We start from the raw sequence: 57,671 nt of genomic DNA on the forward strand, positions 1-57,671 counted from the left end.
AGTCATTGTGATGGCTGCAACCAACCGTGTAGATGTACTGGATAGTGCATTATTGCGTGCCGGACGTTTTGACCGACAAATAAGTGTGGATCTGCCCGATATTAATGATAGAAAAGAGATATTCGGTGTTCACATGAAAGGCCTTAAGCTAAGCAATGATGTGGATGTGGAGCTACTTGCAAGGCAGACTCCGGGATTCTCCGGTGCTGATATAGCAAATGTATGCAATGAAGCGGCTCTAATTGCAGCAAGGGGTAAGAAAAAAGCTATTGATAAAGAGGATTTTAATAATGCCGTAGATAGAATAATTGGCGGTTTGGAGAAAAAGTCCCGTATCATTACACAAGAGGAACGCTCCAGTATCGCTATTCATGAAGCCGGACACGCTACCGTGAGCTGGATGCTGCAGTATGGCAATCCTCTGGTTAAGGTTACTATTGTGCCTCGAGGAAAGGCCTTAGGTGCCGCTTGGTATATGCCGGAAGAACGGCAGATAACCCACGAACAGGTTCTGTTGGACGAGATGTGCAGTCTATTGGGAGGGCGAGCTGCTGAAGAGCTTTTCTTGAATAGAATCTCTACAGGTGCCGCCAATGACTTGGAGCGGGTGACTAAATTAGCGAGAGCTATGGTTACTTACTATGGCATGAGTGAAAAGCTGCCCAACATTAATTACTACGACCCTCAGGATGAGTATGGCTTTAGTAAGCCTTATAGCGACAAAACGAGTGAGCTGATTGATGCGGAGGTACTTCGTATTATCAACGAACAATATGAGCGCGCCAAGAGTATTCTGCGAGAGCATGTGGAAGGGCATCATCAAATTGCCGATCAATTACTTGACAAAGAGGTGATATATACCGAGGATGTAGAACGTATCTTAGGGAAGCGGGCATGGGAGTCTCGTGCTGATGCACTGGCACGAGAAGATGCAGAACAAAAAAGTAAAGAAGCTGATACCAAGGATACAGAGGGGAATTCAAATGCTCAATCCGTTACGCCCGGAGAGACAGAAGAAGCGCCCAAGGAGAATCGTCCGTTACCTCCTCCCATTGATCCACGTCTTTTGGAGCCTCGTTGAGGAGCATTTTTATAATATTAGAATAATAGTGAACAAGAGCCATGCGAGCCCTGAGTAATATCTTCGTAAGGACAGTTTTCGGAGCAGTCTATGTACTATTGATACTTGTCCCATTCCTGCTGCAAAGCGAATGGCTCTTTGCTATTGTCTTTTCCTTTATCGCATTTACGGCAGTGGTGGAGTTTAACAAGTTAACCTCCATCAATCGAACTCGTCCGTTGCGGACAATCCTCGATGGAATAATAGCTGTGTGGATGTTGCTCAACGGAATGTTGGTAGCGAAGGGAATGTATCTGCCTGAAGTGTGGTTGCCGCTGGTGGTATATTTGCTTTATACCCTATTGAAGAGTTTGTTTTCAGACAAGGACGCTGAGCTTCCTAATATAGGTAACTCGTTGATGATGCTGACCTATATAGGAGTACCTGTTTTCCTAACTGCTTATCTGTCCTATCAAAAGCTACCTACTGGGGAGTGTGTTTTTACGGGGAGCCGTATAATAGCTGTATTCCTCATTGTATGGATTGCCGATAGTGCTGCATACCTGACAGGAATGGCTTTTGGAAGGCATCCGCTTTGGCCTGCTCTTTCTCCTAAAAAGACCATAGAAGGGGTTGTAGGCGGAGTCGCTTTTGCGGCGATAGTGGCTTCGTTTTTCCCTATTTTCTTCCCTTCTGCCTATGGAGCCTACACATGGTATAGCTGTACCATTTTTGGGCTTTTGGTGAGTTTAATGAGTGTGTTGGGGGATTTATTTGAGTCTATGCTGAAACGTCGTGCCGGAGTGAAAGATTCGGGCCACTTAATCCCGGGGCATGGGGGAATATTAGACCGTATAGACAGCTACTTAATGGCGCTGCCTACCGCCTTTATTCTGTATCTATTGGCACACACGTGCTAAATTTTCGGGAGTGCTTTTGTTCCCTATTGTCAGAATTCGTTTGTGAAATGAAAGCGAATGGAGGGAAACTCTTCCTCCGCCATACGAAGCAGATAGGGTGATTCTGCCAAGAATACATCTCTCCCCTCTATATCGCGTGCCATTTGTTGCACTTTGCGTAGTTTGAAGTGCTCCAAGGCGGTGGAATCATCTGTCTCTATCCAGCAGGCTTTGTACAGGGAAATAGGAGTCCATCTACATTCAGCTCCGTATTCATGAAGGAGTCGGAACTTGATTACTTCAAATTGAAGTTGTCCCACTGTGCCGATGATCCGGCGATTGTTGAAAGTATTGATAAAGAGCTGTGCCACACCTTCGCCCATAAGCTGCTCAATCCCTTTAGCTAATTGCTTTTGTTTCATCGGATCGGCATTATCAATGTACTGGAAAAGCTCCGGAGAGAAGGAGGGTAATCCTTTAAAGTGAAGCTCTTCTCCCTCTGTAAGGGTATCGCCTATCTTAAAGTTTCCCGTGTCGGGAAGTCCCACTATATCCCCTGCAAAGGCTTCTTCTACGATCTCTTTCTTCTGCGCCATAAAGGCGGTTGGTGCCGCAAAACGAAACTTTTTGTCCAAGCGTAGGTGGCGGTAGTACTCGTTCCTTCGAAAGCAGCCTGAGCAGATCTTTACAAAAGCGATTGAGCTTCTGTGATTCGGGTCCATATTGGCGTGTATCTTAAATACAAAGCCTGAGAAAGTCGGTTCGTATGGCGATACAACGCGCTCCTGAGCCATCGTGTCTTTAGGGCTTGGCGCTATCTCAATGAAGGTTTGCAGAAGCTCTTTTACCCCGAAGTTATTGAGTGCAGATCCAAAGAATACAGGCGCTTGCTGTCCCTTTCTGTAGGCTTCTAAATCGGGTTTCGGGTAGCATCCTCGTACTAGTTCGCTCTCTTCGCGAAGGCGGTGGGTACTCTCTTCGCCTATGTATTGGTGAAGTGCCGGGTCTTCCAAGGAATCAATTTCCACAACCTCTTCGGCGACATGTTGCTTGTCACTTTTGAAGAGTGACAGAGAGCTTTTGAAGAGATTGTACACGCCTTTGAATCGCTCACCCATACCGATAGGCCATGTCATAGGGCATACCTGCATGGCTAACTCAGCCTCTAACTCATCGAGTAAGTCAAAGGCGTCTCGCCCCTCTCTATCCAGCTTGTTGATGAATACAATCACAGGAGTGCTTCGCATTCGGCAGACCTCCATCAGGCGTCGTGTCTGCTTTTCAACCCCCTTAGCACTATCTACCACAATGATAACGCTATCGACTGCGGTGAGCGTACGGAAAGTATCTTCCGCAAAGTCTTCGTGTCCGGGGGTGTCGAGGATATTGATCTTGTACCCTTCATACTCGAAGCCCATCACACTGGTAGCTACGGAGATTCCTCGCTGGCGCTCTATCTCCATCCAGTCACTGGTGGCAGTCTTACGGATCTTATTGCTCTTAACCGCACCGGCTACATGAATAGCACCACCATAGAGTAGGAGTTTTTCGGTAAGCGTAGTTTTCCCTGCATCCGGATGGGAAATAATGGCGAAAGTACGCCTTCTGCGAATCTCTTCTTCTAATGAAGCCATACTTATTTAGCAACGCTTACGGAGCGTGTTTCTCGAATTACTGTAATTTTGACTTGCCCGGGATAGGTCATTTCATCCTGTATGCGTTGGGCAATTTGTGCAGAAAGCCGACTGGTAGCTGCATCATCTGTTTGTTCAGCGCCTACGATTACGCGCAGCTCACGTCCTGCCTGTATCGCATATGTTTTAACTACTCCGGGGTAGGAGAGAGCCAATTGTTCCAAATCATTCAATCTCTTGATATAGGCCTCTACTATTTCGCGTCTAGCACCCGGTCTTGCTCCGCTAATGGCATCGCATACTTGCACAATAGGTGCGATCAAGCTCGTCATTTCCACTTCATCGTGGTGTGCACCTACTGCGTTGCAGATATCGGGTTTTTCCTTATACTTTTCGCAAAGTTTCATTCCCAGTATAGCGTGCGTAAGCTCGGGTTCGTCATCAGGTACTTTGCCAATGTCATGCAGTAGTCCGGCGCGTTTTGCTCTCTTCGGGTTCAATCCCAGCTCAGATGCCATTACAGCACATAGGTTAGCTGTTTCGCGGGAATGCTGTAGCAAATTCTGTCCATAGGAGGAACGATATTTCATTTTCCCAATCAAGCGAACCAATTCGGGGTGCATGCCGTGAATCCCGAGATCGATCAAAGTGCGTTTTCCTGTTTCAACGATCTCTTCTTCAACTTGCTTTCGCACCTTCTCCACCACCTCTTCGATACGTGCGGGATGAATACGTCCATCTTGTACCAACTGATGTAGGGCTAGGCGTGCTATTTCCCTTCGCACGGGGTCAAAGGCCGAGAGAACAATTGCTTCAGGGGTATCGTCTACAATGATCTCCACCTCTGTAGCTGCCTCCAAAGCACGAATATTGCGCCCTTCTCTTCCTATGATACGCCCTTTCACATCGTCATTGTCAATGTGGAATACAGTTACAGCATTTTCAATGGCTGTTTCGGTAGCAACTCGTTGGATACTTTGGATGATGATCTTCTTTGCTTCGCCTGAAGCGTTCATCTTAGTTTCCTCAACGATTTCATTGATGTAGGCTTGTGCTTCTTCGCGAGCTTCCTGTGTCATGGCGTCAATTAGATGCTGCTTAGCTTCAGCGGCACTCAGTCCGGATATTTGTTCCAAGCTACGCTTGTTCTCGGCTATAAGCGCTTCTAATTCATGTTCCTTGGACGTGATGATCTCCTGTTGCTTTTCTAAGCTTTCACGTAATGCTTCCAGCTCTCCGGTTCGCCGTCCGATTTCGCTTCTGTCACGGTTCAGCTCTAGCTCCAGATTTTGTATTTCAGTCTGCTTCTCTTCTACGATTTGCCTGCGTCTTGCGTAATCCGCCTCCTGTGATTCTTTGAGAGCTCGCAGCTCACGATCGAAATTGCGGCGCTTATCGCTCTCGCGTTGGCGCGTGCGCTGCTCCATCTCCTGTGACTCTTTTTCAGCGCGATCGCAACGTGCGGCAGCCTCTTCTTCTGCTTTGGCTACAATTGCTTTGGCATTTTGCGTAGCCTCTGCGATTTGCTGTTTGCTCAGCTTTGAAGCTCGTTTGAGGATCTCCTTAAATAATAGCACCCCGATGACTGCCAGTACCACAATCACCGCGATAGCTGTAAAAATTATCGTCTTCTGCATACCTGCATTTTCTCTGCTATGCTCCCTATCGAGAGCTTGTTAAGTAAAAGGTAAAAATCGCCCTATAAAGGGAATGAGTGCAGAGTGCTTACAGGGAATACTATATAGAGGGAGCGAGTGGAATAGTGCTTAAACCTCGAACCGCTCTAAAAAAGCGGCTGTGCGCTTACACAATTTTTCTAAGTGCGCTTCAACAGGTTGAGGATCCTTTTCACTCTTAATGATCTCAAGCTGAATAGCTGTCTCTATGGCAGCCATCAAGCGGGGCGTATCATCATCGGCATTTGCAGCTATAGAGCCGTATTTAGCTCGATAGGCATTGACCCGTTCATTGAATAGATCTCGTGCTCGTCGGTAAAGGGGTTCCTCACGAGGTGCTACCACCAAGCTGAGCTCGGTGCGGTCTACCAATAGACTAATCCGCTGCTTTTCTTGAATGGGGGGCATCTCTTAACTTTAATGTCGCACCAAGGTGCTTTATCCTTATTCTATCTCCGTTTCGAGGCTTTTAATCGCCTTTTTTATAGTCTCTTGTAAGCGTTCTAAGCGACTCCTGGCCATAAGCCAATCGCCATCATCCGCCACAATTAGGCGCGAAGTGAGCAGGTGACTATTTCTTTGGCGTAGATGCTCTGTCTCGTGCAGCAGGCTATCTCGAATGCCCTCCAAGCGTTGTATTTCTGCCTGTTGGCTTTCTATTTTGGCTTGCTGTTTCTCCACCAAATGCTCTAAACGTCGGATTAACTGATCCAGTTCCTGCAAATAGAGCTCTTCTTTTTGTGTCATTGCCCTTCCACACGCAATTGCAGCGCGCTTTTACTTCCGCAAAGATACTCTTTTATTCTCATTTTATTGTGATAACGGCTCTTCGAAGCATATAAATCCTCCTCTCCGCACGCTCTATAGGCTCTTTCTCATTAAGGGAGAGAATTAAACCCTTACCTTTGTGGAAATCTTGTGTATAGACGTATGCGAGCAGATATTTTTAAGGATTTTCAGCCGGCACTGTTAACCTCCCTCAAAAATTATAATCGGGAGAAGTTTATGGCCGATCTAATGGCCGGTATCATTGTGGGGATCGTAGCACTGCCTTTGGCAATTGCATTCGGTATCTCATCGGGTGTGACACCCGAAAAAGGGATTATCACTGCCATTATTGCAGGCTTTATCATCTCGTTCCTTGGGGGAAGCTCCGTGCAAATAGGTGGTCCTACGGGTGCCTTTATTGTCATTGTGTACGGCATAGTCGAGAAGTTTGGTCTGCAAGGCTTGGCGATTGCCACGGTAATGGCCGGTATTATGCTGCTCTTAATGGGCGTCATGAAGCTAGGATCGGTAATAAAATTCATCCCCCATCCCATTGTAGTCGGCTTTACCAGTGGTATTGCGCTAACGATCTTTTCTACACAGATAAAAGATCTTTTTGGGCTTAGCATTGAGCATGTGCCTTCTGATTTCATTGCCAAGTGGGGGGTCTATTTTGAGCATTTCCACACTATAGACATTTGGTCTACGATAATAGGCCTTGTGAGTGTAGTAATTATCTTTCTTTCCCCAAAAATATTTAAGAAGATCCCCGGCTCTTTAGTGGCAATCATCCTAATGACGTTAATTGTTTACCTAATGCGCCACTATGCCGGAGTGGAAGGAATTGATACGATCGGTGATCGATATAAAATCAGTGCCACACTACCCAAAATGGCTCCGATAGGAATCACGCTGGAGAGTATGAGAACGCTATTCCCGTCAGCATTTGCAATTGCTATGCTCGGTGCAATTGAGTCGTTATTGTCGGCTACTGTGGCCGATGGGGTTACGGGAGAGCGGCACAACTCCAATATGGAGCTGATAGCGCAAGGTGCAGCCAATATAATCACGCCTTTCTTTGGGGGAATACCGGCCACGGGTGCCATCGCACGTACCATGACCAATATAAATAATGGGGGTAAAACACCTATTGCCGGCATTATTCATGCCGTTGTGTTACTGCTTATACTGCTCTTCTTGGGCGACTTGACGAAGCATATACCTATGGCTTGCTTGGCCGGTGTATTGGTGGTGGTTGCCTACAATATGAGCGAATGGCGCTCCTTTATATCACTTTCGAAGCAGTCTCGCGAAACCTTTATCGTGTTGATGGCGACGTTCCTTCTAACGGTTATCTTTGATCTGACCATAGCCATCGCTATCGGCTTGTTGCTCTCCGTATTCATTTTCATGAAGCGTATGAATGAAAGCACTACCATATCGCAAGACTCCGGTAAACTTGATGTGCTAAAGGGTGTGGAGTATGACGCGGATAATCTGAAAAATAGTCTACTACACATACCCAAAGGGGTAGAGGTGTACGAGATTGAGGGACCCTTCTTTTTCGGGGTGGCAAATAAATTTGATGACCTTACACGCGAGATGGGCGACAAGCCTAAAGTGAGGATTATACGCATGCGCAAAGTACCATTTATGGACTCTACCGGTATAAACAATCTGGAAATGCTTTGTCGAAGAGCGCAGAAAGAGAGAATACAAATTGTCTTATCGGGAGTGAACGAAAGTGTAAGCAAAAGGTTGTATAAATCGCATGTGCCTGATATGATCGGTAAAGAGAATATATGCAACGATATACATCATGCTTTAGAGCGTGCCGATGAATTGATTAATCCTGCCGAAGCCCATTAACCCACCGCTTTGTAGAGCATAAAAAATAGACATAAGTAGGTCACTTGAAAGGTATAGATCTTTTACTTGAAAGATCTATAAGTTTCAAACGAAAGGTTGAGATGTTTTAAATGAAACATTAGGAGCTTTTTGTCGGGGAAAATATACGCTAAAAAGAGTGTAACGCGCAGAATAGTCACACGCCTTATTGCTTTTTGTTTTTTTTTTTTTTGTGTACATTTGCTGCGCAATAAGGTAATTAATTAGATAAAACACAGCTCAATTGAGAAAATGGTGGGCGAGCAGTTCGCCGGCTTCGGCATTTTGTTCGTTGGGCTAAAGGGGGCGAAGTGAGTCCCTATTCATTTAAGGAGACAACACTGAAACATGAAAAAACTGCTACTCACTCTGATGCTTGTAGTGCTCTGCCTGCCGCTCGGTGCGCAGGAAGCGTCTTATGAATTGAAGGGATTCGTCGCTATGAGTGACGGAACGCCTATACCGGGCGCCACGCTCACACTAAAGAGCGATAGCGCAGATACCCAGCTACTCGGTACGGTGAGTGATACGCGCGGTAATTATCGCTTTACGTTAAGCAAAGCGGGTACCTATCGGATGGAAGTGCGCTTTATTGGTTACAAAACGTTGAGTGAGGAGATTACTATTGCACAGCCTAAGACGGAAAGGAACATTACGTTAGAGGAAAACGTTATCGAGTTATCGGAAGTGCAAGTGGTTGCCAAACATACCAAGCTGCAAGCGAACGGCAATATACGGGTTCGTCTCAAAGGTAATCCGGTTACCAAGGGTAAAACTATGTCGGAGGTGTTACGATTCGTGCCAAGCGTAGAGGTGCACAGCAATCAATTGCTTATCAACGGCAAGGAGGATAACTTGATCTACATTGGCGATCAGGCGATCACCCCGGAGCAACTCAACGCTATTCCCCCATCCATGGTGGATCACATCGAGGTAATACCCAACCCGGGAGTCACTTTAGGAAAGCATATTAAGGGAGGCATCCTAATGATTACCCTAAGGGAACAGGAGGGGTTGCTCGGCTCCGTCAGCTTGCCCGCACAGTTCGATCAGTTGGGTGTTGTGGATGTGGGGCCTGTGCTCTTTTTGCAATATCAAAAAGCCAAAGTATCCCTCTATAATACGCTGCGGGGTGGCGGAGGACGCTATACCACTATATATGAGCGGCAGGATTGCTACGAAAGCGATGCCGTGCCAACCATCACGACTGCTGAAAGTGAGAAAAAAGAGTACGCCGTACTGGATAACTTCGGGCTGCGTTACCAAATCAATAAGCAACACGCCTTAGGTGCTTTTGGTGGGGTAACGTATAGTTGTCCCAAGGAGGAAACCATTAATCGGAACGAGCAAAAGCAACCCATACTGACCCAAGGGTATCGCCTGCATAGCCTAAATCTGAATGGTGGCATAAGTTATCAAGGGCGACTGAATGTGTATGAAGGCATGACCATTGCCTCTACACTGACCTATAGTCACTCCCGAGATAACTCCAGTGCCTACTACATTATGAATAGCGACGAGAAGGCACAGAGTACTAACCGACGGCACTACCTCAGTTTTCATCCGCGCGCTTCGCTTACCTTTGCCGGAGGGCATACACTTGCAGCGGGTATTGCCTATGCCTATGCCTCGGATTACAACGATGCCACAGGTATCGGTAATCCCATACTGGCGCAACTCAGGGAGCGGCGGTTCACCCTATCGGGCTTTGACTTTTCGCCCTACGTAGAGTATAGCAAAATGCTGACCAAGCAGCTCTACCTGCAAGCCGGCCTACGGTACCAAACCACCATAATGCACTACCGCGATGCTCTTAACCAAAAGTTAGACTACACCGTGCCTAACCGAGGACTGTACCCCAATCTGCTGCTGCAGTATATGATTAATCCGGAAAAGGCATCGGGGATAGGTTTGGCGTATCGGCATTTCTTCTCGTTACCCAACTATGGGTACTATTCGCCTGTGGCTACCTATCAAACAGCGAACTTGTACAGCATCGGGAATCGCGAACTCCGTCAGGAAACATTTGACGAAGGTGAACTCAATTACTACCTCAACCGGGATTGGAGCTTTACCTATCGGGTGCGGTATGGGCGGCACATTGTTCGGATTATGACTTATCGGGACGAGAGTGCCTCCGATCTCTTTTATACCAAACCGGACAATGTAGGCACCCAATGGGCGCACTATGCCTCCGCCGGTTTCAGCAAAACGCTGTTCCCCTTTTGGCGCACGAACAACAAGCTTTACTTCCGTTACGACCGTGAATGGATGCCCAACTACAGCGTACAGAACTTTTTAGTAGGAGGCTCTACTACGCATCAGTTTACGCTTACCAAATGGTTAGGCTTGACCATCGCTTTCTCAGGCGAGACGGCTCAAAAGCGATTGGGCTATACCATCGGAGCAAGATACGGATTGGATGTGGGCTGTTATGCCTCGCTACTGAAAGATCGATTGCAATTGAGCATCGCAGTGAACAACCTTGTGAACAATAACGATACGCTTGTAATGAGGACGGGAAACAAAACGGAGCTGCTTCGTATTGACTGCTCCCCGAAAACTCGCCTCGTGTTTACCGCTTCGTATTCGTTTTCCGCCGGAGATGTACTCAAACCGGTTAAGCGAGAGCAGGCGGCAACGCTCAATACGGAAAGACCCATTCTGTAGGGTATGAGGGCACACTTCTCCCCATAGATACAAGGCGGGTAGGAATACCGCTTTTTAGGATTAGCTTCTTTGTGTGGAATTTGCTTACTTTGTAGGTTGAAGAGAAAGAAAAGTAAGTAACTATAAAACAACAACAGAAATGGCAACACACAAGGAAGACCGGAACTTCTTTGCCGAGTTCCCCCCGATCACAACGGAGGAGTGGAAAGCAAAGATAACTACCGACCTTAAAGGGGCGCCTTACGACAAAAAGCTCGTTTGGCGTACCGGTGAAGGCTTTACCGTAGAGCCGTTCTATAGACGGGAGGATTTGGAAGGACTGACGCACCTTAATGTAGCACCTGACACATTCCCCTATATACGTTCTACACGCAATAACAACGAATGGTACGTGCGTCAAAGCGTGGCGGGAGCAACGCCTGAGGCAGCCAACAAAGAAGCATTGGATATTTTGGGAAAAGGGGGCGATTCGCTCTGTTTTGTGATTAAGGACGAATGGATCGAAACTACCTCGTTGAAAAGGCTGCTAAAAGATATCGAACTGACCGCCATTGAAATATGCTTCACCTGCTGTATGGCAAAGGCAGCAGATCTATTGAAGGTCTTTGCGCAAGTAGTAAAGGCTCGCGGCTGCGATGCGGCTAAGGTACATGGATGCGTGAACTACAATCCTTTCAAGCGCGAATTGGTGAAAGGACGCGTCTATACAGGGCGGAATACGGAAATTCGTGCCGTGATGGAGGCTGCCAAAGAGCTTCCTGCGATGCGCGTCTTAGCAGTGGAAGCTCAGTTGTTCAATTTCGCCGGAGCCTATATTACGGAGGAATTGGGCTGCGCATTGGCGTGGGGCGCTTGTCTGCTGGATACGCTGATTGAAGCGGGCTATACCGTGGAAGAGGCTGCAACGCGCATACACTTCAACTTCGGCACCTCGTCCAACTTCTTTATGGAAATAGCCAAATACCGCGCTGCACGCTGGTTGTGGGCGGAAATAGTGGCATCCCACGGAAGTGGCGACGAATACAAAGGCGATTGCGCCAAAATCTATCAGCACGCCGTTAGCTCTACGTGGAACCAAACGCGTTACGATAGTTACGTAAATCTGTTGCGGAGCCAAACCGAAACGATGAGTGCCGCTTTGGCGGGCGTGGATGCTATTTCGGTAACCCCCTTCGATACACCTTACGGTACGACGGACGATTTCAGTCGTCGTTTAGCGAGGAACCAGCAACTCTTGCTCAAGGAAGAAAGCCATTTTGATAAGGTTTTGGACCCTGCAGCCGGCTCCTACTATGTGGAAGTGCTGACTGATAAAGTGGCGAAACAGTCGTGGAGCATCTTTTTGGAAATTGATGCTGCCGGTGGATTCGCCCAACAAGCGGAAAGCGGAAAGATACAGGAACGCATCAACGCCTCTAATGCCAAACGGCACGAAGCAGTTGCCAAGCGTAAGGAAACTTTATTGGGAACCAACGAATTCCCCAACTTCAACGAAACTATTAAAGCAAAAGTGGATCAAGCAGCTTGCGTTGAGGGGCATTGCTGCGGACAGGATCACAGCAAGGAAGGCACTACTACCGCATTGGACTTTAGCCGGGGGGCATCCGCATTCGAGTCGCTCCGTTTGGCTACGGAAGGGCAAAAGCACCAACCTGTTGTATTCATGCTTACCATAGGGAACCTCGCCATGCGTTTGGCGAGGAGCCAGTTTGCCGGAAACTTCTTCGCTTGCGCAGGCTATAAGCTTATTGATAACCTGGGCTTTGAAACAGTAGAAGCAGGCGTTAAGGAAGCGTTGGACAAAAAAGCCGATGTAATCGTGCTCTGCTCCAGCGATGATGAGTATGCTCAGTATGCTCCGGAAGCATTCAAGTTGATTGATGGCAAGGTACCGCTAGTAATTGCCGGCAACCCTGCCTGCACGGACGATTTGAAAGCGTTGGGTATACGCTACTTTGTACACGTTAAGAGCGACGTGTTGGCTACGCTGCAAGAGTTTAACAAGCATTTTGGTATCGAAGAAGCATGAAACCTAACTATAACAACATCAATATAGAAGCCCGATGTGCCCAGCACAAAGCGGGCACACCGAGTGCGGCTGCGGCAGGAGCTCTTTGGCATACGGCCGAGCTGATTGACGTAAAACCGGTGTACACAAAAGAGGATATTCAGGATCTGCACCACTTGGATTATTGTAGTGGGCTGCCACCTTTCCTACGTGGCCCGTACAGTGCTATGTATCCGTTACGTCCGTGGACCATTCGTCAGTACGCAGGTTTCTCTACGGCTGAGGAGTCAAATGCATTCTATCGGCGTAACTTGGCATCCGGGCAAAAGGGACTTTCGGTTGCCTTTGACCTACCTACGCACCGCGGCTACGATGCGGACCATCCGCGTGTAGTGGGAGATGTGGGTAAAGCAGGCGTATCCATCTGTTCGTTAGAGGATATGAAGGTGCTGTTTGATGGTATTCCTTTGGGTAAAATGTCCGTCTCCATGACCATGAATGGGGCTGTGCTTCCTATTCTTGCTTTCTACATTAATGCAGGCTTGGAGCAGGGGGCTAATCTTGAAGAGATGGCGGGCACCATTCAAAACGATATTTTGAAGGAATTCATGGTGCGTAATACCTATATATATCCTCCTGAATTCTCCATGCGTATTATTGCGGATATCTTTGAGTACACCTCACAGAATATGCCTAAATTCAACTCTATCTCCATTTCCGGCTACCATATGCAGGAGGCCGGTGCTACGGCAGATATTGAGATGGCCTATACGCTCTGTGACGGAATCCAATATTTACGTGCCGGAGTCAATGCAGGCATACCGGTAGATAAATTCGCTCCTCGCCTATCCTTCTTCTGGGGGATCGGAGTCAATCACTTCATGGAGATTGCCAAGATGCGTGCTGCGCGAATGCTTTGGGCTAAGATAGTGAAGAGCTTTGGTGCAGAAAATCCTAAGAGCCTGACCCTTCGTACACACTGTCAGACATCAGGCTGGTCACTGACAGAGCAGGATCCGTACAATAATGTGGGGCGTACTTGTATTGAAGCTATGGCAGCTGTTTTGGGGCATACCCAATCGCTGCACACCAATGCGTTAGACGAGGCTATTGCGTTGCCTACTGACTTCTCAGCGCGTATTGCACGTAATACACAGATCTATATCCAAAAGGAGACGCAGGTTTGTCGCGGTATTGACCCATGGGGAGGCTCTTACTATGTAGAGTCGCTCACTAATGAATTAGTAGAAAAGGCATGGGCACACATACAGGAAATAGAAGAGATGGGTGGTATGGCTAAGGCCATCGAAACGGGTCTTCCCAAGATGCGTATCGAGGAAGCTGCTGCACGCACTCAGGCTCGCATCGACTCCCATCAGCAGGTTATTATTGGTGTCAACAAATATCGATTGGAGCATGAAGCACCAATTGACATTCTTGAGATTGATAATACAGCCGTTCGCACCCAGCAGGTAGAGCGCCTTAAAGAACTTCGCAAAAATCGTAATGAGAAAGAGGTTAAGGAGGCACTTGCCGCTATTACGGAGTGCGTGAAGACAGGCAAGGGTAATCTGCTTGATTTGGCCGTAAAGGCAGCAGGGAAGCGTGCCTCTTTAGGGGAAATATCCGATGCGTGCGAAGAGGTTGTCGGTAGATATAAAGCAGTCATTAGAACTATTTCAGGCGTGTACTCAAAAGAAACCGGACAAGACCAAGAATTTGCCTACGCCAGTGCGTTGGCTAAGGAATTTGCAGAAAAAGAGGGTCGTCAGCCTCGTATTATGATAGCCAAGATGGGACAAGACGGACATGACCGCGGTGCAAAGGTAGTGGCTACCGGTTATGCCGATGTGGGCTTTGACGTGGATATGGGACCGCTGTTCCAAACTCCGGAAGAGGCCGCTCGTCAGGCAGTAGAGAATGACGTGAATATACTTGGCGTCAGCTCGCTTGCTGCCGGTCATAAAACGCTTATCCCACAAGTGATCGCTGAACTGAAGAGGCTGGGACGCGACGATATAATGGTTACGGCAGGTGGGGTTATTCCGGCACAGGACTACGACTTCCTATACAAGGCAGGCGTGGCAGCCATCTTCGGGCCCGGTACTCCGGTGGCTTACTCAGCCGGTAAGTGTTTGGAGCTTCTATTGGGTAAAGAGGGAGCTACTGCCTAATCCCATTATAGCATTTAATGAATTCACTATAATATGACACAAGAGGTTAATAGAAAAATAGAAAGAGCACTGATCTCTGTTTACAACAAAGAGGGACTAAAACCTCTGTTGGAGACGCTTAGTGCCCTAAACGTAGAGTTTATTTCTACAGGGGGAACGCAGCGTTACATAGAAGAGGCAGGCTATCCCTGTCGAAAAGTAGAAGACTTGACCGGTTTCCCTGCTATTTTGGGTGGTCGTGTCAAGACGCTTCACCCTACTATCTTTGGGGGTATTCTGGCACGTCGTGAGCTGGAACAAGATAGGGCAGAGATGCAGCAGCACGCTATTGAGTTTATTGACCTTGTTGTGGTTGATCTATATCCCTTTGAGGAAGTACTCCGTGCGGGTGCTTCCGAGGAGGAGCTTATAGAAAAAATCGATATCGGAGGAGTCTCCCTTATAAGAGCGGCCGCCAAGAATTACCATGATGTGGCAGTCATTGCATCAAAAGATGCCTTAGGGGACTTCTGCAAAGCCGTAAAAGCGCACGAAGGAGTTACTACGCTTGAAATGCGCCGTACATGGGCTGCAGCTGCTTTTTGCCATGTCACTGCTTATGATAGGGCTATAAGCGACTATTTCTCGGGAGGCGAGTCTATACCGTTGCCTCATGACTTACAGCCGGCTCAGGCGTTGCGCTATGGAGAGAATCCGCACCAAAAGGGATACTTTTTTGCACCGGAGAAGGCTTTATTTGAGCAACTACAAGGTAAAGAGCTTTCCTACAACAACCTGCGAGATGCAGATGCTGCAATGCAACTCATTGCTGAGTTTGAACAAACTCCCTGCTTCGCAGTCATTAAGCACATGAATCCCTGTGGCATAGCCAAAGGGAAAGACATTGCAGAGGCTTGGCAAAGAGCTTTTGATGCAGATAGAGAGTCGGCATTTGGAGGTATTCTGATAGCCAATCGCTGCATAGATGAAAGGACAGCAAATGCCGTATCGGGGATATTCTTCGAAGTGCTTATTGCACCTGATTATACGGAAGAGGCGCTTAATTGTTTAGCAAAGAAATCTAAGCGTATAGTACTAAAGCAGCTTGATGCGATTCATACTACTTTTAACTATACGAGTGCCCTTAACGGACTTATGTGTCAGGAACGGGATGTGGCTTGCGATACAGATTGTCGTCAAGTGACTGACAAAGCGTCTACAGAGCAGGAAAAGCAAGATATGCTCTTTGCTATGAAAGCGGTTAAGCACTGTAAAAGCAACGCGATCGTATTAGTGCGGGATGGCATGATGCTAGCTCATGGTATAGGTCAAACTTCGCGTATTGCCGCCTTGCAGCAAGCTATAGACAAAGCGAAGCGCAACGGATTTGATTTGCACGGAGCCGTAATGGCTAGTGACGCATTCTTCCCCTTTAGTGATTGTGTAGAAACTGCTGCACGGGAAGGCATTACCGCTATTATACAGCCCGGAGGATCCATTAGAGATCAAGAGAGCATTGATGCAGCGAACCAACATGGTATAGCCATGCTCTTCACCGGGAAAAGACATTTCAGACACTAATTGAAAGATACATATAGAGAGCAAGTATGGGATTATTCTCCTTCAAACAGGAATTGGCAATTGATTTGGGAACAGCCAATACGGTCATCCTTAAAGATGGTAAGATCGTACTGGATGAACCCAGCGTGGTAGCCTTTGACCTTCGTACCAATGAAGTACTCGCAGTAGGAACCAAAGCACGGGAAATGTATGAAAAAGGACATGCCTTCATTCATACGGTCCGTCCCCTTAAAGATGGGGTAATTGCTGACTTTAATGCTGCCGAACAGATGATTCGGGGCATGGTTAAGCAAATCAACAAAAAGTCTCACCGCCTCTTTTCTCCGGCACTAAAGATGGTTGTAAGCATCCCTTCCGGTAGTACAGAGGTGGAAACGCGTGCCGTGCATGACTCCAGTGAGCATGCAGGAGGAAGAGATGTGTACATGCTCTATGAGCCTATGGCTGCGGCTATCGGTATCGGGGTGGATGTACTTGCACCGGAGGGAAACATGATAGTAGATATAGGTGGAGGTACGACCGAAATAGCCGTTATATCCTACGGAGGTATTGCTACTAAACAATCCATTCGTGTAGCCGGTGACGTACTGACGAACGATATCGTTGAATATATGCGTCGCACTCATAATGTGCGTATCGGTGAGCGTACCGCCGAAGAGATCAAAATAAAAGTAGGAAGTGCACTAAAAGAGCTGGATAATCCGCCGGAAGACTTTTTGGTAACCGGTGCAGACCAGATGGATACCTTACCTCGGCAGATACCGGTCAACTACTCAGAGATAGCCTCATGTTTGGATGTATCCATCAAAAAGATGGAGGATGCTATTCTGAAAACACTGGAAGAAACTCCTCCTGAGCTGTATGGTGATGTCGTAGAGCGCGGTATCAACCTGACCGGAGGAGGCGCTTTGCTGAGGGGACTTGATAAGCGATTCTCCGATCGCTTCGGAATAAAATTTATCGTACCTGAAGATCCCCTGCACGCAGTAGCAAAAGGAACCAGCGAAGCACTGAAGAATACTGATTCATTTAACTTCCTTATCCGATAAGCAGTGCTTATCGCCATGCCCCAATGCGCAAGTTCTTCGATTTTATCGTTTCAAAAGTGCATTGGCTACTCCTCATTTTATTTGAGGTAATTGCCCTGACGCTACTTTTCAATCGTTCAGCCTATCACCACTTTCTCAATATTGGGTATTCAAATCGAGTTATGGTTGAGTTACTCAGAGCAAGTGGTGAGTTCAAAGGCTACATTGGATTAAGAGAAGAGAATAAGCGCTTAGCCAATCGAATTATAGAGGTCGAGACGGCTTATCATGCCCTTCGGCAGAGCATGGACTATGCCAAGGCAAATAATGACTCTGTATCCGGACTGCGGTTGGATACCCTTCAAGCGCACCCTCCTATCCATTATAAGGTGGCAAAGGTGCTCTCTACGTCAGTAAACAGCAATTACAATCTGATCATTATTGATAAGGGGTCAAAAGATGGTATACGCCCCGAGATGGGAGTACTCTCGGCACATGGCGTAGCAGGCATTGTTGCTTCTACGAGGGATCACTATGCTGTAGTGGTGCCTCTTACCAATATCAACCTGAAGCTTAGTTGTAAGTTATACCATACTAATTTTATGGGTACGCTTTCGTGGGAGAGTCCGCAGCAAGAGCTACTTAGGCTCAACGATCTGTCTATTCATGCTACTTATAGTCCCGGAGATACAGTGGTGACAAGTGGGTATTCCTCTATCTTTCCGCCTGATTTATACATTGGGCGTGTGGCATCTAAGCCAAAGAGTACGGATAAGCTCTCGTTCGGTGGTAAGTATGTGGCAGTAGAGCCGGGCACGCAGTTTGCTACTTTGCAGTGGGTATATGTAATTATGGATCAACCCACGGTAAAGCCTTCTGAGCTTGACTCGATAAAAAATAACTACTATTGGCAACAATAAGAGAATAAGGGAGGAGATGAAGAGAGCGCATTTATCTTTCGTTTTGAAGCTACTCATCGTACTATTGTTGCAGATATTAGTACTGAATGAGCTGTTTCTATGGCGTTATGCCACGCCCTTTGCTTATCCCTTATTACTTTTCTTTTTCCCCATTGATACGAAGAAGTCTGTATATACCCTCACCGGTGGTCTCGTGGGGCTACTCATTGATGCCGTTTCGGCTACTGCCGGTTTGCATACGGCTGCTTTTACGGCGGTGAGTTTCCTTTATGGGTATCTACTTCCTTTCTTTGTAGTAGCCGATGCTGATCCTTCCTCTCTCCCCTCTGTGCAGAGAGATGCCAGCAAGCCTTTAGTTCTACTGCTATTGATCTTACTGCTCCATCACCTAATACTCTTTTCCTTGGATGCAATTGGAAGTGCTTCTATAGGTTACCTTGCCCTACGTATGCTGTGTAGCTTAATAGCCAGCTATGTAATAGCTATGATCGTTATGCTCTTTACAAATAGAAAGAGCAAGTAAACTAATCAGTATGCCCAAAGCGCATCCCAAAAATGATTTCGGCGATCGGCAGGTACTTATGGTGCTGCTCTCTGCTGTGGTCATATTCGGGTATATAGGACGTCTTTTCTATTTGCAGATTATTTCTGATGAGTATACCCGTAAGGCAGAGCGAAATGCTTTCTATTATCGTATTCAATATCCTGCCCGAGGCGCTATATTTGACCGCAATGACAAACTCGTAGTGTATAATGAACCGGTCTACGACATTATGGTTACAATGCACGATTTGAGCCAATTCGATACAATTGCTTTTTGTAACCTCTTAGGAGTAAATAAAACTTTCTTTGACGCCCGACTGGCTGCCGTTACCGACCGCAAGGTTAATCCGGGCTATACACGCTACGCACCCCAACTGCTCTTGTCGCAAGTTACACCCGAGTATGCAGGTCGATTCCAAGAGCAACTATTTCGCTTCCCGGGATTCTCTGTAAGGCAACGCTATACCCGACACTTTACCATGCCGAATGCAGCTCATATTTTAGGATATTTGGGTGAGTGTAACCGCAATGAATTAGAAGCAGACTCTACACTCTCCGTAGGGGATTATATAGGTAAAAGCGGAGTGGAGAAAAGCTATGAAAAGGTACTTCGGGGGCAAAAAGGCTATGAAGTGCTGTTGCGGGATGCCCGAGGTCGCTTGCAGGGAAGGTATAACAATGGTCTTAACGATATACCCGGTGAACCGGGGAAGAATATCAACCTATCGATAGATATGGATTTACAAGCTTTTGGAGAGCGACTGATGCGCGGAAAGCTTGGTGCTATTGTGGCAATTGAGCCATCTACAGGAGAAATATTAGCCATGGTGTCATCCCCGGGCTATGATCCGTCACGACTTACGGGAAAGGATCTCCCTGAGAACTATCGAATATTGCAAACAGCGATAGGTAAACCTTTATTTAATAGGGCAACTATGGGAACCTATCCGCCCGGTTCGACCTTCAAGGCAGCACAGGGGGCTATGTTTCTCTCAGAGGGGGTAATTAACCTTTCTACACGCTTCCCATGCTATCACGGCTATCCCCCTTTGCATAACAAACCGGCTTGTCACGGACATAGCTCGCCTTTGGGAATCCAATTTGCTATTGCCACTTCTTGCAATTCTTTCTTTTGCTGGGGCTTACGCAATATGATAGACGACCGTAATCGCTATAGCTCTGCACAGGAGGCTTTTACCCATTGGAAAGACCATATGGTTGATTTGGGATTCGGCTACTGCTTAGGCATCGACTTACCGGGCGAGAAGCGCGGCTATATACCGAATAGTGACGTGTATGATAAGATATACAAGGGGCGATGGAATAGCTCTACTATTATCTCCGTTGCTATTGGGCAGGGAGAAGTCACTGTTACTCCTCTTCAAATTGCCAACTTGGCTGCTACGGTGGCCAATAGAGGGTATTACTACAAACCGCATATTGTGAAGCGTATTCAAGGAGGAACTTTAGACTCTATCTATCTAACGCCTCATGTGACTACAATTGATCGCTCGGCTTGGCAGGTAATAGCCGATGGTATGGCAGATGCAGTTAAGATGGGCACCTGTAGAGGCGCTGACTTTGCTCCTGGGGAAATAGTAGTATGCGGTAAAACGGGTACAGCTCAGAATCCACATGGTAAGGATCACTCTGCGTTTATGGGCTTTGCACCAAAAGACAATCCGCGTATTGCGGTTGCTGTCTATGTAGAGAATGGCGGCTTTGGTGCTGTGTACGGGGTGCCTATTGGGCGACTGATGATAGAATATTATCTGAGAAATGGGGAATTAAGCCCTTCTGGTGAAGCCGTTGCAAGGGTCATGGAAGAACGACAGATTGCTTATGGACAGACTATCTAAACCCCACCTCACCTCCGGAGGTACTATCTTCTCTCGCATTGACCGATGGCTGGCAGCTTGCTACTTTGCCCTCATCATTATTGGTTGGGTAGCTATTTGCGGAGCTAGCTACAGCTTTGATATAGCTGCTCTTTTTTCTCTTGATTCACGTCCGATAATGCAGCTTATCTGGTGGGGTATGAGCCTTCTCTTGATACTATTTATCTTGCTCTTGGACAAGGATTTTTTTCCCACCTTTGCACCCATTCTATATATTGCCTTTATCCTTTTGCTGCTTGTTACCCTCTTTGTCGCTCGAGATATCAAGGGGTCACGCTCGTGGCTCGAAATAGGCTCCTTAAGGTTGCAACCTGCAGAATTTGCCAAGGTGGCTACTGCACTAATGCTTGCTTACGTGGTAAGCCGATACAATTTCCATTTTCACTCTTTTCGAAGTTATGCGGAGGTATTCGGTATTGTGTTGCTGCCGGTAGTGCTTATCATATTGCAAAAAGAGACTGGTAGTGCTTTGGTATACGCTGCTTTCTTTATTGCTCTTTACAGGGAGGGGTTCTCAGGCTACTTCTTAAGTATTGCCTCGTTGATGATCTTTCTTTTTGTTGCGGTACTTACGTTGAATGGTGTGCAATGGGGCGCCACAAGGGCCGATCTGTGGCTTGTGGCTACTACTACACTGCTTGCTGCCATTCGGATGCTCTTTCTATTACAGAGGCGCTATGTAAAGGACTTTGCACGTTCGCTCTACGTTATACCTGCCGCTTACCTTCTTACCATAATCATATCGCTTTTCATACCCTTTGATTGGAGCTATACGGCTATATTCCTACTGACTGTATTTATTATTTATGTACTCTTCTTAGCTATCCGTTATGCTTCTCAACGTTATTTGTGGACTGTGCTCTTCTCTGTTGGTGTGATCTTGTACTCACTTTCGGTGAATCAGGTCTACAATCATGTATTGCAACCTCACCAGCAGCAGCGTATTGCTGTTTCCTTAGGTCTGAAACAGGATATTCGTGGGGTGGGGTATAATGTGAATCAGGCTAAAATAGCAATTGGTAGCGGAGGATGGACCGGAAAGGGCTTTCTTAAAGGCACGCAGACGAAGCTGAACTATGTGCCTGAGCAGGATACGGACTTTATCTTTTGTACGATAGGGGAAGAGTGGGGCTTTATCGGAGCTTCTCTGCTCTTACTCGTTTATTTCGTACTTATTTTGCGGTTGATTTACCTCGCAGATCGGCAAAGCTCTGCATTTGCCCGTATATATGGTTATTGCGTAGCGGCGGTATTTCTCTTTCATGTAGCCATCAATGTGGGCATGGTGATCGGTATTATACCGGTGATTGGCATTCCGCTTCCATTCATTAGTTATGGGGGCTCTTCGCTGTGGGCATTTACCATAATGCTTTTTATTTTCATCCGTTTAGATGCAGCAAAAGAATAGGCTTTTGCACAAGATGAAGAGGAGGAGAATGCAACAATCCTCTTTCTAGTACAGCTTTGTAGCTATCATTTGCAGTAGAATACTGCTATCACAAATCAAGAGGCGTATGTCTGAGTTTTTGTACCTATGACAAATACTCCACATACGCCTCTGAACGCTTGGTATGAAGTTGTGTAGGCTCTTCCCCTACATGCGCTTAGCTTTTATTCTACTGTAATGGTAGTGGTGCGGTCGCAATTTTCTACAATATATTGTCCTTTTGCCAAAGTGGAGAGGTCTAATTGCATATCGCTTCCTTCTGCAAAGCTCTTCAGCACCATTTTTCCACTCAAGTCGTAAAGTACTACATATGAATTAGCCACTATACCTCTTAGCTGAACAAGGTGGTGCGCTGGGTTAGGATATACGCAGAAAGCCTGCATATCAATTTCCTCTGTGGCATTTGCAATATCGAAAGTTGCTTCTATCTCCGTATCTTCTGTGATGATGAAAGACTTCTCTTCCAGAATATCTACTCCGTTTGCCTTGAGTGCTGTTAGCTTGCTATTGGCTCCAGGGGCAGGTACAAACTCTAAAATAGTACCATCGGTTACTGAGTTGAGATCTACGTCCTCATCCGTGATACCGATAGTTCCCTTACCTTCTCCCAGCACTTTGATAGAAACTTTCTTTGAGGGAATCTCTATTTTTACCATTTCATAGGAATTCTCAACGCTTTTTGGCAGGCCGAGCCGACCCTTTTTATTGCTACCAAAGACATATACTTCGCCTTTCTTATTTTGTGCCATTGTATAGCGCTCTCCGCATACAACAGATACCCAGTCAGAAGCTGTGCCGATTTGGGTGAGTGCCGTTACTCCGGTTACGCTCTGAGACATAGCTAATTGGCCTGTTTCATTGCTGCCGAGCCCCCACATAGTGCCATCTTCTGCAATAGCGATAGAGTGCTCTAAACCGGCAGAAGCTACCAGCCATTTTTTGTTCTTGTCAATGCAAGTAGGACTCTCGACCGGATTGTAACCAGAAGCTGATATTTGGTGCTTATTGTTGTTGCCCCATCCCCAGAGAGAGCCATCCTTCTTGATAGCCAAGGCATGGTGGAAGCTGATATCAATGCTTTGCCAATCGTTGTCTGTGCCAATTTGTATAGGGGTAGTATAGACTCCATCTGCCTCTTGGCCCAATCCTAACTGACTGAGTCCATTGTCGCCCCACCCCCAGAGAGTGCCATCTTTTTTCAGTGCCAAAGTTTGCCACATACTTGGTGCTAAGGTGACCCAATCGCCGGATGTATCCAGCTCAGAGGGAGCGAATTTGTTTTGGTGGGCGGGGTCTCCATTTCCCAACTGCCATCTTGCATTAGATCCCCATCCCCAAAGCGAGTCATCCTCGTCAATAGCAAGTACGGTGAGGTAGCCGCCTTTCATATATTTCCATTTATGGGTGCCAAAATCTACATATTCCGGACTAACATATCCATTTCGATCTAACTCATTCATGCCGGATTCGCCCTCAAAGTTATTGCCGAAGAAAACATATTTACCCTCCTTCGACACGAGAATGACAAAGCTATAGCCGCGGTAAATGCGCTCTGCCTTAAAGCCTTTGGGCAGCTCCAATCTCTTGTAGCCGTAAACATTTGCTGATTCGTCTTCGATGCCCTGACCTAAGCCAAAAAACACATTGGACCCGGTACTCCATACCGTGCCACCTTTCATTAGTAGGTAGGAGACTTTTGATTTCCCCCCATACTGCTTTATGTTTTGCCCATTAGCTGTCGGACTTGCCACGAGTAGCGAGAGCAATAAAGCGCATAGTGAAAAAAATTGATGTTTCATAATTCTCTTCCTTTATATTGATTATAGTTTTTATAATTGCGAAGACTTCTTCGTATAAGTTTTATTTGCTGTTTGTTATATAATATAATTAATTTTCTGCGGCAAATATAATAAATACTTATCATAATAAGGCCCTATGAAATGAAACTCCCCGAGTATAGTATCGGGTAGTTAGGTGCTTTCCGTGTTTTTTGAGGGTGAAATGTGCTGTAGATGAAGAAGAAATGAGTGGCTATCCTATTTAGCAAAGGAGTGGTTGTATGCTGCTTCGCACGGCATAAGGCGTGGCTGCGTAATCCACTACGAGCAAACTAAAATTTGATCACGTACAAATAAAAATTTGTACATGTAGAAAAAATTTTTTGTTCGTGAGCAAAAATATTTTTGTACGTGATCAAATTTAGGACACTTCAGCAGCGTGAAGTATTACTCCGACGTGGCTTACCGAAATTTGATTACTCATTCACCTGACTGTGTGGAGGTCATCAGCAGCCTCACGCCATAAAGGTGATTTTTACAATGGGTGGTGACTATTTTATTTGTGCAGCAATCTCTTTTCCAATGGATACGCCTTGTGCGATACGCGCCGCTAAGCCGATGCCATCCCTTATACCTCCTGCAAGCACGAGCCCCGGATAAGCCTGCTCTATCTCGCGAATACGCTCTAAGCGCGCCGGTGAGGTCTCATCATACTGCGGAATGGCTTTGCGGTACCTTGCAATATGCTGTAGGGAGGCGTTCCGATTAGCCGGGATGGAGAGCATGTGCCTCAATTCTCTTTCGGCAATGCACAGAAGCTCTTCATCGCTGTATTCATCAGGATTTAGGGGTTTTTCATCACCGCCCATAAATATATTGAAGAGAAGACTATCTTCATAAGGCACGCGATTGCGAAACATTTCTGCCGTGAAAAGAATACCCAGTATAGAACAGTTTTCGCAAGAGGGAACTAACCCACCAAATGCTTTTGTTCTTATTTCGGGCAGGTGGTCAAAGCCAATAACCACCTCCGTAATGGGGGCATAGCGAAGCTGCTCAATAGGTGCCAAGAGAGGAGCAATTTCATTAGGCAGCACGCTGTGCAGTAGGTCACTGCGTACCGTGGTTATATAGTGGTCTGCGGTAATGGTATGCTTTTCTTCGTGCTGGTCGGTATAGGTTACGCTCCAACCGGTAGAGGGTGCGTAGTCCGTGTGTACAATCTCTGCCCCGGTTATGACTGATCCTTTCGTTTTTAATTTGTTTTCTAACGCTTCAATTAGGCGGGAGAGCCCACCCTCAGCAGAGAAAACCTCTTTGGTTACGCGGGGGTCTTTTGCTTGATGCTTTAAGGCTTTGCGCAGGGCTCCGCCTATGAAGCTGCCATAATCCTGCTCTAAGCGGTAGAGCTTGGGGAGGGCATATTGGGTGACTATCCTGTAGGGATTGCCTGCATAGATGCCTCCGATAAAGGGATCTACCGCATAATCGACGAAGCTCTTGCCCATCCGTCTTTCGGCTAAAGCTCCTACCGATTCCAACGGATCGGTACCTCTCTTGCGGAAGGGTTCTCCCAGTAGGCGCAATTTGTCGTAGATGGTGAAGAGAGGAGTCGTAATACCGCTCCATAAGCCGGAAGGAAGGGCATGAAAAGAGCGACCTTTCCAGATCAAACGTCGCTTTGCGTCTTTTGAAGCCACTTCAAGCACAGCCTCCGGAGCCACAAAGTTGAATAGCTCTGTTACTTCCGGTGTAGAAATTGATCCTGTATTGGGACCCAATTCATAGGTGTATCCCTTGTCGCAGATAGTGTGGATCTGTCCGCCCAACCGCTTTTCCTTCTCAAGAAGTACAAAAGGAATCTCCCGCTCCGCCAATACAGCGGCCAAAGAAAGCCCTGTAATGCCCCCACCAACAATGATAACGCGGGCATTGTGGTAGTTCTCTTGTCTCTCTTCCGTAGTAATCATCTTTTTCTTCTTGTCAATCTTGTGGACTGCTTCCCTCGCTCATAAATAAAGGCACTCACCGACTTGCTGCATAGGGCATATGCAAGGGGTGAGTGCCATAATCGTGTAATAGATTGGCCTATTAGCGGTAAACGACCGCTGAAAGTCTAATCCTATTAGTCAAGCTTCTCCTTCAGTTCAGCCAGTGCAGATAGGTCGCCCAAGGTAGCTTTTTCTACTTTCTGAGCAGATACTTGCTGTTGTACCTTAGCTTCGGCCTTGTCTTGCTCATCCTTACGCTTACGCTCTTCTTCACGCTTTGCGTCATCGTATACGCGGAGGTGAGAAACGAAGATACGGCGATTTTCCTTGCTGAATTCAATTACCTTGAAGGGTGCTTTTTCATCAACTTGGAGCTTAGAGCCGTCTTCCTTGGTAAGGTGCTTCTGGGTGGTAAAGCCTTCTACTCCGTAGGGGAGTGATACGATAGCACCCTTATCGGTGAAGCTAACGACCATACCTTCGTGTACACTGCCTTCTGTGAAGATCGTTTCAAATACATCCCATGGGTTTTCCTCGGTTTGCTTATGACCCAGGCTCAAGCGACGGTTTTCTTTGTCGATTTCAAGGACAACAACCTCTAATTCGGCATCAATTTCCGTAAATTCGCTCGGATGCTTAATGCGCTTTGTCCAAGTCAAGTCGCTCAAGTGAATCAGTCCGTCTACGCCCTCTTCCAACTCAACGAATACACCGAAGTGCGTAAAGTTGCGCACACGTGCCGTGTGACGGCTGCCTACAGGGTACTTTTCTTCTATGTCAATCCAGGGATCGGGCTTCAGCTGCTTGAGACCTAAGCTCATCTTGCGCTCTTCCGGTTCAATTGAGAGAATAACTGCTTCTACCTCTTCGCCTACCTTGATGAAGTCATATGCGCTGCGTAAGTGCTGTGTCCAAGACATTTCGGAAACGTGAATGAGCCCTTCGATACCGGGAGCTACTTCTACGAATGCACCATAGTCGCTAACCATTTCAACCTTACCCTTGATAATATCGCCGGGCTTGAGGTTCTTGTCCAAAGCATCCCATGGATTGGGCGTAAGTTGCTTGAGACCAAGTGAAATACGTGTCTTGTCTTCGTCAAAGTCAAGGATTACCACGTTAATCTTCTGATCTAATTCAACGACCTCATTGGGTGAAGATACACGACGCCAAGAGAGATCGGTAATATGAATCAACCCATCTACACCGCCAAGGTCCACAAATACACCGAAGGGCATAATATTTTTCACAACACCTTCGAGTACCTGACCCTTTTCGAGTTTGCTGATAATTTCTTTCTTCTGCTGTTCAAGCTCAGCTTCAATGAGTACCTTATGAGAAACAACTACATTGTGCTGCTCTGCATTGAGCTTGACAATCTTGAATTCCATTGTCTTGTCGAGGAGCGCATCGTAGTCGCGAATAGGACGTACGTCTATTTGAGAGCCCGGCAAGAAAGCATCTACACCGAAGATATCTACTACCATACCGCCCTTAGTACGAGACTTAATGTAGCCGATGATTATTTCATCGCGTTCGGCAGCCTCAGAAATGCGTTCCCAAGCACGTTCAGCACGTGCCATGCGATGTGAGAGTACTAAATGTCCCTCTCTGTCTTCGAGGTTATCCACATAAACCTCTACTTCGTCTCCGATCTTGTAGTCGGGATTGTACTTAAATTCAGACGCAGCTACGCTACCGGTCGATTTGCTGCCAATGCTGATAATAAATTCACGTGCTGCCTTGGGAGGACGCGGTACTATGTCAACAATATGACCGATTACAACTTCTTTTTCCTTAATATTGGCAAGTGTAGCTTCATACTTTGCCAAGTCGGCTTCGCGATCCTCATGGATGGCTGTGGTGCCCTGTTCAAACGCTTCCCAATTGAAGTCGGGATCCGGCGTAAGATGTTCGAGTTTGTTCATCAAACTTTTCTAATTGGTTATTACTAATAAGTGATACTTTATTTTGTTGTTTAAACTATATCGGTGCAAAGGTACTAATTAGTTTTGAATCAATACCTTTATGGCTTTCTACAGGCGAAAAGAGGAGCCGGGAGAGCCTGAAAAAGTTTCGAATCACCGCCCTACGGCAATGATGCGAAGTGTATTTAGCTATGTGTTTAAGCACATTTCATTGTGCTTTAGAATACATCTATACCTTTCAAATGATACATCTATACTTTTTGATCGAAATATCTATACCTTTCATTTGAAACATCTATACCTATTTAGAGGCTCATTATGTGGGTTTGTATTTCAGTCAGAAGGTACTAAGTAAGCGATTAGTATTGTGTGTGTTGCGGATCGAAGTTAGTCCACCCGTCCATCCAATTATCTCCCTGAGCAAAAGCACCGATGTAGGATACCTGTTTGAGTACTCCCAAATTGCTAAAGTTGGCGCCACTGAGCAACTTACTACCGGCAGCAGGACGCGGATCAAAGTTTTTGTCCAAAGCATTGCAGCTGGTTAGGCCGAGTTCCGCAATAGTTTCAAATATTTGGTTTCCATTGGCGGGATTCTTGAAGTATTCTTCGCTGAAGGGAGTACGTTTTTTGTCCTGTCCTTCCTTGTTATCGCTGTTGTCGCTCCATACCGGTTCGGTTTTCTTATTTACGTCGGTTCCGATAATTCCGTTCCCTGCAAATACATTGTTCTTAAAGTTCATCGTACCATCCAGAGCCCACTTTTGCGTGGTGCTACCCTTATCGTTTTCGATAATCAGTCCAACGGGCCAGCCGATGAATACTGAGTTGCAGATGTTTAGGTGCGAATTGCGGCGAATTTGTGCGCCGGAAAGGAAGGTACCCAGCTTGGCACCATTCTTAGGATCCATACCCCCACCGTTGATGTAATCTGCCGTATTGGCAAAATCAGCTGCGGAAGCCATCGGACCAATGGAAGTTACGTTGGAGAACTTTGCGGCAGTCCACGGCGTTTTAGTAGAGCCTTTACCGTCGTTATCGCTTTCAAATCCATTAGACCAGGATGTATCGGCGATGCGGGGGTTACGCACGCCCAAACAGAACTGAACGTTACCGCTGAAACCGAAGTCGGTATCGAAATCATCGTCCCAACCCATGTAGGCAATCAGGTGGTTACAATTGACCGTTCCACCGAACCATTCGAAGGAATCGTCGTTACTGTAGGATACCTGAACGTGGTCGATTTGCGTACCGCTTCCTACGCTACCGAGCGTAAGTCCGTTAATCTCGTTATCAGGTTGATAGGGATAGCCGGCAAATTCAATACGTACATAGCTGAGAATACCGCTGTTATCGGCATTGTCGTTACCACCGTGCTTAGCGTTCACACCGCCTTCGATGCTCGCTTCGCCCTGATTATTGATCGCTTTTCCGCAAAGAATGATACCACCCCAGTCACCGGGCCGACGGCTACCGGCAGGTTGTGCGCTGGTAAATACGATCGGTTGCGTTGCGGTACCCTTAGCAATCAGCTTACCGCCGCGCTGCACGATAATGGAAGCCTTGGTATCTTTATCGCCTTTAATTACGGTTCCCGGTTCGATGGTAAGGGTGGTTCCTTCGCTAATATAGAAGAAACCCTTGAGCAAATAGGTACCCTTTTTGAGGAGCCAATCGCCCTTTTTGACGGTATATTCCTGTTTGCCGTCACCAAGTTGCTTTCCGTTCGCAAAAAGTTCAATCAAATTGCCTTTTTCTTCCGGGGTGGGGATCGGTTCCGGGTCCGGTTTCTTGTCGCAGGAAGCGAAGCTCAATCCCATAAGTACAATTGCGCCAAGCGCAAAAACCAATTTCTTCATAACAATTCCTTTTTCTGTTTAAAGTGGTTATTCTGTTTCTTTTTCTGTTTTGTATCGATAATTAGCGGAAGCTGTATCCCAAAGTGAGTCCAAAGGAGCGCCCCAGCTTATATTCTTTTGTAACCTCTTCGGCACTTTTGTGCGTTCCGTCGGGCAAAATACCCTTGGGGAATTGCACGTACCGAAGCTTGCTGTTGAGCAAATTCTTGATATTTAGTTTGAGATTCCATTTTTTTGCGAACTCCCAGCCCAAAGCCAAATCGAGGCTGTGACGGGGCATTTCGTAGCTATCAGGGATAGCGTTGTTGATCAGCCCCGTTTGCGATTGGTCGCTTCGGCCTACCCCTACGATGCGCTTACCAATGATATTGTACTGAAGTGCCGCGGAAAGCCCCGTAGGCTCGTTACGATAAAAAAGCATCGCATTGACGATAAACGGCGATTGACCCTGCATGGGGCGGTCGTCCTCCTGACTTCCTTCGGGAAAGGCCACTTTGCTGTGGATGTAGGCGGCATTGAATCGGAGCGAAAGTCCCTTCAACCCGATAAAATCGAGATCCTTATTGACCTCCAGCTCTATACCTAAGTTATCCGCCTTCAGTGCATTTCGGAAGTAATAGAGGTAACTGCCGCCCGTAACGAAGTAGCTCCACTCGATGGGGTTACGGAAGTGCTTGTAGAAAAAAGCGAGCGAAACTAGCTCCGTTTGGGATGGATACCACTCATAGCGCAGGTCGATGTTGTGGATTTTAGCCGGTTTCAGATCGGGATTACCGCCCACATTGCTGAAAAGATCGAAGTCGTAGTAGATAGAGCGGGATAGTTCGCGAAACTCGGGGCGATTTACGGTCATTCCGTAGGAGAGCCGTATTTTGTGATCTTTGGCTACATCGTAGCTCAGGTTTACGCTCGGATAGAGGCCGCTATCGTCATGATTGGTGGTTTCGGTACCCTCTTCGCGCAAATAGGCATTACTAATGAGCTGCATACGGTTAAATTCGTAGCGCACGCCGGCATAGGCGTTAAACGCACCCACGGCAATATTGTAGCCGGCGTAAGCGGCTGTTTGCCAGCTTCGTCCCTTGTAACTGTTGCGTTGGTCCACTTCCTCGTGGATATAGAGCTTTTCGGCATCGTAATTGGCATCCAACAATACGCCCTCCACAGGATCTCTGTACTCAAAATCGGCCGGTACATTGTCGTTATTCCACCGGTAGTAAAAGATGCGGTTGGTATAGCTACGACGGCGATGTTCCCCGTAAAGTCCTGCTTTGAGGCTGTTTTCTGTAGAGCCGAGCGTAAACTTATACTGATAATCTGCCTTGGCGGAGAAGATATGTTCGCCGAGGTAGCTAAAATCGCGGCTAATTTCGTTTTGATCAATGCGGAACTGGCCGTAATGAGGATCTACCTCGTTGTCGTTCTGCTCGCGATTGATGCGCCTCCGGTCCGGACGATCGTTATTGGCAAAGGAGTATCCGATGCACGCTTTCAGCTGCGATGGCTCGGAAAGCGTCCACGAGCCGTTGAGCTGCCCCGAATAGGTGAGCCGGCTGTTGTAGAGGTATTCCTGCTGCTGTTGGAGGTATTTTTGGCTCAAATTCTGATATCCGTCGCGAAAGGTATAGCGGTTCAGCCCGATAACGTTAACCGTATTTTTGAGCGCGTAGTTGGAAGTGGCGTTTGGGGTAAAGGCAATATTGCACAAACCGCCCAAAATGCTCGTAATGCCGTATTGATCGTCCTTATACTCATTATCGAACGATGGTTCGTCGGCAATCCAATTGCGCAATCCGTAGCGGTTGTTGATCATATCCACTACACGCTGATACTTATGCTCGTAGTTGAGCGCGGCGATGAGCCCCAGCTTTTCGCCGTTGCCGAAGCGAAATGTATGATTTACGGAAGTGAGCAGTTTAACGTCGGCAACCGGCTTTTGCTGCGATAAAGCCCAACGGTTGTTGAATCCGCTCTGAGTGAGCCGCGTAATCAGTGCGGGATCGTTGTCATCCACAATAGCGGGAAAGTCACCTCTCAGGGCACGAAATCCGCCGTCAAAGCCGAGAAAATCGGTATTTCCCCCTTTGTAGTAGGTAAACGGACGGAAGTGCGTTTGATCGTTCAGGGTACCGCCCAATGAGATACTAAAGTCGTTTTGCTCGGGAATATCCTTTGTGGCAATATGGATGAATCCGCCCGAGAAGTCCGCAGGATACTCGGGTGCGGGGCTTTTTACAATCATCATGTTGTCAATTTGGCCGGAAGGAATCAAATCGAAGGAAAAAGCGCGGCTATCCGGCTCGCTCCCCGGCACGGAGGCTCCGTTCATCCATACATTATTGTAGCGTTGCGACAGCCCGCGCACCATTACGTACTTGCTGTCCATCAGCGTGATACCTGGGATTCGCTTGATTACTTCGGAGGCATTATTATCCACCGAGCGTTTAATCTGTTGCGCAGAAATACCGCTCGTAACCATTGTGTTGGTGCGTACTTGGCGGATAAGCGCTAAATCGCTGTTCTTGCGCACGGTGGAAACTACCGTTACATCGTCCAATACCTCCGTCTCGCTGTACAGTTTCACGGTCAGATTGCCGTTAAAGTCCGCCGGATTGATTTGCAATTGGAGCGTTTTGTACCCCACGTAGCGCACTTCTGCCTGATAGGTTCCTACCTCTAAGCTGAAACTGAAGTTCCCGTCAACGTCCGTTACGGTGCCTTGATCGATAGAAGCTATGTAAATGGAAGCTCCGATAAGTGTACTGCCATCAGCGGCATCTACAATGGTTCCCTTGAGTGGTTGTTTTTGTGCAGAGAGACCTATATAGGTCAGTAGTGTAATCGCTGTAGTGAGGGCTATACGTATGAGCCCGTTGGTGTGGTGTTTCATCTAAATGCTTCTCTTCTATAATGTAGCCTTTCGATGGCAAAGGTCTCACTATAGTGTTACAAGAGAGCATCTATTTTGTTACGATATGTCGTTACTTTTATGACGTACTTGTTACATGTACGGAGAGGGAAACGGATTGTCGCTGCAGTATAAATAGAAAGGAGTTGCCGCAGAGCTGTTATGCTCCGAGCAACTCCTTGTGGAATGTAGTGTTTAGAAAGCCTCTCCTTTTTATTCCACGATCAGTATTTCACTCACGCCATCCGACTTCAGTAGATAATTACCCTTCGATACTCCCGATAAGTTTATCTCAGCAGCTCCATTGGCATCTGTGTGGGTTGTTTGGATAAGGGTGCCTTCCATCGAGTAAAGGTATATAGATGCATTGGGCTTAGAGCCGCTGATGTACACATAACCCGATGCCGGGTTGGGGCTTATTCTAACGTGTAGTGCAGCAACAGACTGATTGGCGGTTTCTCCTTCGTAGGGACGGCTGGTCGCATAGTTACCATTGTAGTCCCACACTACCCAGTTCTTGGCTTTTGCAGCCTTCACGTTGGTTGTAGAGCAGTGGTTCTTCTCTTTTGGGTTCTTGCTGTCTATTACATACAAATTGCCTTTCTCCTTCCCTTGCCGGTTAGGCATGCTTTTGATAAAGGCTTCCATTTGCTGTAAATCGATAAAGTTTCCATTGCAGCCTATCTCTGTTAGTTCGGGGTTGTTGGATACATCTAGCGTGGTGAGCTTATTTTCGCTACAGTCCAACTCTTTCAAAGCAGGGTTCTTGCTTATATCTATCTGCGACAAGTCATTGAGGAAGAAGAGAAGGTGCTCTAAGGCTGTGTTTTGCGATACATCCAAGCTGGTGAGGTGCAGGGAGGGACACCAAAGGAATAGAAGCTTTTTGTTCTGCGTTACATCCAGTGTATTGAATGAGTTATAACCACAATAGAGCGTTTCGAGATCTGCGCATTGTCTTACATCTATACCGTTGATGGTATTTCTGTAGCAATTGATATAAACAAGGTTTTTGTTCTTTGTGATGTCCAACTCCGGTAGTTTATTGTCGGAGCAGTAGAGCTTTTTCAGATCGGTACAAGCTGTGAGGTTTAGGGTACTAATCTTATTGCGCGATATCTTTAGTTCATTCAGTGAGGTTAGTGCGCTGACATCAAGCTCAGAGATAGCATTATCCTCGCAGCTCAACTCCTTTAGAGTAGTGGGAGGTACCAATTCTTTAAGCGCACACTTATTGCAGCGGAGCACTTCCAATGCCTTGTTGGCAGACAGATCCAATGTGCCTATGGGGTTCCCACTGCACTCCAATAGTTTGAGCGAGGGGGCTTTGGAGACATCCAGCGCTGTGATTTCATTGGTTGAGCACTGAAACTCGGTAATTTTACCATGTAGTACAACGTGATTATTTTTTACATTCAGAAAAACGAAACCTCCGTTTGCCTCTATCTCGCCCTCTACGCCTTCACCGGTTACCTTTCCTTCGGCAGATATGATCAGTATGATTGTGGTAGCCTCACCGCCCAAATCAAACGAGATGCTCTCTTCAGTCTCCCTCAGCGAGGGGGTAGTTGCGTGGAGTTGGCCCATGTTCGTGGCGAATAGGGGCAAGCTCAATAGAGTTAGTGTGACATAATAAAGTAGTTTTCTTTTCATAATTGTATATTTCCTTTCTATTTTATGAATTTCTTTCTCGCTTTCGGAGGTGTGCGTAGGCTTAATACGCCTTCTTGCATCTCTTTGATTAAATAGGATTGCATGCGAATTTGTCCGACAAATATAGAAAATAATATTCTCTTTGTCACTTGTAAAAAGAACGTATGGCCTGGGGTAAAAAAAGGTTCTGATATTTCGAATGAAAGTTACAGATGTTTCATTTGAAAGGTATAGATGTTTCAAATGAAAGATACTGATGTATTGAGAGAGGAAAGAAAAAGTTTATGCTTGGGAATCATTATCTTTGCGCATGATAGAAAGCAAATGAAATGAGATCAGTCAGAGTAGGAGAGCAAATACGCTTTTTAAATGCATCCGGAGGCGGTGTGATTAAGCGAATAGTAGGCAAAGTGGCTTGGGTAGAGGGCGAGGATGGCTTCGAGTTACCTACACCACTCAATGAATGTGTGCCTATAGGTGATGAGTTGGAGGGGGCCCCTTTCTACACACCGCCGGTAAGTAAGCCGAGTCAGTCACAACAAGCCACTCCTGCCCCCATTGAGGAAGCACCTGCTCCGCACCTTCTTTTGCCTGAGCGTGAAGGCGGTGACAAACTATCTGTCTATATGGCTTTTTTGCCCGTAGATGAGAAAGCTGTTAGTCGCACGCCTATAGAAATGTACCTGATTAATGACTGCAACTATATGTTGTACTATGTACTTTCTAATCGCTTGGCCAACGGTACTTACAAGAAGATCGCTTCCGGTACAATAGAGCGTGATACGCGTATTTTTCTTGAGGAGATCCCCTTGGAAACAATTCCGGAGCGGGAGCACATGTCGCTCATGATACTGCCTTACAAAGAGGAAAAAGCCTTCGACTTAAAGACTCCCTATTCATTTACTATACGTGTGGATGGGGTACGCTTTCTCAAGCGTCATGCATTTCGAGAAAATGATTTCTTTGACGATGATGCCATAATTTATCCTCTCATAGAGGAGGACGAAGTGCGCGCCAAGGCGGTGCCTCTCGCGATTTCCGAAGAGACTCTGCTGGAGGAAAAAGTACAAGCAGAGGAAGAGCAGCGTCGTCGGAGGCGGAGTAGGCAAATGCCCCGACACCGTAAACCTGCCGAAGAGCCGCCTGTAGAGGTTGACCTACATGCGACTGCGCTCCTGACAACGACGGCAGGTATGAGTAATTCAGAGATAATGGAGACCCAGCTCGCCGAGTTTAGACGCGTGATGGAGAGCATAAAGGCACAGCCCGGTAGCCGGGTAGTTTTTGTGCATGGTCGCGGAGAAGGGATATTGCGTAAGGCTATTTTAGATGAACTGAAGAAAAAGTATCCCAAGGCCTCTGCCCAAGATGCCTCATTTAAAGAGTATGGGTTTGGTGCTACCTTAGTCGTTATTCACTAAATGGCGTTAGAGATAGAGCGCAAGTACTTAGTACTAAATAATGCCTATGAAGCAGCGGCCGAGCGAGTGTATCGTATAGAGCAGGGCTTTCTTGTGGCAAAGGAAGAGCTGGTGATACGCGTGCGTATTAGAGATAAGGAGGCTTTTCTCACCATTAAAGATGCTACCAACGACAATGGGTTGAGTAGGCATGAGTGGGAGTACGCTATTCCACTACGTGATGCCGAAGAGCTACTGAGTCAGTGCGGCTCTGCGGTGATCCGTAAGGAGCGTTTCCTGATTCCCGAGGGAAAGTATTATTGGGAGGTAGATCGCTTTCATGGCGCTTTGGAGGGCTTAGTGGTAGCTGAGATAGAGTTGGATGACGCTACTGTAGAGCCTCCCTTGCCTTCGTGGATCGGAAAGGAGGTAACCGGTTGCAGAGCCTATTACAACGCTGTGTTGGCCGTGGAGGGAATGCCTGAAGCAACGCACACCTAAAAGATAGAAGAGATATTTATTCGTGAGAACATTATATAATGCTCCCTCGTCGTTAATACAATCAGTATTTGGACTGAGTTACGCACACAAGTGTGTATCTCAACTTTTTTACCTCAGCGCATGGTGTCTGAGGACCCTTGCAAAGTCTCCATGTATACGGATTTTGCCATTTCTAATCCAGCCCTTTAAAAGGGTTTGTTATATAAAAGAGAAAAACATTCTACCTGCCTCTATGCAATGGAATAGGGCGGGGAGGTTTATTTAATCCCGATTTGGGAAGATAGCAAGTAACCAGTTAATAATATTTTTATGCTAAAAAGAAACTTTTTTGTTTATGCGATGATGACGCTGCTATGTCTCGCTCCGACCGTTCTTCGGGCGCAAGTGGAGTGGGATGTCATAAGTGTATCGAGTACATCGCTTTTACCCAGTGCTACCGTTTATGCCGTTGCCTCTGTGGAGGATAATGCGGACGGCAGCTTTACAGTATTGATAGGCACCCCCAAAGGGGCTTGTATGCTAAGTGACGGAAAGCGTTACGAGGTGCCCGGATTGGAGAAGGAGAAGGTGGTTAAGATCCTTATTGACAGTAAGGAAAAGGTTTGGTTTTGTACGGAAGACAATGGTTTGATCAAGGTGGATCCAGGCCACGACAATATACACTATACTAATGCAGAGGGGCAGCTGGTGGATCTACTTGTACAAGATATTGTAGAGGATGAAAAGGGTGGCTTCTATATAGCAAACGGAAATGCCGTCTCCTACTTAGACAACAAAGGAAAGTTTGTAACCTATCAGCTTACTGCTAACCCCATGTCGCTGATGTTTTGCCTTACCTATGATAAGGGGAGTCAAACCGTATATGTGGGCTCCGAAGCCGGTATATATAGTCTAAAGGATGGTAAAGCTCAAGCCATAGAAAGCACCGCTGCATACGGCTCTGTTCATCAGATGCTGTTTCATGACGGTAAGCTTTGGGCAGCTACTGAAACAGGTGTGGCTTGCTACGATGGCACAACTTGGAAGATGATAGAGGGGCTTCCCTACGAATACTTTACGACAATTGCTGTATCCAAAGAGGGTGATATATGGGTAGGAAGTGACGATGGTGCTATCGTGGTCCTTAATGCAGCAGATGGTCTGGTCAAGCAAACCTATAAAACCGAGCATGGCCTACCGGCATCTTCTCTCTATTCATTGACATTTGGCTCTGCAGGTCATGCCTTTGTCGGCACGCAAGGAGCAGGCTTCCTATATTATAAGGATGGCAAATGGACACAAATTTCTCCTGAGGGATTGCTAAGCGACAACGTGCGCTCTGTATATCTTGATGAGGTGGAAAATGTTGCCTGGATAGGCACAGCGGAAGGAGTGTCATCAGCTCAGTTAACGGAGCAAGCGGACTCGGAAGATAGCTTCAAGTGGCAAAATTATACACCTGAGAATAGCAATGTGGCAGGGCGTAATGCACGAAGAGTATGCAGCGATATGTTGGGAGATACCTGGGTGGCATTCTTCGATGGCGGTATATCGTTTTTCAACCCTGCAACCAAGAAGTGGACCTCTTATACTCCCGATAAGAATACCTTCCCACACAAGATGGCTACCGATATACTTATCTCTTCCCAAGGCGAGACGATTGCTACTACCTTTGGAGGTGGCTATGCGAAGTTTATTGGCGGAAAATGGGTGCCCTACACAGAAAAAGAGGGCGTACCCACAAATTCAATTTTCGGAGTTACCGAGAGTGCTGACAAAACGCTTTGGTTCGCTTCCGTAAAGGGGGCTTTCTCACTCAAGAATGGTGTGTACACCTCTTACACAAAGGCTTCTCACGCTCTGCCGGATGATAACGTACGCGTTGTCTTTTGCGCCCCCAATGGGAATATATACTTTGGTACTAATGCCGGGTTAGCCATTGCGCCTGAAGGGAATTTGAGTGCTCCTTTTGTTTGTCCTAAGGCACTACAAGGTAAAATGGTTAACCATATTGCCATGGACAAAAATGGCAACCTGCTGCTCTCCTGCTTGAACGACGGACTATATATCTACGCTGCTAACGGAGTAACTGCCAAGGTGGATGCTTCAGTTGGCTTTGAGGCAAATGAAGCTCGTATGTGCTACATAGACAATGATGGTGTATTGACCGTCTGCACCGAAAAGGGACTTTACATTACGGGTTTAGAAGATATAATAAAGGTGCTGGAAGCGCCTGTCATTGAAAAAGAGAGTGTGGTGGTCTATCCCAATCCGGCATCCAACTTATTCTCTTTCGGTAAGTGTGTAAAACGTGTATCACTCTGCACTCTTCGCGGAGAGACGCTTCGTACAGCTACAAACGTATCGCAACTCTATGTGGGCGATATAGCGGAGGGTATGTATATCCTTACTCTTGACGGAGAGAATGCGAAAGTGACTATCCGCCGATAGAGCGCTTTCTAGAAATCCGTTAGGTAGCGTCTGTAATCACAGACTGCTGCACCATATTTATAGGGTGGGCGACTCGTATGAGTTGTCCACTCTGCTTTTTTGAACCTTTTCTCTACGTTAGCTGTTTACGTTTTGGTGTGTTTTCACCTTGCACTCTTCTATTCGTAGAGCAAGAGTAAGGTGTGGAATATAACCGCCCCTTTTACAAAAGGATTACTCGGGGAAGCCCGCTGTGATAAGTCAATAAGAAACAACAATATATAATACAATGAAGCGACTACTTTTGATTCCCTTGCTAAGTCTCCTCGTGGTGACCGGTGCATGGGCAGATGGTGGTATGTGGCCACTCTGGATGCTCTCTACACAGGAGGCACAAATGAAGCAAATGGGGCTTAACCTTGATGAAATAGATATTTATAATCCTAACGGCAGCTCGCTGAAAGATGCGGTAGTGCTCTTCGATGGCGGATGCTCGGGCGTACTCGTATCGGATCAAGGTCTTTTGCTCACCAACCATCATTGTGGATACGACCAAATACAAGCGCACAGCTCGGTAGGAGCTAACTGGCTTGAAAAAGGATTCATGAGTCTCACTATGGCAGAAGAACTGCCCAATCCCGGTTTGGAAGTGGAAATTGTGGATGAAATCCGCGATGTTACCGCAGAAGTGAATAAGCTACTCGCCAAGCGGAAGCTTGTAACCGGTATGGAGTTCCTATCGGCCGGCTACCTGACCAATACACTAGCTCCGGAAATTGTAGGTAAGAAAGCGGCTGCCCGTCCCGGATACAAATACGAAATCAAAGCGTTCTACGGTGGCAATAAATATTACATGTTTACCAAAAAGGTGTTCCGCGATGTGCGTTTGGTAGCTGCTCCACCCAGCTCCATAGGTAAGTTCGGTGCCGATACGGATAACTGGATGTGGCCGCGCCATACGGGCGATTTCTCCATTTTCCGCATCTATGCGGATCGTGAGGGTAATCCGGTTCCCTACAGCAAAACGAATGTACCCTACAAACCGAAGCGTTGGGTGCAGGTAACTGCTCAGGGCGTAGCGCCGGAAGGATTCGTCTTTATTATGGGATACCCCGGCACCACGTACCAGTACTTTACGCCGGACGAAGTGACCGAATGGGGCGAAATCGATAATAATATCCGTATCGAGATGCGCGGCATCCGTCAGGAAGTGATGCTGGGTGAGATGCTTAGCGACGAAGCTACCAACATTAAGTATGCCGCTAAGTATGCTTCTTCGCAAAATGGGTATAAGCGTGCGCAGGGAGCTAACTGGGCAATCAAAAATCGCAAGCTGGCTGATCTGAAGCGTGCCCAGCACGAAGAAATGCTCCGCTTGGAAGCGGCTAAGGGCGATGCGCAGGGAAAGACCGCGGCGGAAGTGATCAGTCGCTCCATTGCAGCACGTAAATCGTTGCAAATTCGCAAGCAATATCTGCTGGAAGGTATCCTTTACGGCATTGAATGCAGCCTTGCTCCGCTGCCCAAAGCGGAACTATTGGATAATTGGGATAATGCAGCCAAGCGAAGTGAAGGATTGGAAGATCTGCGCAAGCAGTTTGAACTGTTCTTTGATAAGGATTACGATCCGGCAGTGAACCGCAAAATAGCCAAAGCACTACTAACGCGTTATGCGGAACGAATTGCCCCTAACGAGCAACCGCAGGCGGTTCGCGACGGAATTGCCCAGTATGGTTCGGCCGAAGCTTATATAGATAAGCTGTTCGATACCTCCATTTTTGCCTCCAAGGAACGCTTCGAAGCGTTTATGAAAGCGCCGGAACGTGACCTTTTGGCAAATGATCCGATGGTACAGTTTGGACGCTCTTGCCGTATAGAGTTCCGCACGCTCAACGAAAAGCTGCAAGCATACGACGCGCCTCTGGCTAAGGCTCGCAAGGAATATATAGCGGCTCGGATGGCTAATCCGCCTTTCGGCAAACAGCCGTGGCCCGATGCCAACCTAACGCTCCGCTTTACTTATGGACAAATTAAGGGCTACAAGCCGCACGATGCCGTACTTTACGGGGAAAGAACCACCTTGGATGGCGTGATGGAAAAGGAAGATCCGCACAATTGGGAATATGTGGTAGACGAACGCCTCAAGAAGGTTTACGAAGCAAAGGACTATGCGCCTTACGCACTTTCGGACGGACGTATGCCGGTAGACTTCTGCGCAACTACTCATACTACCGGAGGGAACTCGGGCAGCCCCGTATTCAATGGTAAGGGCGAATTGGTCGGTTTGAACTTTGACCGTAATTGGGAAGGCGTAGGCGGTGATATCGAATATCTGCCCGATTACCAGCGGAGTATTATTCTCGATATTCGTTATCTGCTACTGGTCGTGGACAAGGTGCTCGGCGGCGAGCGGCTTATCCGCGAAATGAACCCGATTCATTGAACAAAAGGTATATGGAAAAGGGAAACGATTTGCTCCGTATGGAGGAAGATATCGTTAAGATGCTCCGCACCGTATACGATCCGGAAATACCGGTCAACGTATATGATTTGGGCTTAATCTATGATGTGGATATAAGCGATAAGGGGGTAGTAACCATCACGATGACACTTACCGCACCCAACTGCCCCGCTGCAGACTTTATCGTGGAGGATGTCCGCCTCAAGACAGAGAGTGTAAAGGGAGTAGTACGTGCTGATGTAGTACTTACCTTTACGCCCACGTGGGATCATTCTATGATGAGTGAGGAGGCTAAGTTGGAACTGGGCTTTATGTAATATAACTCGGTTGCATGAATCCTATTTTCTTTACTTCGGATGCACATCTCGGAGCGGCTGTTCATAAGGATAGTCGCTCCGTAGAGCTTCGATTGGTTCGCTGGATGGAGTCAATAGCAGATACTGCCGGAGCACTCTATTTCTTAGGAGATATGTTTGACTACTGGCATGAGTGGCGCTATACCATTCCAAAGGGCTACACACGTTTTCTGGGCACTGTGGCACGATTGGTGGATAGTGGAGTGGAGGTGCATATCTTCACGGGTAACCACGATGTATGGATGAAGGGCTACTTTGAAGAAGAATTAGGTACTCAAGTGCATCACCATGCCATACAAGTTAACTTGGGAGGAAAGACTTTTCGCTTAGCTCATGGTGATGAAGAGTGCAAAGAACGCTCTTTTAGAGAATCCCTTTTGTATAATACATTCCGTTCCCCAACTCTGCAAGCCTTATATGCCTCTATACATCCTCGTTGGTCTACGCCGATAGCTCAGGTTTCCTCGAACACGAGTCGACAGCAGCATGGGGATCGGGACGTGCCGGAGGTAATGCCTCCAATAGAAGAGGAGTGGTTAATCCAATGGGCTGCTCGTGATGCAGTGAAGCATCCGGAGGTTGACTACTGGCTTTTTGGGCACCGACACAGGTTAGCAGATTATTCCTTGGGTAATGGTAGACGAGTGCTTCTGTTAGGTGATTGGATACGGTATAATTCTTATGCCGAGTGGGATGGAGAAGAGTTGTCGCTTAATACCTTTTCTGACTAAGTTACTTGAATCAGCACTCTTTATATTATGGGAAAGAGTGCACTGGCACTTGATAGCGGACAAAGAGCGAATGCAACAAAAGCAGGGGACACTTCGTTATAATCACTGAAGGAGGTAGAGACTATTTCATAAGATGATAGCTTTTATAGAGGGAGAAATAGCCCGTCTGACTCCTACCGGAGTAATTCTGATGGCGGGAGGAGTGGGGTATGATATCAGTATTACCCTGCCTGACTATACAGCACTGCGGGACGAAGCAAGGTGTAGGTTGTGGATTACGGAGATCATACGTGAGGATGCTCACCAACTATATGGTTTCCTTAGTGAGGAGGCACAGTTCTTTTTCGAGCGTTTGCGAAGTGTTTCCGGGGTAGGACCAGCCACGGCACGATTGATCCTAAGTTCCTTTGCCCCTATGGAGCTTGCTGCGGCTATTGATAGTGGAGCAGTGGAGACTTTACAAAGCGTGAAAGGAATAGGACTTAAAACGGCACAACGAATTGTAGTAGATCTAAAGGGAAAGATCGTACTTACACCCGACTTCACGACCTCCGATAAGATGCCTTTCGACAAAGCATCTCAGGTATTTGAGGAGGCTTCTAATGCACTCAAGACGCTTGGTTTTGTCGATACAGCCGTTCGCAAGGCAGTAAAGAAGGTTATAGAGGAGAATCCTGATCAGCCCGTAGAAGTGGTTATCAAAAACGCTTTGAGGCATCTTGCTTAAGAAGGAATCTATATGCCGATTGGGAGTGGGTTGTCTGTAGGAGTAAAGCAAGTTGCCGGGGTACTCATAGGTCTTTTGATATTGTGCCAGCACGCTTTTGCACAGACCGATTCTGTCGCAGGTCGCATAGTGCCTCCTCGCAATAAAGAGGAGGTCGAGGCTACCCCAATCCTTGACTTGAAGCTTCCTTCACAAATCAAAAGTGAATTCATATTTGATCCCAAAACCGGTAACTACCTTTATGTTACTACTCTAAATGGTAAGCGTATAGGTACCCCTATTGCTTATACCCCGGAAGAGTACCTCGCCTACCTAAAGCGCAATGAAAATATCACTTACTTCCACAATAAGGAGCGGGAAGAGGCTTCCGAAGAGGGTAAAAAACGCTTCAATCCCTTTGATTTTGGCTTCGAATTAGGACCGGCAGAGCGTCTGTTTGGTCCCGGAGGAGTGAGAGTGCGCACACAGGGTTCTGCAGAGCTTCTCTTTGGAGTGAAGACCAGCGCTACCAATAATCCCTCCTTGCCGGCACATGCAAGAAAACATACCTATTTCGATTTTGATGAAAAGATTCAGGCTAACATGCAGGCTTCAGTAGGAAGTAAGCTGAATTTCAATCTAAATTACAATACTGAGACTACATTTGATTTTGATGCTCGTAAGCTGAAGCTTGCTTATGAGGGAGAAGAGGATGATATAGTAAAGCTGGTAGAAGCCGGTAGTGTGTCGTTACATCCGCAGAACTCTCTTATTCAGGGTGGTGCCTCCCTTTTCGGCATTCATACTAAGTTGCAGTTTGGTAAGCTGGATGTAAGTTTAGTTGTAAGTCAGCAGGAGGCAGAGACTAAGCGGGTATCTTCGCAGGGCGGGGTACAGACTACCCCATTTGAGTTCTCTGCTAATAAGTACGATGAGGGGCGACACTTCTTTCTTTCTAAGTGGTTTTATGATCATTATGATGAGGCACTTAAGACACTTCCCTATATATCCAGCGGCGTAGTCATTAACCGCGTAGAAGTGTGGGTGACCAATAAGCGCGGACGCTTCGATGATGCCCGTAATATAGTGGCGTTTAGTGATCTTGCAGAGCCGGGCAATACTTACAACTCACGGTGGAGTGGTAATGGAGGTATGCCTGCCAACGATGCAAACTTACTCTACCAAACTATGCTCGGATTGCCTGATTTGAGGTATATAGAGCAGGTTACCCCTATCCTCTCTTCCATGCTCCAGGGAGGAGTAGAGTATGAAAAGCTCGAGAGTGCTCGTCTTCTTACTACATCTGAATATACGCTGAACACGACTTTAGGATACATCTCGCTCAATACTAAGTTGGCAGATGATGAGGTACTTGCCGTAGCATTTGAATATACTTACCGAGGGCAAGTGTATCAGGTTGGTGAGTTTAGTACAGACAGAAGTGATGATGGCAATGGAAACCTTTTCGTCAAACTAATCAAAGGAACGAGGATGACTCCTTCGTCCCCTTATTGGCGTTTAATGATGCGTAATGTATATGCATTGGGTGCTAATGTACAGGGGCTCACGAGTGAACGCTTCAAATTGAATGTCCTTTATCGGAGTGATACTACAGGCATAGCGATACCGTATATTACGGAAAGTAACATCAAGGGCCAACTTCTGGTAAAAGCTCTTGATATGGATCGCTTGGATAGCCGTAACGAGCCTCATCCGGATGGTGTATTTGATTATGTAGAGGGTTATACGGTCAATAGCAGCCGTGGGTGGATCTACTTCTCTACGGTGGAGCCTTTTGGGAAAACTTTAGCAGAGAAAATAGGAGATCCTGCAATTGCGCAGAAGTATGTGTATCGTGAAATATACGACACAACTGCTGTAGCTGCCGCCCAAGTGGCAGAAAAGGATAAGTTTATCCTCAAGGGCGAGTATAAAGCCTCCCAAAGTGGGCAGATCTCTTTGGGAGCAATGGGCGTAACACCCGGTTCGGTGCGCGTAACAGCCGGAGGTGCGCTCCTAACGGAGAATGTGGATTATACGGTTAACTATGCAATGGGCACAGTAACCATTATCAATGAATCTATCCTCTCCAGTGGTACACGCGTAGAAGTATCTTTAGAGAATAAGGGCTTCCTCAACCTGCAACGTAAAACGATGCTTGGGGCGGACTTTAACTATCATTTCACCAAAGATTTTACCCTTGGAGCTACCGCCATGTATCTTAGCGAAATGCCGCTTACTACTAAAACGGCGGTAGGCGATGAGTCAATGCGCAATTTCCTTTGGGGGGCCAACCTAAGCTATCGAACCAAATCGCAAAGTCTCACAAACCTACTGGATAAGATCCCTTTCCTTAATCTAACTGCACCGAGTGAAATATCCGTGAACGCAGAGTTTGCACACCTCATTCCGGGGCATTACGAGGGACGTTATGCAAAGGGGTATAGTTACATTGACGACTTTGAAACATCTCAAGGGCAGATAGATCTAAAAAATCCCTATGCTTGGACTTTGGCTTCCACTCCCTTTCAGGATACCCCCTCGCCTCTCTTTCCGGAAGCCTCTTTGACCAATGATGTGCGTTACGGTGCACACAGAGCGCAATTGGCTTGGTTCTATATAGATCCTATCCTCAATAGAAGTCGCTCCTCAATGCTTCCCTCGTATATACGAAACAACCCTGACTACCTAAGCAATCACTACTCGAGAGAGGTGAGTATGCTGGAGTTGTACCCCTACAAAGATTATAATCAGGCGCAGCTTAGTTACTTGCAAACGCTTAATCTGAGCTATTATCCATCGGAGCGCGGCCCCTATAACCTTAATCATGAGGATATGCTTCCTGATGGTACATTGGCTCATCCGGAGCGTAACTGGGGGGGTATTATGCGCAAGGTTGATCAGAGCAATTTTGAAGCCGCTAATATAGAGTACATCGAGTTTTGGCTCATGGATCCCTTTATATACAACCGAGAGTCGGCAGGTGGAGGCGATCTGTATATCAACTTAGGTGAGATAAGTGAAGATATCCTCAAGGATGGTCTCAAGTTCTTTGAGAATGGTATGCCGCTCAATGATGATCCTCAAGCCACGCGCAGTACCGTATGGGGTAAAGTGCCGATTCGTCAAGCCGCAGGCTATGCATTTGACAATTCTCCCGGTTCGCGTGAAAAACAGGATGTGGGACTTAATGGGCTGAATGACGAAGAAGAGGCCAATTGGCCGGCTTATATCACCTATCTGAATGGAGTGCGCAGTAAGCTTTCTGCAGAGACGGCCGAGGCTTGGAAAAATGATCCTCTTAGCCCTTTCAACGATCCGGCAGGGGATAATTTTAAGCACTATAGAAATAGGGACTGGGATGAACTCCGAGCCCCAATATTGGATCGCTACCATTATTACAATGGCGTGCAAGGAAACAGTGCCGAAGCAGATAACGCAGCAGATGCGTATAGTGTAGCTTCGCGTGTGATGCCTGATGTGGAAGATATTAATCAGGACAATACCTTGAGCGAGAATGAAAGTTACTTCCAGTATCGCATTGAACTGAAGCCCGATCGATTGGCTGTCGGACAAAACTATATCACCGATGTACGCTCTACTAATGTGACGCTGGCCAATGGTAAGCGTGAAGAAATAAAGTGGTACCAATTCAAAATTCCCATTGCTCAATATGAGGCTTCCATAGGTGGAATTGCGGACTTCAAAAACATTCGTTTCATGCGTCTTTATCTTACCGGATTTAAGGAGGTAACCTACTTGCGCTTTGGCTCTTTTAAGCTGGTACGCGGTGAGTGGAAGACTTATACACGTGCCTTGCATGATCTGAACGTGGCACCTATCTCTGATGGCTCTTTGGAAGTGAGTACCGTTAATATAGAAGAGAATGGGGATCGCCAACCCATCAATTATGTACTGCCTCCCACAGTCACGCGTAGCTTAGATCCTGTGCAAACGCAGGCTACCCAACAGAATGAACAGGCTTTGAGTCTTAAAATACGCAACTTATCGCCTGCTGATTCAAGAGCCGTATATCGCAATACAGCATTGGACTTGCGACGCTATAAGCGAATAGAGCTTTTTGTACATGGTGAGGCTCTTTTGGATGATGATACGCGCCTTAGCAATGGGGATCTCTCTGTGTTCATTCGTGTAGGAAGCGACTATGTGAATAATTACTACGAATACGCTGTCCCGCTCTCCCTTACCCCTTATGGCGTGTACAGTAGCGATGTGGCGCAGGATCGTGCTGCCGTATGGCCTAAGTCGAATAAAATGGAATTTCCGCTAAGCCTCTTTACCGATCTTAAAATCGCCCGCAATGCAGCGGCAGCATCCGGCAGTGCAATGGCTGATTTCTACCACCGTTTCTCTCGCCCGGATGAGGAAAATCCTGCTAATTCGGTTACCGTGGTGGGAAATCCCTCTCTCTCTAACGTGAAGACGATTATGATAGGGGTGCGTAATGCTTCGGGACGGGTAAAGAGTGCGGAAGTATGGGTAAATGAGTTGCGCTTAAGTGATTATCAAGAGCATGGCGGATGGGCAGCCAATGCCGATGTGCAGGTGCAGCTCAGTGATTGGGGAAGCTTCAGTGCCCGAGGTATCATGCAGACTGCCGGATTTGGCGCATTGGATCAAACCCTTTCGCAACGGCGTTTGGAGGATATGCGTCAAGTGAACCTATCCACACGCTTGGAGCTGGGACGCTTCTTCCCTGAGAAGGCGTCCGTAAGCATACCTTTCTATTATGCCTACAACGATGAGCGTATCACACCCCAGTATAATCCTTTGGATGAAGACTTAATCCTAAAGGATGCGCTTAAGGCTGCTCCTACCAAGCAACAGCGCGACTCTCTCCTTAGTCATTCCGTTACGGAGACCCGTTCGCACAGTGTGTCGCTTTCCAATATGAGAGTGGGTATCAAGAGTAAAACTCCGATGCCGTACGACCCTGCCAACTTTATCTTCTCCTATGCCTATAACCAAACGGATCATAATACACCCGACTTGGTTTACGACAGACGTCGGGATTGGCAGTTCTCCGCTATTTATGACTACCAACCTGTAGTGCCACCGCTCAAGCCGTTTGGCTGGGTGAAGAGTAACAATCCGCAATTGAAGTCACTCAAAGAGTATCGAATCAACTGGCTCCCCTCTAAAATAAGCCTTGCCAGCTCCATTATACGAAATTATAATGAGCAGCAAGTGCGTAACTTTATCCCCGGTATAGGTGATGCAGAGCCTCTTCCTGCTACATTTATTCGGGACTTTGTGTGGACGCGTGCGCTTACACTTAATTGGAATGTGACGGACGATATCCAGTTCTCTTTCCAGAGCGGTACGAATGCGCGGATTGAAGAACCCAATGTGCAGGTTAATAGGCATCTGAATCCTGATGCGTGGGCTATTTGGCGTGATTCGGTGCGACAAAGTATTCGTGAGCTTGGACTCCCGATGAAGTACGACCAGCAAGCTACCCTCAATTGGAAGCTTCCTATCTCCCTAATCCCTTACATGAGTTGGGTTACCGCTAATGTAAACTATACGGGCACCTACAACTGGGATCGAGGTGCCATGCTGCCGGAGGGCTTTACAATGGGGAATATTATTCGCAATGAGCTTCGCTTAGAGGGAAGTACCTCGCTAAACTTTTCTGCCCTCTATAAGCTTATACCTTATCTGAGTGAGGTGGAGAAGCGTATTTCTGCGGTGGGTAATACGCTACAGAGTACTACTCGAAACCGCAATCGTAGAGATCCCTCAGGGCAGGCGGATAGAAATGATAGAAAAGCGGTGACCCCTAAGAGACCCCGCCGTTTCGAACAGACTGTAACCCTCTCTCCCGATAGTGCTACAATTGTCCGACATGGGCTGAACAGTAAAAAAATCCACGTGATGGCAACCGATACCTTAGGGAAGCGCTTTACACTTAAGTATAAGGTAAAGGATGCGCAAACAATACAGATTACCAACCGCGATTCCGCGGTTGTAAAGCTCTCCGTAGCTGATGTTACAAAGCGCACAGCAGATGGTCGGGCCACCGCTGTATTTACCGATTATTTGGTTTACTCATTAATGCTGGTTAAGGATCTACAAATCAGCTACCGACGTAACCAAGGCTTCAACATTCCTGGGTTCTTGCCTGATGTACGGGCGGCCGGAGGACAAGCTTCGCAAGACGGCATCTTGTCGCCCGGATTGGATTTTGCTTTTGGCTTTGTAGATCATAATTGGGTAGAGAAAGCCGCTGAGCGCAATTGGCTTACCTACCGTGAGGATAATGTCACCCCCTCTGCTTATACACAAGGCGAGGATCTCTCTATACGTCTAACCCTTGAGCCGGTGAAGGATCTGCGGATTACGCTCTCCGCTCTGCGTAACGATACACGGCGGGAAGAGACGCAGTATATGTTTGCAGGTATGCCCCGGACTTTCGGTGGAAGCTTCTCCATGTCTACTATAGGCCTTAAGAGCTTCTTCTTCAATGCAAAAGGCGAGAATGGCTATGCGTCTCCCAACTTCGACAATTTGCGCGCTTACCGAGAGATAGTGCGTAATCGTGTGATGGATGCCTATCATCAGGCCGGTGCTGAAGATATTCCTATGATAGGTGAAAATAGGGCGGATGTACTGATCCCTGCCTTCCTTGCTGCCTATACAGCAACTGATCCTGAGCATGTGGCGCTCTCCCCATTCCCCTCCCTCGGCGCGCTCTTACCTAACTGGACCATTAACTACACCGGATTGAGCAAATTACCCGGAATCAATAAGTTGTTCCGCAACTTTTCTCTGAGTCACAATTATTCGGCTGTGTATTCGGTGGGTGGCTATAACTCTTTCTTGGGGTGGATGCCACTCGATGGCGACAATGCCGACTTGGGTTTTGTGCGTCGTGTAGACGCCAATGATCCGAACGCCTCGGGTGATCTTGAGTGGATGCCGGCTATGGCTTACGATATTCCCTCTGTGACTTTTCAAGAGGGCTTTAATCCGCTTTTGGGTGTGGAAATAACGCTAATTAACGGCATTACTACCTCCTTGCGTTGGAATCGCCGCAGAGCCATGACGCTCAATCTAACCGCTGTACAGGTGATGGAGAATACCGCCAATGAAATTACTGCCTCTTTGAGCTATAAGGTAGACGATATCGCTAAGTTGCTAGGGATAAAAAAGCGTCGTCGCCCGGCACGTTCCACAGGAAATACCGCTAAGGGCAGTGAGGCTAAAACGCAACAGCTCTTTACCTCCGGTGGGGCAATGACACTTCGCTTGGACTACTCCTACAACCGGAGCAGTATGCTAATCCGTAAGATTCAGGATAACTTTACACAGGCTACCAATGGCAACGTAGCCCAAAGTCTCAAGGTGAGTGCCGACTATGCGCTTAGCCGTATGCTTACGCTACGTGCTTTCTTCGATTGGAATATCAATCGCCCTCTTGTCAGCAGTGCCTCTTTCCCTACCCGCAATACCAACTTCGGGATCTCTCTCCGCATCAACCTAACTCAGTAGCCGGATTTCCTTGTCCTTATAAGAAGAAACATAGCAAGATGAAAATATCTTTGCTAATGTGGCTTTGTGTTTTGTTTTTTTTATCTTTGCGATGTTAACACTATGACAAGGTAAACTTATGAAAAAGAATCATTACATCTATCAAGGGCCTCTTTATTCTATGAAGAAGATAATCCTATGCGTAGTGACGGTCGTTGTGGTAGTGCTGTCGCTTTTTGGCTGCCGACGTCATCCGGAATTACCTGTATACAAGCATTATTTGACAGATCTGGTTCGTGTTGATACCATTGTAATGAAACCCGCTACACCAAAGAATGAGGAGTCGGTTGCCCAATGTGCCGGAGTAGAGCAGGCGCTGCCTATCTTATATGCCAGATTGTGTGAAAAAAAGAGAAAACCCGGTGGCCCCGGTGGTTTCAGTTATATCGGTATTCGAGAAGATATCTTGATTCGAAACCCCGATCCGGAGCGTATAGCCTACATTATTTCCATAGGGGATAATCACTATTATGATCGCAGCAATGACCCTTACTGGCGTGAGGCAGGTATTTGGTATCCTATTACCTCCTTTTCAGTCAAGTGTAATAAAGATCTCAACGAACACTTCAAAGCCGGAGATGAATTGAATTCTATCATCTTACTCCGTTTTACTGATAACTATACATACATCAAAAAAAGATACAGGGGAGGAAACAATCCCCCATCGAAAACTCTATTTGCCAATGATAATGAACGCTTACAGCGTACTTTGGTCCCTGGGGAAATGTTTGATATTTATCTTACGGAGATTCCTACTGATGCGGCAGGAGAGGAGGTGGAGTTCTCCATTGAAGTGAGTTTTACCAACGGAAATGTGGTAAGGCAAAAAACCACTTTGCAGGTGCCACTAAACTTTATATAAGACTTTCGCAAAAGGTCTGCCTATAAGGAAATAGCATCCTTTACAGAGACGCTTGATTTGTGCTGCCGATAACCGGCACGGATCAAGCGTTTCTTTATGTCTAAAGTGAACTGTATTTGTAGACCGACCAAAAGCAGAATAAATATTTACGAAGCTTTCGTAGGAGTAAGTGACTCGGGTGGGATTCAAACCCACGACCTTCAGAACCGGAATCTGACGCTCTATTCAGCTAAGCTACCGAGCCATTTTCGTAAGGCTGCAGAGCGCCTTACGGGTGCAAAGGTACGCTTTTTTCTTCTTTCCGCTTATGTCTTTGAAATAGAATGAGCTGACCTCGTTGGGGTGCTACGCTGAAGAAGCTTGCAGCAAGTGGCACATAAAAAGATGCGGATGAGGGATTAGATAATCCGCTTACAATGGATTGCGCAAAAGATAGGTATCTTTACCGCAAAAGGTACAGATGTTTTGTTTGAAAGGTTCTGATCTACTCAACGAAAGATACAGATCTTTTTTTGCCCCTTTTCAGGGTGCAAAGTATCCCTCCAGAGTGTCGTAACCATATCTTCACATTTGCGTAACATGAGGGTAATTCCTATGTATTAATATTGCATCGTAATACTACGCAAGGGACTCGGAGAGCGAGTGTGCCGAAGAGTATTGCAGCAATGAATAGCGATAACAAACTAAGTGAGAATAAGATATGAAAGGAATTAAGTGCAGTGCATTTTGTTGGACAGCCGCTGTATTGGCTGCGTCACTGATATTTGGAGCTGCTTTTTTAACCTCATGTAGCGGTGAAAAGAAAGGAAATGTAAGGGGATTGGATGCAGCCGGAGCTACTTTTCCCCTCCCTTTTTACAATGTAATATTCAAAAATTATCAAGAGCAAAGCGGAGTTCAAATCAATTATGGGGCCTTAGGTAGTGGAGGCGGTATCCGTAGTTTGAATGACAAAGTGGTGGATTTTGCTGCTACGGATGCATTCCTTACGGACGACGAAATGGCAGAAATGCCCACCATCGTACATGTGCCTACTTGTATGGGTGCCGTTGTGGTTGCATACAATTTGCCCGAAATAAAAGACTTGAAGCTTACCGGTACTATAATAGCCGATATTTACTTAGGGCGAATTACGCGGTGGAATGATCCCGCTATTGCAGCCGTAAATGAAGGAACTAAACTTCCCGATAAGAGCATTTCACCGATTTACCGTGCCGATGGCAGCGGTACAACGAATGTATTTAGCGATTATCTGTGCAAGGTAAGTGAGGAGTGGGCCGCCTCTGTGGGTAGCGGTAAGTCGCTTAAGTGGCCTGTCGGCTTAGCTGCCAAGGGAAACCCCGGTGTGGCAGGTGTAATTAAGCAGACGGATGGCGCCATTGGTTATATAGGTAGCGAATACAGTTTTGCTTTAGGTGTTCCTACTGCTGCTATCCAAAATAGAGCAGGCAACTTCGTTTCTCCCTCTTTAGAGGCTATATCGGCAGCAGCTGCCGGGGAGCTTCCTGCGGATACTCGGACAATGATTACAGATGCCGAGGGAGCTACAGCTTATCCGATTAGTTGCCTTACGTGGCTCATTCTCTACAAAGAGCAGAACTACGACAAGCGTACGCTAGAAAGGGCGCAGGCTACAGTGGACTTTATGCATTGGATATTGAGTGATGAGGCACAGAATGAAACGATCAACGTGCACTTTGCGCCTATCCCTGCGAAACTGCGAGAAAATGCTCTTGCAGCCCTTCGTACTATTACTTACGATGGCAAACCCATCGAAGAGTCAGGCAACGGAGATAGGGCTGACCAATAGCAATGCACAATAGTACTTATTGATTCTTTCGTGTACGACCAAAACCTTACTTTTTCTATTCCTCAGTAGTATGTGTACGAAGTGTCACTCCGGAGTAAGCACCCATTGTGGCTCCCCTATTCCCGAATGCACTTCTTACACTTACTCTCCCCACTACTACGACAGAATGCGGTAAGTGCTATTTATCTACCATTTCCTATGGAGCGAACTCTTTCCACTGCGAAGCAAAACTCTGCACGCTTAGATCATCTCTTCCGAGGTGCCCTGAAAGTTGCGGGTGTATTGGTGCTTTTGATAGCAGCGGCACTCATTGTTACACTTCTGGTAAATAGCCGTGAGGCCTTTGGCAAGTTTGGCTTTTGGGGGTTTCTAACTTCCTCCGAGTGGAACCCGACAGCAGGCAGTGAGCAGTACGGGGCTTTGACATTTATCATCGGTACCGTAGTAACCTCCCTTTTGGCACTGCTCTTCTGTATTCCTTTCTCACTTCCGGTTGCTCTTTTTATCGGAGAGTATTTCAAAGGAAGGCCTATAGCGCGCATTATATCCTCTCTTACCGATCTATTGGCAGGTATCCCCTCTATCGTGTATGGGTTGTGGGGCTTCTATACTTTGCGCCCACTCATAGATGCTGTTGATGGAGCAAATTACAATGGGTACGGTATCCTGACCTCATCACTCATATTGTCCATCATGATCATTCCTTATGCAGCCTCCTTGAGTAGTGAGTTCATCCGGATGACGCCCAAAGGACTCAAAGAGGCGGCTTATAGCTTGGGCTGTACGCGTACGGAGGTTATTTGGCGCGTTGTGTTGCCTACCTCACGAAGTGGCATAGTCGCTGCCTATATCCTTGCTTTAGGACGTGCTTTGGGTGAAACTATGGCAGTTACTATGCTAATAGGAAATACAGACCAAATACCTAACTCTATATTGAGTACCGGACAGAGTATGGCAAGCTTGATCGCTAACCAATTTGGGGAAGCTCAGGGACTCAAGCTCAGTAGTTTAATGGGGATCGCCTTCTCGCTTTTCCTCATCACGGCAATCATCAATGCGATTGCCAAAGTAATCTTGAGAGAAAAAAAGTAGCAGAATAAAACTATATGAGTAGCCGTCGTTTGAAGCACCAGATCACGCGTAGGCAGGGCGATAGAGCCTTCTTCTCTACTTGTGTTGCGTTAACTTGGATCTCTGTATTACCTCTTTTTCTTATCCTGGGGACCATCATATTTAAGGGAGTCGGGCAGATCAATGGGAGCTTCTTTGTAGAGCCATCTCCTACGGCAGTGGATGCCATGATGGCAAAGATGCAGGTTGATAGTGTAGCAGGAGGGCGTGTGATCCTACCCGGGGGCATCGCTAATGGTATAGTAGGTACCCTTATTATGGTTGTAGTAGCCTCTCTAATCGCTATCCCTATTGGGGTGCTGGGCGGTATCTATCTCTCCGAGGAAAGAGGTACACGCTTAGCCTCGGTGGTGCGTTTTATTACAGACCTTCTGCAGGGTACCCCCTCTATTGTATTGGGCATCATTGTCTATATATGGGTGGTAGTTCCTTTGGGTAACTACTCTGCTTTGGCCGGTGCCGTATCGCTGGCTATTATGATGCTCCCCCTTATTATACGCTCAACCGAAGAGACCTTGCTTCGGCTGCCCAAGTCAATGAAAGAGTCGGCTTTGGCATTGGGCACAAGTTATCGCTCAACCGTACTTAAAGTATTGCTACCTTCTGCTTCCGGAGGGCTCCTGACGGGTATTTTGCTTGCCGTGAGTCGTATCATAGGCGAAACGGCACCCCTGATGATGACTGCTCTCGGCAGTAATCATATTAACTGGAATCTCATTACCCCCTCATCGGCTGTGCCGCTGCTGATATGGGAGTTCTACAACGATCCTAATTTGATAGAAATGATTTGGAGTAGCTCCCTCTTTTTACTTGTATTGGTGCTTACTCTCAATATTATCGCAAAGCGTATTGCTGCAAAGCGAGCTATTTAGTTATTTTGTGCGTAATGGAAACTAATCCCTCTCTAAATACTCAGGAATATAAGCCTCTTGACTCCGATGTGGCATCACACGAGCATTTGGATAATAACGACCTGATCGTGCGTATTGAAGATCTCTCCGTATCTTATCAACAGGGAAAGAAGGCTATTGACTCGGTCTCTGCAGGTATATACGATCATGAGATAACCGCCATTATGGGTCCCAGTGGATGTGGTAAGAGCACGCTCTTGCGAGCAATCAATCGGATGCACTCTCTCTATAAAGAGATCACGGTGACAGGGAAAATATTTATCCGAAATGAAGATATCACCACCAAAGAGCCGATGGAGGTGCGTCGAATGGCGGGAATGGTATTTCAGCAGCCTAACCCTTTTCCCACAATGAGCATTGCCGACAATGTAATGGCCGGGTACAAGCTTAACGGCATTCGGGTGTCAAAGCATGAAAGGGAACAGATACTTGAAGAGAGTCTCCGTAGTGTAGCACTATGGGATGAAGTAAAAGATACCTTGGATAAGAAGGGCTCATTCCTCTCCGGAGGACAGCAGCAGCGACTCTGTATAGCTCGGGCTATGGCTCTACGTCCTGATGTATTGCTGATGGATGAGCCTACTAGTGCGTTGGATCCAATTGCCACAAAGCGTATCGAAGAGCTTATTTTGGAGTTGAAGAAAGAGATCGCTATTGTTATTGTTACCCACAATATGGGCCAAGCAGCGCGGATCTCCGATAGGTCCATGTTCATGTACCTTGGTAAGCTTATTGAGTATGACTATACCGATAAGATGTTTACTAATCCTGCGGACAAGCGGACGGAGCAGTACCTCTCGGGGCAATTCGGTTAATTTGTACATTTGTAATGATGATAAGCAACAGTATTCCTTTACTTAGAACTATTTAGCAGAACGAAAAGAATTATCATGGCAGGCTTGCAATCCAATTTAGAGCGTCAGCATCTGTTGATTAGAGAGAATTTCAATGTACTTTCTAAGATCATCAGTCAACAGGCGCAATTAGTGTACACGCTTTTCAATCGTGAGGCTTCCTATGAAGATAAGGAAGCTGAGATGGAAACCAATGAGACCGTGGTGGATAGTTTGGAAGTGAAGATTCGCACGGAGGTGATCAATGGGATTGTACTCTATACTCCTCGTGCGGCTGAGAGTAGACGTATGTTTGCCTATATTGATGCCACGGGCTTTCTGGAGCGTATCGCAGATCTTTTGCTTAATATAGGTATGGTGAGCCCACAAATATCCTACGATACAGAGTTGGCGGACCAAATAGCCCCTCGCTTGTCTCGGCAGTTGATGCTTGTCGTTAAGATGGTAGAGGATGCCATCGTAGCTTTTACTGTGGGAGATACAGCCTTGGCAAGAGATGTAATAGTGCGCGACCTCGATATTGATACAGAGCATAGGAGTATATGCGACGATATCCCTGTACTGATTGAGGGTGGGGACAAAGGCCCCACGGCAATTCGTACTGCACTTATCTTTAATACAATCTCCTATAATATTGAGCGTATCGGTGATAATGCCACTAACATAGCTGAATCAGCCATCTATCACGCCGAGGGGAAGAATGCCCGCCACGTGAGTATAGCTTCGGCTGCTAATGATGAAATGTAAATATTATGTCTGTGAAGAATAACGAGAAAGAACTCTATAGCATCCTAATCGTGGATGATGAAGAGGATTTACTGGAAATCCTAACCTTCAATTTAGAGAGCCAAGGGTATAAAATAGATCGGGCTTCATCTGCCGAAGAGGCTTTGGCTAAGGATCTTACCCAATATAATCTCCTCCTACTGGACGTTATGATGCCCGGAATGAACGGATTTAAGTTGGCTGAGGTAATACGTAAGGAACGCAAACTGGATATGCCGATTATCTTCCTTACGGCAAAGGATACCGAGAATGACCTACTTACCGGATTTAGCCTTGGGGCAGATGACTATATTTCTAAGCCCTTTAGCGTAAAAGAGTTGCAAGCAAGAGTACATGCAGTGCTCCATCGTAGTAGGGATATAGCTCCTGTAGACACGAATAGCTCCGGCAGTAAAATATGTGTGGGCAACCTTGAGATAGATCTCATGGCGAAGCGTACACTACTCAATGGAGAAGAGGTAATACTCACCAAAAAAGAGCTGGAAATTCTGATTCTTCTCGCATCGCAACCTGATAGAGTGTATTCGCGTAGCGAAATACTCGACAAGGTATGGCGTGACGAGAGCTACGTAATGGAGCGTACAGTGGATGTGCATATAACGCGACTTCGCAAAAAACTGAAAAACGCTTCTCTTGCTATTATCAATCGAAGCGGTTTCGGATATTGTCTCTCGGAGATAGAGGGTGGCAACTAACTTTAAATGCTCATACTGTAATGCTGCACTTTAATTATCGTACACAAGCGACGCTTTTCTCCGCAGTCTTGTTCATTGCGTTTGGTGCTGCTATCATTATTTTTCAGCACAACGAAGAAAAACGCTTTCGTACCGAAGCACTCTTCGGTAAAATGGAGGACTATACCGATTTGATCAATGCTTCCATAAGCTCCTGGCAGGAAGCGGTACATACG

38 protein-coding genes and 1 tRNA gene (2 of these 39 only partly in view) are annotated in these 57,671 nt (G+C 46.8%); 28 read left to right on the forward strand and 11 right to left on the reverse strand.

Going from position 1 to position 57,671, the window contains the following annotated elements:
* Together ftsH and ACLWMH_RS00890 are read left to right on the forward strand one after the other, a co-directional pair.
* Positions 1-1,081: the 3' portion of an ATP-dependent zinc metalloprotease FtsH gene (gene ftsH, locus ACLWMH_RS00885; protein ID WP_411914882.1), read on the forward strand. Its footprint begins 1,010 nt before the window's first position; only the last 1,081 of its 2,091 coding nucleotides appear in the window; the start codon falls outside the window, past its left edge; the stop codon is at positions 1,079-1,081.
* 41 nt (positions 1,082-1,122) lie between these two features.
* Positions 1,123-1,980: a phosphatidate cytidylyltransferase gene (locus ACLWMH_RS00890; RefSeq protein ID WP_411914883.1), complete on the forward strand. Its 858-nt coding sequence runs from the start codon at positions 1,123-1,125 to the stop codon at positions 1,978-1,980.
* A 29-nt stretch (positions 1,981-2,009) separates the two neighbouring features.
* Here ACLWMH_RS00890 and ACLWMH_RS00895 read toward each other — a convergent pair whose 3' ends face one another.
* From ACLWMH_RS00895 to ACLWMH_RS00910, 4 genes are all read right to left on the reverse strand, one after another.
* Complete coding sequence (locus tag ACLWMH_RS00895; RefSeq protein WP_411914884.1) at positions 2,010-3,593, reverse strand: peptide chain release factor 3; 1,584 nt, start codon at positions 3,591-3,593, stop codon at positions 2,010-2,012.
* A 2-nt stretch (positions 3,594-3,595) separates the two neighbouring features.
* Positions 3,596-5,230, reverse strand: a complete 1,635-nt coding sequence (gene rny / locus ACLWMH_RS00900) for a ribonuclease Y (protein WP_411914885.1) — start codon at positions 5,228-5,230, stop codon at positions 3,596-3,598.
* Between the two features lie 129 nt (positions 5,231-5,359).
* A complete protein-coding gene (gene zapA / locus ACLWMH_RS00905) occupies positions 5,360-5,677 on the reverse strand; it encodes a cell division protein ZapA (RefSeq protein WP_411914886.1) in 318 nt (105 codons plus the stop codon).
* 36 nt (positions 5,678-5,713) lie between these two features.
* Positions 5,714-6,016: a restriction endonuclease subunit S domain-containing protein gene (locus tag ACLWMH_RS00910; protein WP_411914887.1), complete on the reverse strand. Its 303-nt coding sequence runs from the start codon at positions 6,014-6,016 to the stop codon at positions 5,714-5,716.
* Between the two features lie 258 nt (positions 6,017-6,274).
* On the opposite strand from ACLWMH_RS00910, the gene ACLWMH_RS00915 reads away from it, so the two are divergent.
* The 10 genes from ACLWMH_RS00915 (at position 6,275) to rodA (ending at position 22,133) form a co-directional block, all read left to right on the forward strand.
* A complete protein-coding gene (locus ACLWMH_RS00915; protein WP_411915591.1) occupies positions 6,275-7,906 on the forward strand; it encodes a SulP family inorganic anion transporter in 1,632 nt (543 codons plus the stop codon).
* Positions 7,907-8,272: 366 nt separating this feature from the next.
* On the forward strand, positions 8,273-10,594 hold the full coding sequence (locus ACLWMH_RS00920; RefSeq protein WP_411914888.1) for an outer membrane beta-barrel protein: 2,322 nt from the start codon (positions 8,273-8,275) through the stop codon (positions 10,592-10,594).
* 139 nt (positions 10,595-10,733) lie between these two features.
* Positions 10,734-12,623 (forward strand): methylmalonyl-CoA mutase small subunit, encoded by a 1,890-nt coding sequence (gene mutA, locus ACLWMH_RS00925; protein ID WP_411914889.1) that lies wholly within the window; start codon positions 10,734-10,736, stop codon positions 12,621-12,623.
* On the forward strand, positions 12,620-14,776 hold the full coding sequence (scpA, locus tag ACLWMH_RS00930; RefSeq protein ID WP_411914890.1) for a methylmalonyl-CoA mutase: 2,157 nt from the start codon (positions 12,620-12,622) through the stop codon (positions 14,774-14,776). Before mutA ends, scpA begins: the two co-directional genes overlap by 4 nt.
* Before the next feature lie 33 nt (positions 14,777-14,809).
* Positions 14,810-16,336 (forward strand): bifunctional phosphoribosylaminoimidazolecarboxamide formyltransferase/IMP cyclohydrolase, encoded by a 1,527-nt coding sequence (purH, locus tag ACLWMH_RS00935; protein ID WP_411914891.1) that lies wholly within the window; start codon positions 14,810-14,812, stop codon positions 16,334-16,336.
* Between the two features lie 26 nt (positions 16,337-16,362).
* A complete protein-coding gene (locus ACLWMH_RS00940) occupies positions 16,363-17,385 on the forward strand; it encodes a rod shape-determining protein (RefSeq protein ID WP_411914892.1) in 1,023 nt (340 codons plus the stop codon).
* 23 nt (positions 17,386-17,408) lie between these two features.
* Positions 17,409-18,284 (forward strand): rod shape-determining protein MreC, encoded by an 876-nt coding sequence (gene mreC, locus ACLWMH_RS00945; RefSeq protein ID WP_411914893.1) that lies wholly within the window; start codon positions 17,409-17,411, stop codon positions 18,282-18,284.
* Between the two features lie 16 nt (positions 18,285-18,300).
* Positions 18,301-18,807 (forward strand): rod shape-determining protein MreD, encoded by a 507-nt coding sequence (gene mreD / locus ACLWMH_RS00950; RefSeq protein WP_411914894.1) that lies wholly within the window; start codon positions 18,301-18,303, stop codon positions 18,805-18,807.
* 10 nt (positions 18,808-18,817) lie between these two features.
* Positions 18,818-20,686 (forward strand): penicillin-binding transpeptidase domain-containing protein, encoded by a 1,869-nt coding sequence (locus ACLWMH_RS00955; RefSeq protein WP_411914895.1) that lies wholly within the window; start codon positions 18,818-18,820, stop codon positions 20,684-20,686.
* On the forward strand, positions 20,670-22,133 hold the full coding sequence (rodA, locus tag ACLWMH_RS00960) for a rod shape-determining protein RodA (protein ID WP_411914896.1): 1,464 nt from the start codon (positions 20,670-20,672) through the stop codon (positions 22,131-22,133). Before ACLWMH_RS00955 ends, rodA begins: the two co-directional genes overlap by 17 nt.
* Before the next feature lie 203 nt (positions 22,134-22,336).
* On the opposite strand, the gene ACLWMH_RS00965 is transcribed toward rodA, so the two are convergent.
* The 6 genes from ACLWMH_RS00965 to ACLWMH_RS00990 all read right to left on the reverse strand — a co-directional run bounded on the left by ACLWMH_RS00965 (position 22,337) and on the right by ACLWMH_RS00990 (position 34,289).
* Positions 22,337-23,971, reverse strand: a complete 1,635-nt coding sequence (locus tag ACLWMH_RS00965) for a T9SS type A sorting domain-containing protein (RefSeq protein ID WP_411914897.1) — start codon at positions 23,969-23,971, stop codon at positions 22,337-22,339.
* Between the two features lie 530 nt (positions 23,972-24,501).
* Entirely contained in the window at positions 24,502-25,920 is a 1,419-nt protein-coding gene (gene hemG / locus ACLWMH_RS00970; RefSeq protein WP_411914898.1) for a protoporphyrinogen oxidase, read from the reverse strand.
* A 155-nt stretch (positions 25,921-26,075) separates the two neighbouring features.
* Positions 26,076-27,869 carry a 30S ribosomal protein S1 gene (gene rpsA, locus ACLWMH_RS00975; protein ID WP_411914899.1) on the reverse strand — a complete coding sequence of 598 codons (1,794 nt, stop codon included), beginning with the start codon at positions 27,867-27,869 and terminating at the stop codon, positions 26,076-26,078.
* Between the two features lie 359 nt (positions 27,870-28,228).
* Complete coding sequence (locus ACLWMH_RS00980; RefSeq protein WP_411914900.1) at positions 28,229-29,728, reverse strand: hypothetical protein; 1,500 nt, start codon at positions 29,726-29,728, stop codon at positions 28,229-28,231.
* 61 nt (positions 29,729-29,789) lie between these two features.
* Positions 29,790-32,618 (reverse strand): TonB-dependent receptor, encoded by a 2,829-nt coding sequence (locus ACLWMH_RS00985; protein ID WP_411914901.1) that lies wholly within the window; start codon positions 32,616-32,618, stop codon positions 29,790-29,792.
* A gap of 231 nt (positions 32,619-32,849) precedes the next feature.
* Positions 32,850-34,289 (reverse strand): T9SS type A sorting domain-containing protein, encoded by a 1,440-nt coding sequence (locus ACLWMH_RS00990; RefSeq protein WP_411914902.1) that lies wholly within the window; start codon positions 34,287-34,289, stop codon positions 32,850-32,852.
* Positions 34,290-34,618: 329 nt separating this feature from the next.
* On the opposite strand from ACLWMH_RS00990, the gene ACLWMH_RS00995 reads away from it, so the two are divergent.
* The 9 genes from ACLWMH_RS00995 to ACLWMH_RS01035 all read left to right on the forward strand — a co-directional run bounded on the left by ACLWMH_RS00995 (position 34,619) and on the right by ACLWMH_RS01035 (position 51,269).
* Positions 34,619-35,710 carry a Smr/MutS family protein gene (locus ACLWMH_RS00995; protein ID WP_411914903.1) on the forward strand — a complete coding sequence of 364 codons (1,092 nt, stop codon included), beginning with the start codon at positions 34,619-34,621 and terminating at the stop codon, positions 35,708-35,710.
* Positions 35,711-36,190, forward strand: coding sequence for a CYTH domain-containing protein (locus ACLWMH_RS01000; protein WP_411914904.1), 480 nt, complete (start codon positions 35,711-35,713; stop codon positions 36,188-36,190).
* A gap of 309 nt (positions 36,191-36,499) precedes the next feature.
* Entirely contained in the window at positions 36,500-38,620 is a 2,121-nt protein-coding gene (locus ACLWMH_RS01005) for a hypothetical protein (RefSeq protein ID WP_411914905.1), read from the forward strand.
* Positions 38,621-38,888: 268 nt separating this feature from the next.
* Positions 38,889-41,042, forward strand: a complete 2,154-nt coding sequence (locus ACLWMH_RS01010) for a S46 family peptidase (RefSeq protein ID WP_411914906.1) — start codon at positions 38,889-38,891, stop codon at positions 41,040-41,042.
* Positions 41,043-41,053: 11 nt separating this feature from the next.
* On the forward strand, positions 41,054-41,377 hold the full coding sequence (locus ACLWMH_RS01015) for an iron-sulfur cluster assembly protein (RefSeq protein ID WP_411914907.1): 324 nt from the start codon (positions 41,054-41,056) through the stop codon (positions 41,375-41,377).
* Positions 41,378-41,391: 14 nt separating this feature from the next.
* The gene (locus ACLWMH_RS01020) at positions 41,392-42,147 is read left to right on the forward strand and encodes a UDP-2,3-diacylglucosamine diphosphatase (protein ID WP_411914908.1); all 756 of its coding nucleotides are present in this window, start codon (positions 41,392-41,394) and stop codon (positions 42,145-42,147) included.
* A gap of 133 nt (positions 42,148-42,280) precedes the next feature.
* A complete protein-coding gene (gene ruvA, locus ACLWMH_RS01025; RefSeq protein ID WP_411914909.1) occupies positions 42,281-42,874 on the forward strand; it encodes a Holliday junction branch migration protein RuvA in 594 nt (197 codons plus the stop codon).
* Positions 42,875-42,886: 12 nt separating this feature from the next.
* Positions 42,887-50,368, forward strand: a complete 7,482-nt coding sequence (gene sov, locus ACLWMH_RS01030) for a T9SS outer membrane translocon Sov/SprA (protein WP_411914910.1) — start codon at positions 42,887-42,889, stop codon at positions 50,366-50,368.
* Positions 50,369-50,528: 160 nt separating this feature from the next.
* Positions 50,529-51,269 (forward strand): hypothetical protein, encoded by a 741-nt coding sequence (locus ACLWMH_RS01035; RefSeq protein ID WP_411914911.1) that lies wholly within the window; start codon positions 50,529-50,531, stop codon positions 51,267-51,269.
* Positions 51,270-51,439: 170 nt separating this feature from the next.
* On the opposite strand, the gene ACLWMH_RS01040 is transcribed toward ACLWMH_RS01035, so the two are convergent.
* Positions 51,440-51,513 (reverse strand) — tRNA-Arg (locus ACLWMH_RS01040).
* Between the two features lie 456 nt (positions 51,514-51,969).
* Between ACLWMH_RS01040 and pstS the strand changes: the two genes are divergently transcribed.
* From pstS to ACLWMH_RS01075, 7 genes are all read left to right on the forward strand, one after another.
* Complete coding sequence (pstS, locus tag ACLWMH_RS01045) at positions 51,970-53,079, forward strand: phosphate ABC transporter substrate-binding protein PstS (protein ID WP_411914912.1); 1,110 nt, start codon at positions 51,970-51,972, stop codon at positions 53,077-53,079.
* A gap of 198 nt (positions 53,080-53,277) precedes the next feature.
* Complete coding sequence (gene pstC, locus ACLWMH_RS01050; RefSeq protein WP_411915592.1) at positions 53,278-54,171, forward strand: phosphate ABC transporter permease subunit PstC; 894 nt, start codon at positions 53,278-53,280, stop codon at positions 54,169-54,171.
* A 14-nt stretch (positions 54,172-54,185) separates the two neighbouring features.
* Positions 54,186-55,082 (forward strand): phosphate ABC transporter permease PstA, encoded by an 897-nt coding sequence (gene pstA, locus ACLWMH_RS01055; RefSeq protein ID WP_411914913.1) that lies wholly within the window; start codon positions 54,186-54,188, stop codon positions 55,080-55,082.
* Between the two features lie 14 nt (positions 55,083-55,096).
* Positions 55,097-55,936 carry a phosphate ABC transporter ATP-binding protein PstB gene (gene pstB, locus ACLWMH_RS01060; RefSeq protein ID WP_411914914.1) on the forward strand — a complete coding sequence of 280 codons (840 nt, stop codon included), beginning with the start codon at positions 55,097-55,099 and terminating at the stop codon, positions 55,934-55,936.
* A 75-nt stretch (positions 55,937-56,011) separates the two neighbouring features.
* Complete coding sequence (locus ACLWMH_RS01065) at positions 56,012-56,722, forward strand: phosphate signaling complex PhoU family protein (protein WP_411914915.1); 711 nt, start codon at positions 56,012-56,014, stop codon at positions 56,720-56,722.
* A 5-nt stretch (positions 56,723-56,727) separates the two neighbouring features.
* Complete coding sequence (locus tag ACLWMH_RS01070; RefSeq protein WP_411914916.1) at positions 56,728-57,456, forward strand: response regulator transcription factor; 729 nt, start codon at positions 56,728-56,730, stop codon at positions 57,454-57,456.
* Positions 57,457-57,476: 20 nt separating this feature from the next.
* Positions 57,477-57,671 carry the 5' portion of a sensor histidine kinase gene (locus tag ACLWMH_RS01075; RefSeq protein ID WP_411914917.1) on the forward strand. It continues 1,641 nt past the right edge of the window, so the window shows 195 of its 1,836 coding nt (coding positions 1-195); the start codon lies at positions 57,477-57,479; its stop codon lies beyond the right edge, outside the window.

This window comes from Porphyromonas miyakawae, from assembly GCF_045865415.1.
In the GTDB taxonomy this organism is placed as follows: domain Bacteria; phylum Bacteroidota; class Bacteroidia; order Bacteroidales; family Porphyromonadaceae; genus Porphyromonas; species Porphyromonas miyakawae.

Coding starts and splice junctions, on each gene's coding strand:
- zapA (WP_411914886.1), bottom strand. CDS start 5,677: ATGCCCCCCATTCAAGAAAAGCAGCGGATTAGTCTATTGGTAGACCGC.
- ACLWMH_RS00980 (WP_411914900.1), bottom strand. CDS start 29,728: ATGAAGAAATTGGTTTTTGCGCTTGGCGCAATTGTACTTATGGGATTG.
- ACLWMH_RS00990 (WP_411914902.1), bottom strand. CDS start 34,289: ATGAAAAGAAAACTACTTTATTATGTCACACTAACTCTATTGAGCTTG.
- rpsA (WP_411914899.1), bottom strand. CDS start 27,869: ATGAACAAACTCGAACATCTTACGCCGGATCCCGACTTCAATTGGGAA.
- pstC (WP_411915592.1), top strand. CDS start 53,278: ATGGAGCGAACTCTTTCCACTGCGAAGCAAAACTCTGCACGCTTAGAT.
- ACLWMH_RS01065 (WP_411914915.1), top strand. CDS start 56,012: ATGGCAGGCTTGCAATCCAATTTAGAGCGTCAGCATCTGTTGATTAGA.
- pstB (WP_411914914.1), top strand. CDS start 55,097: ATGGAAACTAATCCCTCTCTAAATACTCAGGAATATAAGCCTCTTGAC.
- ACLWMH_RS00940 (WP_411914892.1), top strand. CDS start 16,363: ATGGGATTATTCTCCTTCAAACAGGAATTGGCAATTGATTTGGGAACA.
- hemG (WP_411914898.1), bottom strand. CDS start 25,920: ATGATTACTACGGAAGAGAGACAAGAGAACTACCACAATGCCCGCGTT.
- mreC (WP_411914893.1), top strand. CDS start 17,409: ATGCGCAAGTTCTTCGATTTTATCGTTTCAAAAGTGCATTGGCTACTC.
- ACLWMH_RS01010 (WP_411914906.1), top strand. CDS start 38,889: ATGAAGCGACTACTTTTGATTCCCTTGCTAAGTCTCCTCGTGGTGACC.
- ACLWMH_RS01020 (WP_411914908.1), top strand. CDS start 41,392: ATGAATCCTATTTTCTTTACTTCGGATGCACATCTCGGAGCGGCTGTT.
- ACLWMH_RS00995 (WP_411914903.1), top strand. CDS start 34,619: ATGAGATCAGTCAGAGTAGGAGAGCAAATACGCTTTTTAAATGCATCC.
- pstS (WP_411914912.1), top strand. CDS start 51,970: ATGAAAGGAATTAAGTGCAGTGCATTTTGTTGGACAGCCGCTGTATTG.
- ACLWMH_RS01035 (WP_411914911.1), top strand. CDS start 50,529: ATGAAGAAGATAATCCTATGCGTAGTGACGGTCGTTGTGGTAGTGCTG.
- rny (WP_411914885.1), bottom strand. CDS start 5,230: ATGCAGAAGACGATAATTTTTACAGCTATCGCGGTGATTGTGGTACTG.
- mreD (WP_411914894.1), top strand. CDS start 18,301: ATGAAGAGAGCGCATTTATCTTTCGTTTTGAAGCTACTCATCGTACTA.
- purH (WP_411914891.1), top strand. CDS start 14,810: ATGACACAAGAGGTTAATAGAAAAATAGAAAGAGCACTGATCTCTGTT.
- scpA (WP_411914890.1), top strand. CDS start 12,620: ATGAAACCTAACTATAACAACATCAATATAGAAGCCCGATGTGCCCAG.
- sov (WP_411914910.1), top strand. CDS start 42,887: ATGCCGATTGGGAGTGGGTTGTCTGTAGGAGTAAAGCAAGTTGCCGGG.
- ACLWMH_RS01000 (WP_411914904.1), top strand. CDS start 35,711: ATGGCGTTAGAGATAGAGCGCAAGTACTTAGTACTAAATAATGCCTAT.
- ACLWMH_RS01070 (WP_411914916.1), top strand. CDS start 56,728: ATGTCTGTGAAGAATAACGAGAAAGAACTCTATAGCATCCTAATCGTG.
- ACLWMH_RS00915 (WP_411915591.1), top strand. CDS start 6,275: ATGGCCGATCTAATGGCCGGTATCATTGTGGGGATCGTAGCACTGCCT.
- ACLWMH_RS01015 (WP_411914907.1), top strand. CDS start 41,054: ATGGAAAAGGGAAACGATTTGCTCCGTATGGAGGAAGATATCGTTAAG.
- ACLWMH_RS00955 (WP_411914895.1), top strand. CDS start 18,818: ATGCCCAAAGCGCATCCCAAAAATGATTTCGGCGATCGGCAGGTACTT.
- rodA (WP_411914896.1), top strand. CDS start 20,670: ATGGACAGACTATCTAAACCCCACCTCACCTCCGGAGGTACTATCTTC.
- ruvA (WP_411914909.1), top strand. CDS start 42,281: ATGATAGCTTTTATAGAGGGAGAAATAGCCCGTCTGACTCCTACCGGA.
- ACLWMH_RS00890 (WP_411914883.1), top strand. CDS start 1,123: ATGCGAGCCCTGAGTAATATCTTCGTAAGGACAGTTTTCGGAGCAGTC.
- ACLWMH_RS00985 (WP_411914901.1), bottom strand. CDS start 32,618: ATGAAACACCACACCAACGGGCTCATACGTATAGCCCTCACTACAGCG.
- mutA (WP_411914889.1), top strand. CDS start 10,734: ATGGCAACACACAAGGAAGACCGGAACTTCTTTGCCGAGTTCCCCCCG.
- ACLWMH_RS00895 (WP_411914884.1), bottom strand. CDS start 3,593: ATGGCTTCATTAGAAGAAGAGATTCGCAGAAGGCGTACTTTCGCCATT.
- ACLWMH_RS00965 (WP_411914897.1), bottom strand. CDS start 23,971: ATGAAACATCAATTTTTTTCACTATGCGCTTTATTGCTCTCGCTACTC.
- ACLWMH_RS00910 (WP_411914887.1), bottom strand. CDS start 6,016: ATGACACAAAAAGAAGAGCTCTATTTGCAGGAACTGGATCAGTTAATC.
- ACLWMH_RS01005 (WP_411914905.1), top strand. CDS start 36,500: ATGCTAAAAAGAAACTTTTTTGTTTATGCGATGATGACGCTGCTATGT.
- ACLWMH_RS00920 (WP_411914888.1), top strand. CDS start 8,273: ATGAAAAAACTGCTACTCACTCTGATGCTTGTAGTGCTCTGCCTGCCG.
- pstA (WP_411914913.1), top strand. CDS start 54,186: ATGAGTAGCCGTCGTTTGAAGCACCAGATCACGCGTAGGCAGGGCGAT.